At 68.0% G+C, this 56,631-nt stretch carries 52 protein-coding genes, 4 tRNA genes and 1 pseudogene (1 of these 57 only partly in view); 29 read left to right on the forward strand and 28 right to left on the reverse strand.

Annotation, left to right across the window (positions count from 1 at the left end; genetic code table 11):
• Together B2869_RS16245 and dxs are read left to right on the forward strand one after the other, a co-directional pair.
• Positions 1-1,114 (forward strand): annotated as a pseudogene (locus tag B2869_RS16245) (aconitase family protein); the annotation flags it as partial.
• 169 nt (positions 1,115-1,283) lie between these two features.
• Positions 1,284-3,224 carry a 1-deoxy-D-xylulose-5-phosphate synthase gene (gene dxs / locus B2869_RS16250; protein ID WP_292768835.1) on the forward strand — a complete coding sequence of 647 codons (1,941 nt, stop codon included), beginning with the start codon at positions 1,284-1,286 and terminating at the stop codon, positions 3,222-3,224.
• Between the two features lie 39 nt (positions 3,225-3,263).
• On the opposite strand, the gene B2869_RS16255 is transcribed toward dxs, so the two are convergent.
• The 3 genes from B2869_RS16255 to B2869_RS16265 all read right to left on the reverse strand — a co-directional run bounded on the left by B2869_RS16255 (position 3,264) and on the right by B2869_RS16265 (position 6,123).
• Positions 3,264-4,025 carry an SPFH domain-containing protein gene (locus B2869_RS16255; RefSeq protein WP_292768838.1) on the reverse strand — a complete coding sequence of 254 codons (762 nt, stop codon included), beginning with the start codon at positions 4,023-4,025 and terminating at the stop codon, positions 3,264-3,266.
• Positions 4,026-4,096: 71 nt separating this feature from the next.
• Positions 4,097-5,548 carry a glycerol-3-phosphate dehydrogenase/oxidase gene (locus B2869_RS16260; protein ID WP_292768841.1) on the reverse strand — a complete coding sequence of 484 codons (1,452 nt, stop codon included), beginning with the start codon at positions 5,546-5,548 and terminating at the stop codon, positions 4,097-4,099.
• Complete coding sequence (locus tag B2869_RS16265) at positions 5,545-6,123, reverse strand: TetR/AcrR family transcriptional regulator (protein ID WP_292768844.1); 579 nt, start codon at positions 6,121-6,123, stop codon at positions 5,545-5,547. Before B2869_RS16265 ends, B2869_RS16260 begins: the two co-directional genes overlap by 4 nt.
• 20 nt (positions 6,124-6,143) lie before the next feature.
• Here B2869_RS16265 and B2869_RS16270 point away from each other — a divergent pair, with 20 nt between their 5' ends.
• From B2869_RS16270 to B2869_RS16280, 3 genes are read left to right on the forward strand one after another with little or no spacing between them, the layout of a single operon-like run.
• On the forward strand, positions 6,144-7,766 hold the full coding sequence (locus tag B2869_RS16270; RefSeq protein WP_292768847.1) for an FAD-binding oxidoreductase: 1,623 nt from the start codon (positions 6,144-6,146) through the stop codon (positions 7,764-7,766).
• A gap of 1 nt (position 7,767) precedes the next feature.
• Positions 7,768-8,673, forward strand: a complete 906-nt coding sequence (locus tag B2869_RS16275) for a YegS/Rv2252/BmrU family lipid kinase (RefSeq protein WP_292768850.1) — start codon at positions 7,768-7,770, stop codon at positions 8,671-8,673.
• Positions 8,666-10,297, forward strand: a complete 1,632-nt coding sequence (locus B2869_RS16280) for a GMC family oxidoreductase (protein ID WP_292768853.1) — start codon at positions 8,666-8,668, stop codon at positions 10,295-10,297. Before B2869_RS16275 ends, B2869_RS16280 begins: the two co-directional genes overlap by 8 nt.
• Here B2869_RS16280 and B2869_RS16285 read toward each other — a convergent pair.
• The 5 genes from B2869_RS16285 to B2869_RS16305 all read right to left on the reverse strand — a co-directional run bounded on the left by B2869_RS16285 (position 10,282) and on the right by B2869_RS16305 (position 16,130).
• Entirely contained in the window at positions 10,282-10,833 is a 552-nt protein-coding gene (locus tag B2869_RS16285) for a hypothetical protein (protein ID WP_292768856.1), read from the reverse strand. The two genes, B2869_RS16280 and B2869_RS16285, sit on opposite strands and share 16 nt — an antisense overlap.
• A 98-nt stretch (positions 10,834-10,931) precedes the next feature.
• Positions 10,932-13,076, reverse strand: a complete 2,145-nt coding sequence (locus B2869_RS16290; protein ID WP_292768959.1) for a 3-hydroxyacyl-CoA dehydrogenase NAD-binding domain-containing protein — start codon at positions 13,074-13,076, stop codon at positions 10,932-10,934.
• 8 nt (positions 13,077-13,084) lie between these two features.
• On the reverse strand, positions 13,085-14,290 hold the full coding sequence (locus B2869_RS16295) for a thiolase family protein (protein WP_021200670.1): 1,206 nt from the start codon (positions 14,288-14,290) through the stop codon (positions 13,085-13,087).
• A gap of 72 nt (positions 14,291-14,362) precedes the next feature.
• Positions 14,363-15,556: a ribonuclease D gene (locus B2869_RS16300; RefSeq protein ID WP_292768861.1), complete on the reverse strand. Its 1,194-nt coding sequence runs from the start codon at positions 15,554-15,556 to the stop codon at positions 14,363-14,365.
• On the reverse strand, positions 15,549-16,130 hold the full coding sequence (locus B2869_RS16305; protein WP_292768864.1) for a DUF3000 domain-containing protein: 582 nt from the start codon (positions 16,128-16,130) through the stop codon (positions 15,549-15,551). The genes B2869_RS16300 and B2869_RS16305 overlap by 8 nt, the downstream gene beginning before the upstream one ends.
• Positions 16,131-16,155: 25 nt before the next feature.
• On the opposite strand from B2869_RS16305, the gene B2869_RS16310 reads away from it, so the two are divergent.
• Positions 16,156-17,310: an alpha/beta hydrolase family protein gene (locus B2869_RS16310; protein ID WP_029265323.1), complete on the forward strand. Its 1,155-nt coding sequence runs from the start codon at positions 16,156-16,158 to the stop codon at positions 17,308-17,310.
• Here B2869_RS16310 and B2869_RS16315 read toward each other — a convergent pair.
• Together B2869_RS16315 and B2869_RS16320 are read right to left on the reverse strand one after the other, a co-directional pair.
• A complete protein-coding gene (locus B2869_RS16315; RefSeq protein ID WP_021200666.1) occupies positions 17,294-17,725 on the reverse strand; it encodes a SufE family protein in 432 nt (143 codons plus the stop codon). The two genes, B2869_RS16310 and B2869_RS16315, sit on opposite strands and share 17 nt — an antisense overlap.
• A gap of 19 nt (positions 17,726-17,744) precedes the next feature.
• Entirely contained in the window at positions 17,745-18,638 is an 894-nt protein-coding gene (locus B2869_RS16320) for a sulfurtransferase (RefSeq protein WP_021200665.1), read from the reverse strand.
• 146 nt (positions 18,639-18,784) lie between these two features.
• On the opposite strand from B2869_RS16320, the gene zapE reads away from it, so the two are divergent.
• The 3 genes from zapE (at position 18,785) to B2869_RS16335 (ending at position 21,800) form a co-directional block, all read left to right on the forward strand.
• On the forward strand, positions 18,785-19,822 hold the full coding sequence (zapE, locus tag B2869_RS16325; RefSeq protein WP_021200664.1) for a cell division protein ZapE: 1,038 nt from the start codon (positions 18,785-18,787) through the stop codon (positions 19,820-19,822).
• 134 nt (positions 19,823-19,956) lie between these two features.
• Entirely contained in the window at positions 19,957-21,195 is a 1,239-nt protein-coding gene (locus tag B2869_RS16330; RefSeq protein WP_021200663.1) for an ammonium transporter, read from the forward strand.
• Between the two features lie 20 nt (positions 21,196-21,215).
• Positions 21,216-21,800 (forward strand): type II toxin-antitoxin system PemK/MazF family toxin, encoded by a 585-nt coding sequence (locus B2869_RS16335; protein WP_292768872.1) that lies wholly within the window; start codon positions 21,216-21,218, stop codon positions 21,798-21,800.
• Here the strand turns inward: B2869_RS16335 and B2869_RS16340 are convergent.
• Positions 21,766-22,923, reverse strand: coding sequence for a DUF1611 domain-containing protein (locus tag B2869_RS16340; protein WP_292768874.1), 1,158 nt, complete (start codon positions 22,921-22,923; stop codon positions 21,766-21,768). The genes B2869_RS16335 and B2869_RS16340 overlap by 35 nt on opposite strands.
• Before the next feature lie 277 nt (positions 22,924-23,200).
• Between B2869_RS16340 and B2869_RS16345 the strand changes: the two genes are divergently transcribed.
• Positions 23,201-23,587, forward strand: a complete 387-nt coding sequence (locus B2869_RS16345) for an SPW repeat domain-containing protein (RefSeq protein ID WP_021200660.1) — start codon at positions 23,201-23,203, stop codon at positions 23,585-23,587.
• Positions 23,588-23,662: 75 nt separating this feature from the next.
• Here the strand turns inward: B2869_RS16345 and B2869_RS16350 are convergent, their stop codons facing one another.
• Entirely contained in the window at positions 23,663-24,100 is a 438-nt protein-coding gene (locus B2869_RS16350; RefSeq protein WP_292768878.1) for a GIY-YIG nuclease family protein, read from the reverse strand.
• Between the two features lie 90 nt (positions 24,101-24,190).
• Between B2869_RS16350 and B2869_RS16355 the strand changes: the two genes are divergently transcribed.
• The gene (locus B2869_RS16355) at positions 24,191-25,348 is read left to right on the forward strand and encodes a PQQ-dependent sugar dehydrogenase (protein ID WP_292768881.1); all 1,158 of its coding nucleotides are present in this window, start codon (positions 24,191-24,193) and stop codon (positions 25,346-25,348) included.
• Positions 25,349-25,490: 142 nt separating this feature from the next.
• Here the strand turns inward: B2869_RS16355 and B2869_RS16360 are convergent, their stop codons facing one another.
• The 3 genes from B2869_RS16360 to B2869_RS16370 form a co-directional block, all read right to left on the reverse strand.
• Positions 25,491-25,622, reverse strand: a complete 132-nt coding sequence (locus B2869_RS16360; protein ID WP_021200657.1) for a putative transporter small subunit — start codon at positions 25,620-25,622, stop codon at positions 25,491-25,493.
• A complete protein-coding gene (locus B2869_RS16365; RefSeq protein WP_046398999.1) occupies positions 25,622-27,268 on the reverse strand; it encodes a sodium:solute symporter family protein in 1,647 nt (548 codons plus the stop codon). The genes B2869_RS16360 and B2869_RS16365 overlap by 1 nt, the downstream gene beginning before the upstream one ends.
• A gap of 463 nt (positions 27,269-27,731) precedes the next feature.
• Positions 27,732-27,807, reverse strand: a tRNA-Val gene (locus B2869_RS16370).
• A 151-nt stretch (positions 27,808-27,958) separates the two neighbouring features.
• Here B2869_RS16370 and B2869_RS16375 point away from each other — a divergent pair.
• The 3 genes from B2869_RS16375 to B2869_RS16385 all read left to right on the forward strand — a co-directional run bounded on the left by B2869_RS16375 (position 27,959) and on the right by B2869_RS16385 (position 28,254).
• Positions 27,959-28,031: transfer RNA gene (locus B2869_RS16375), tRNA-Gly, on the forward strand.
• A 54-nt stretch (positions 28,032-28,085) separates the two neighbouring features.
• Positions 28,086-28,156: transfer RNA gene (locus B2869_RS16380), tRNA-Cys, on the forward strand.
• A gap of 26 nt (positions 28,157-28,182) precedes the next feature.
• Positions 28,183-28,254 (forward strand) — tRNA-Val (locus B2869_RS16385).
• 164 nt (positions 28,255-28,418) lie between these two features.
• On the opposite strand, the gene B2869_RS16390 is transcribed toward B2869_RS16385, so the two are convergent.
• The 6 genes from B2869_RS16390 to B2869_RS16415 all read right to left on the reverse strand — a co-directional run bounded on the left by B2869_RS16390 (position 28,419) and on the right by B2869_RS16415 (position 33,399).
• Positions 28,419-29,645, reverse strand: a complete 1,227-nt coding sequence (locus B2869_RS16390; RefSeq protein WP_292768885.1) for a Dyp-type peroxidase — start codon at positions 29,643-29,645, stop codon at positions 28,419-28,421.
• Positions 29,645-30,178: a copper chaperone PCu(A)C gene (locus B2869_RS16395; protein ID WP_029265333.1), complete on the reverse strand. Its 534-nt coding sequence runs from the start codon at positions 30,176-30,178 to the stop codon at positions 29,645-29,647. The genes B2869_RS16390 and B2869_RS16395 overlap by 1 nt, the downstream gene beginning before the upstream one ends.
• A gap of 11 nt (positions 30,179-30,189) precedes the next feature.
• On the reverse strand, positions 30,190-30,807 hold the full coding sequence (locus B2869_RS16400) for a copper resistance CopC family protein (protein ID WP_292768889.1): 618 nt from the start codon (positions 30,805-30,807) through the stop codon (positions 30,190-30,192).
• Between the two features lie 121 nt (positions 30,808-30,928).
• Complete coding sequence (locus tag B2869_RS16405; protein ID WP_292768891.1) at positions 30,929-31,534, reverse strand: hypothetical protein; 606 nt, start codon at positions 31,532-31,534, stop codon at positions 30,929-30,931.
• A 64-nt stretch (positions 31,535-31,598) separates the two neighbouring features.
• Positions 31,599-32,951: a cryptochrome/photolyase family protein gene (locus tag B2869_RS16410; RefSeq protein ID WP_292768893.1), complete on the reverse strand. Its 1,353-nt coding sequence runs from the start codon at positions 32,949-32,951 to the stop codon at positions 31,599-31,601.
• A gap of 34 nt (positions 32,952-32,985) precedes the next feature.
• On the reverse strand, positions 32,986-33,399 hold the full coding sequence (locus B2869_RS16415; RefSeq protein WP_292768896.1) for a DoxX family protein: 414 nt from the start codon (positions 33,397-33,399) through the stop codon (positions 32,986-32,988).
• Between the two features lie 181 nt (positions 33,400-33,580).
• On the opposite strand from B2869_RS16415, the gene thrS reads away from it, so the two are divergent.
• Both thrS and B2869_RS16425 read left to right on the forward strand, forming a co-directional pair.
• Positions 33,581-35,506, forward strand: a complete 1,926-nt coding sequence (gene thrS / locus B2869_RS16420) for a threonine--tRNA ligase (RefSeq protein WP_231494447.1) — start codon at positions 33,581-33,583, stop codon at positions 35,504-35,506.
• A complete protein-coding gene (locus B2869_RS16425) occupies positions 35,503-36,057 on the forward strand; it encodes an HIT family protein (RefSeq protein ID WP_292768899.1) in 555 nt (184 codons plus the stop codon). Before thrS ends, B2869_RS16425 begins: the two co-directional genes overlap by 4 nt.
• Before the next feature lie 81 nt (positions 36,058-36,138).
• On the opposite strand, the gene pdxY is transcribed toward B2869_RS16425, so the two are convergent.
• Complete coding sequence (pdxY, locus tag B2869_RS16430; protein WP_029259275.1) at positions 36,139-36,990, reverse strand: pyridoxal kinase PdxY; 852 nt, start codon at positions 36,988-36,990, stop codon at positions 36,139-36,141.
• A 46-nt stretch (positions 36,991-37,036) separates the two neighbouring features.
• The gene (locus B2869_RS16435; protein WP_292768903.1) at positions 37,037-38,344 is read right to left on the reverse strand and encodes an aminotransferase class I/II-fold pyridoxal phosphate-dependent enzyme; all 1,308 of its coding nucleotides are present in this window, start codon (positions 38,342-38,344) and stop codon (positions 37,037-37,039) included.
• 90 nt (positions 38,345-38,434) lie between these two features.
• On the opposite strand from B2869_RS16435, the gene pdxS reads away from it, so the two are divergent.
• Together pdxS and pdxT are read left to right on the forward strand one after the other, a co-directional pair.
• Positions 38,435-39,328, forward strand: coding sequence for a pyridoxal 5'-phosphate synthase lyase subunit PdxS (pdxS, locus tag B2869_RS16440; RefSeq protein ID WP_021200645.1), 894 nt, complete (start codon positions 38,435-38,437; stop codon positions 39,326-39,328).
• Positions 39,318-39,938 carry a pyridoxal 5'-phosphate synthase glutaminase subunit PdxT gene (pdxT, locus tag B2869_RS16445; RefSeq protein WP_292768906.1) on the forward strand — a complete coding sequence of 207 codons (621 nt, stop codon included), beginning with the start codon at positions 39,318-39,320 and terminating at the stop codon, positions 39,936-39,938. Before pdxS ends, pdxT begins: the two co-directional genes overlap by 11 nt.
• Here the strand turns inward: pdxT and B2869_RS16450 are convergent, their stop codons facing one another.
• On the reverse strand, positions 39,939-40,862 hold the full coding sequence (locus B2869_RS16450) for an aminoglycoside phosphotransferase family protein (RefSeq protein WP_292768909.1): 924 nt from the start codon (positions 40,860-40,862) through the stop codon (positions 39,939-39,941).
• Complete coding sequence (locus B2869_RS16455; RefSeq protein ID WP_292768912.1) at positions 40,859-41,569, reverse strand: alpha/beta hydrolase-fold protein; 711 nt, start codon at positions 41,567-41,569, stop codon at positions 40,859-40,861. Before B2869_RS16455 ends, B2869_RS16450 begins: the two co-directional genes overlap by 4 nt.
• Before the next feature lie 86 nt (positions 41,570-41,655).
• On the opposite strand from B2869_RS16455, the gene B2869_RS16460 reads away from it, so the two are divergent.
• The 8 genes from B2869_RS16460 to B2869_RS16495 all read left to right on the forward strand — a co-directional run bounded on the left by B2869_RS16460 (position 41,656) and on the right by B2869_RS16495 (position 50,284).
• On the forward strand, positions 41,656-42,417 hold the full coding sequence (locus B2869_RS16460) for a YebC/PmpR family DNA-binding transcriptional regulator (protein WP_021200641.1): 762 nt from the start codon (positions 41,656-41,658) through the stop codon (positions 42,415-42,417).
• Positions 42,418-42,462: 45 nt separating this feature from the next.
• On the forward strand, positions 42,463-43,047 hold the full coding sequence (gene ruvC, locus B2869_RS16465) for a crossover junction endodeoxyribonuclease RuvC (RefSeq protein ID WP_292768916.1): 585 nt from the start codon (positions 42,463-42,465) through the stop codon (positions 43,045-43,047).
• Between the two features lie 9 nt (positions 43,048-43,056).
• Positions 43,057-43,677 carry a Holliday junction branch migration protein RuvA gene (gene ruvA / locus B2869_RS16470; protein WP_029259270.1) on the forward strand — a complete coding sequence of 207 codons (621 nt, stop codon included), beginning with the start codon at positions 43,057-43,059 and terminating at the stop codon, positions 43,675-43,677.
• On the forward strand, positions 43,670-44,695 hold the full coding sequence (ruvB, locus tag B2869_RS16475; RefSeq protein ID WP_021200638.1) for a Holliday junction branch migration DNA helicase RuvB: 1,026 nt from the start codon (positions 43,670-43,672) through the stop codon (positions 44,693-44,695). The genes ruvA and ruvB overlap by 8 nt, the downstream gene beginning before the upstream one ends.
• A 78-nt stretch (positions 44,696-44,773) precedes the next feature.
• On the forward strand, positions 44,774-45,172 hold the full coding sequence (locus B2869_RS16480) for a preprotein translocase subunit YajC (RefSeq protein ID WP_021200637.1): 399 nt from the start codon (positions 44,774-44,776) through the stop codon (positions 45,170-45,172).
• 55 nt (positions 45,173-45,227) lie between these two features.
• On the forward strand, positions 45,228-46,976 hold the full coding sequence (secD, locus tag B2869_RS16485) for a protein translocase subunit SecD (RefSeq protein ID WP_292768922.1): 1,749 nt from the start codon (positions 45,228-45,230) through the stop codon (positions 46,974-46,976).
• Positions 46,976-47,965: a protein translocase subunit SecF gene (secF, locus tag B2869_RS16490; protein ID WP_021200635.1), complete on the forward strand. Its 990-nt coding sequence runs from the start codon at positions 46,976-46,978 to the stop codon at positions 47,963-47,965. Before secD ends, secF begins: the two co-directional genes overlap by 1 nt.
• Positions 47,966-48,031: 66 nt before the next feature.
• Positions 48,032-50,284, forward strand: a complete 2,253-nt coding sequence (locus tag B2869_RS16495) for a RelA/SpoT family protein (protein WP_029259269.1) — start codon at positions 48,032-48,034, stop codon at positions 50,282-50,284.
• Here B2869_RS16495 and B2869_RS16500 read toward each other — a convergent pair.
• Positions 50,271-50,822, reverse strand: coding sequence for a type IV toxin-antitoxin system AbiEi family antitoxin (locus B2869_RS16500; RefSeq protein WP_167254070.1), 552 nt, complete (start codon positions 50,820-50,822; stop codon positions 50,271-50,273). The genes B2869_RS16495 and B2869_RS16500 overlap by 14 nt on opposite strands.
• A gap of 64 nt (positions 50,823-50,886) precedes the next feature.
• Positions 50,887-52,239, reverse strand: coding sequence for a DUF349 domain-containing protein (locus tag B2869_RS16505; protein WP_292768927.1), 1,353 nt, complete (start codon positions 52,237-52,239; stop codon positions 50,887-50,889).
• Positions 52,240-52,452: 213 nt separating this feature from the next.
• On the opposite strand from B2869_RS16505, the gene B2869_RS16510 reads away from it, so the two are divergent.
• Positions 52,453-54,345, forward strand: a complete 1,893-nt coding sequence (locus tag B2869_RS16510; protein WP_292768930.1) for an NAD(P)/FAD-dependent oxidoreductase — start codon at positions 52,453-52,455, stop codon at positions 54,343-54,345.
• Positions 54,345-55,103, forward strand: coding sequence for a winged helix-turn-helix domain-containing protein (locus tag B2869_RS16515; RefSeq protein WP_292768933.1), 759 nt, complete (start codon positions 54,345-54,347; stop codon positions 55,101-55,103). The genes B2869_RS16510 and B2869_RS16515 overlap by 1 nt, the downstream gene beginning before the upstream one ends.
• Positions 55,104-55,145: 42 nt before the next feature.
• Here the strand turns inward: B2869_RS16515 and B2869_RS16520 are convergent, their stop codons facing one another.
• Positions 55,146-55,448, reverse strand: a complete 303-nt coding sequence (locus B2869_RS16520; RefSeq protein WP_292768936.1) for a hypothetical protein — start codon at positions 55,446-55,448, stop codon at positions 55,146-55,148.
• A 102-nt stretch (positions 55,449-55,550) separates the two neighbouring features.
• Here B2869_RS16520 and B2869_RS16525 point away from each other — a divergent pair, with 102 nt between their 5' ends.
• Positions 55,551-56,631, forward strand: partial view of a replication-associated recombination protein A gene (locus B2869_RS16525; protein WP_292768939.1) — the 5' portion only. 323 nt of this gene lie beyond the right edge of the window; only the first 1,081 of its 1,404 coding nucleotides appear in the window; it begins with the start codon at positions 55,551-55,553; its stop codon lies off the right edge, out of view.

Consider the following 56,631-nt stretch of genomic DNA (forward strand, 5'->3'; position numbering starts at 1 on the left):
AACCGCAACTTCGAGGGTCGCATCAGCCCCGACGTGAAGATGAACTACCTCGCCAGCCCGCCGCTGGTCATCGCGTACGCGCTGGCCGGGTCGATGCACTTCGACTTCGAGAACGACGCGCTCGGCAAGGGCACCGACGGCGAAGACGTCTTCCTGAAGGACATCTGGCCGACCCCGGCTGAGGTGCAGGAACTCGTCGACTCCTCGATCTCGCGCGAGCAGTTCATCAAGCAGTACGCGACGGTCTTCGACGGTGACGAGCGCTGGCGCAGCCTGCCCACTCCGGACGACGCGATCTTCCAGTGGGACGAGAACTCCACGTACGTGCGCAAGGCGCCGTACTTCGAGGGCATGACGATGGAGCTCACCCCGGTGAAGGACATCGAGGGTGCGCGCGTGATGGCGACGCTCGGCGACTCGGTCACCACCGACCACATCTCGCCCGCCGGGAACATCAAGGCCGGAACGCCCGCGGCGCAGTACCTCACGGAGCACGGCGTGGACCGCAAGGACTTCAACTCCTTCGGCTCGCGTCGCGGCAACCACGAGGTCATGATCCGCGGAACCTTCGCGAACATCCGTCTGAAGAACGCGATGGTCGCTGCCGTGAACGACGGGCAGGTCGTCGAGGGTGGCTTCACCCGCGACTTCACGCAGCCCGGTGGCCCGCAGTCGTACATCTACGACGCGAGCATGAACTACCAGGAGCAGGGCACGCCCCTCGTCATCTTCGGGGGCAAGGAATACGGCTCGGGTTCGTCGCGTGACTGGGCGGCCAAGGGCACGAGCCTGCTGGGCGTCAAGGCGGTCATCACCGAGAGCTTCGAGCGCATCCACCGNNATGGGCGTCGTCCCGCTGCAGTTCCCCGCCGGCGAGAGCTGGGAGTCGCTGGGCCTCGACGGAACCGAGATCGTCTCGATCTCGGGTCTGGAAGAGCTCAACAACGGTGTCACGCCCAAGACGGTCAAGGTCACGGCCACCCCGAGCGAGAACTCGCCCGAGGGCAAGCAGCCGGTGGAGTTCGATGCGGTCGTCCGCATCGACACCCCCGGCGAAGCCGACTACTACCGCAACGGCGGCATCCTGCAGTACGTGCTGCGTTCACTGGTCTGATCGCATGAAGTGAAGGGGCTCGGGTCTGCGGACCCGGGCCCCTTCATCGTGCCGGCCCTTCCTGTCAAGGGGCTCCGATTCACCGTGCTCTCCGAGTCCGGCGGGGTAGGATCGAGGGGCGCTCGCACCGTCGTCGGGCGCTTCTGACGGAGCCTGTGAGGAGGTGCAGATGCCCATTCTTCCGAGCATCTCTGGACCCCGTGATCTCGATGCACTCTCGACCGACCTGTTGACCGAACTCGCTGCGGAGATCCGCACGTTCCTGGTCGAGAACGTGTCCAGAACGGGCGGCCACCTCGGCCCCAACCTCGGCGTCGTCGAACTCACGATCGCTCTCCATCGAGTTTTCTCCTCCCCGGACGACCCCTTCATCTTCGACACCGGACACCAGTCCTACGTGCACAAGCTCCTCACCGGGCGCCAGGACTTCTCGGCGCTGCGCGTGCGCGGTGGACTCGCCGGGTACCCGCAGCGGGGCGAGAGCGCCCATGATGTGGTGGAGTCGTCGCACGCCTCCAGTTCGCTCAGCTGGGCGGACGGCATCTCCCGGGCCTTGACGGCCACCGGTCGCGCGGATCGGCACGTGGTCGCGGTCGTCGGCGACGGCGCGCTGACCGGCGGCATGACCTGGGAGGCGTTGAACAACATCTCCGACGACAACGATCGCAACCTGGTCATCGTCGTCAACGACAACGGACGGTCCTATGCGCCGACGATCGGCGGCATGTCGCGGTACCTCAACCGCGTGCGCACGGCAGCGGCCTACAAGGACCTCCACCAGCGGTCCGATCGCCTGTTCCGCGCTTTCGGTCCCGTGGGACGTGCGGTGTTCCGCGGCGTCCGCGGAGGCACGCACGGCTTCCTGTCGCGGTTCACCAACAACGAGGCGCTGTACTCCAACCTCGACATCAAGTACCTCGGTCCGGTCGACGGCCACGATCTTCCTGCGCTCCTCGAGACTCTGGAGTTGGCGAAGTCCTACGGTGCGCCCGTCATCGTCCACACCATCACAGAGAAGGGCCGTGGCTACCAGCCGGCCCGCGACGACGAAGCCGATCAGTTCCACGCCGTCGGCAAGATCGACCCCACGACCGGGGAGACCCTGTCGTCCGGTGGGCGTGGGTGGACCGATGTGTTCTCCGACGCGTTGGTGGCCGTCGGCGAGCAGCGCGACGACGTGATCGCGATGACGGCTGCGATGCTGCGCCCCACCGGCCTCGCGCCGTTCGCCGAACGCTTCCCCGATCGCGTCTATGACGTGGGCATCGCAGAACAGCACGCGGTGGCGTCAGCGGCTGGTCTGGCCTACGGGGGCTTGCACCCCGTCGTCGCCCTGTACGCCACGTTCATGGGACGCGCCTTCGACCAAGTGCTGATGGACGTGGCTCTGCACCGTGCCGGAGTCACCTTCGTCCTCGATCGAGCGGGCGTCACCGGTCCCGATGGTCCCAGCCACCACGGCATGTGGGATCTCGCGATGCTGCAGATCGTCCCGCACATCCGCATCGCCGCGCCGCGTGATGGGGCGCGGCTGACGGAGGCCCTCGGCGAGGCCGTCGACGTCGAAGACGCTCCGACGGTCATCCGCTTCCCGAAGGGCGAGGTCGCCGTCGATCTTCCCGCGATCGAACGCCTGAGCGACGGCGTCGACGTGCTCGCCCGCGGCGAATCCGAAGACGTCCTGATCGTCGCCATCGGACCATTCGCCGAACTCGCCCTCGATGTCGCGGACCGCCTCCGAGCGCAGGGGATCGGCGCGACGGTCATCGACCCGCGCTGGGCTATTCCGGTGCAGCCGTCGATCGTGGAACTCGCCGCCCATCACCGCCTCGTGATCACCCTCGAAGACGGCATCCGGGTCGGAGGCATCGGCACCCGGGTACGTCAGGTCCTTCGCGAGGCGGGCATCGACACCGCGGTGGACGAGCTGGGTCTTCCCGACGAGTTCATCGACCACGCATCGCGTGATCAGATCCTCGTCGACGCCGGCCTCACGGCGCCGAAGATCGCACAGGACATCGTGTCGCAGGTGCTCGGGACGCGAATCCCGAAGGCGCGTCACGCGGGAGAGACAGGAACCATCGATCTTCCGCTGCACGAACGGCACTGACGCTCGCTCCGACCCTTCGGAACGCCCTGCGCGCAGGCGTCAGTTCAGAGCGTGCAACGCGGCGACGGCCTGTGCTCCGCGATCGACGTCTCGGAGTGCGGTCGACAGCAGGTAACCGTCGGTGAGTGCGTCGCCGGTGACCATGACCCGCACCAGCTCGACGCCGCAGGCGCGACGCACTTCCGCGGCGCTGGCCGCGATCACTCGGGTGTTGATCTCGTCGTTGTGCGGCAGCTCGGCTCCCTCGAGACCACGGATCACGTCCCTCAGCGCGGCGCCGACGATGTTCGAGGCTCGCTCCTTGACGTTCACGACGTCGAGCTCGAACACGCGAAGGTCGCTTCCCGTCGGTATCGGGCGCCACTCGAACGAGGCGTGCACGCGGTGCTGGTGTCCGCTCGCGCCGCTCATCTCTCGCGCGGGCAGATCGGTCGCGCGGCAACGGACGTCGATGAGCTTGTACCAGTAGAACAGCGGGAATGCTCCGTGCGAGCCCGGGTCAAGAACGACGACCTCTCCGACGGCCCCGCCGCGGTTCCGCGGACGACGCTGCGGGCGGTTGCGGATGATCGGCTTGCCGTTGCGCGTCCGGATCGCCGCCCACCCCTCGTCGACGGTGACGATGAAGAGCTTGAGGAGGGCGGGGAGGACCAGAAGGGTGGTGAGGATCGCCGTTCCGGTCTTCAGCAGACCCGACATCCCCTTGCTGCCCAGCATCGTGAAGAGCATGTCCATGTCACCACTGTGCAGGGTCGCCGGGTGCTGTGTCGCCTTCGAGACGGGTCGGGCGGGGGAGTTCATGCGCTGTTCCGCGCACGTTACCTGCGACGCTGTGCGCTGGATACGCACCGCTCAGGATTCGCCGCAGCGGGTCAGGCGAGGTCGGCGAGAGTGCGGGCGACGACGTCCTCGACGGCCGCGTGGCAGCGTGCGCGATCGGCATCCACGAGTCCGACACGGGTGCGCCTGTCGAGGACGTCATCGACGGTCATCGCGCCCTCCGTGCGAACGGCGAACTCGACCTCCGCGGCGGTCAAGCCCGTGGCGTCGTCGAGCACGTCATCCGAGGCGGGCACCGACCGATCGACGAGGCGCAGCGACGCCGTGCGGCTCGGCCTCGACTGCAGTCCGCGGGTGCGTCCCGCGAGGTCCACGGCATCCTCGGCCATCCGGCGGTAGGTGGTCAGCTTTCCTCCGAGCACCGTGACGAATCCGGCGGTGGATACCGTCACCAGATGCCGGCGAGAGACATCGGCGGTGGAGACCGTCCCGCTGTCGACCAGCGGACGCAGGCCGGCGAACGCACCCCGCACCCGATCGCGGCCGAGGGGAGCAGCGATCACGCGATTGAGGTTCTGCAGCAGGAAATCGATCTCCGGCTCCGTCGGCCGGGCGACACGCGGCACGATACCGGGGGAGTCTTCGTCGGTGAGGCCGACGATCACGCGGCCGAAGCCCTGCGGCAGCGCGAAGACGTAGCGACTGATCGATCCCTCGTGCGGGATGGTGAGCGCGGTCGATGGCGAACCCAGGTCGGCGGCGGCGAGGACGATGTGCGTCCCTCGGCTCGGGCGCACGTGGATCGTCTGATCGAGCGCACCCGCCCAGACGCCGGTCGCGTTGATGACGGCGCGGGCTCTGATGTCGAACCGCTCGCCCGTGGTCGTCTCCTCGACCGATGCGCCGTCTTCCCGCAACACGACCGCGCGGACGCGGGTGAGGATGCGAGCGCCAAGAGATGCCGCCGTGCGGGCGACGGTCGCCACGAGCCGCGCGTCGTCGACCAGCTGGCCGTCGAAGGACAGTATTCCGCCGCGGAGGCCGTGAGGGTCGAGCGCAGGCACCAGGCGGGTGGCGGAGCGCGCGGACACGAGAGCGGGGGCAGGCAGCGTCGTGCGGGTGGTGTGCGCGCGCATGCGGAGCAGATCTCCCAGCCCCATCCCGACGGCGCCCGCAGTGCGCTGGCGGAGCGTGACTCCGCGGGAGAAGGGCAGGAGCTGTCCGAGCGGGCGGATCAGATGCGGGGCGATCGTGGTCATCAGGAGATGTCGCTCGTGTGCGCTCTCTCGCGCGGTCGCGATGTCACCGGTCGCGAGGTAGCGCAGGCCGCCGTGCACGAGCTTCGAGCTGAAGCGGCTGGTCCCGAAGGCGAGATCCTCGGCTTCGATCAGCGTCACACGGAGCCCGCGCGAGACGGCGTCCAGAGCGACACCCACGCCCGTGATACCGCCCCCGACGACGAGGACGTCGACCGTCTCGTCGGCTGCGCGCGCGAGTTCGATCCTCCGTCGCGCGACGTTGAGCGCCGATGACTCCGGGGTCATGGGCGGAGCAGCCCGTCGAGTGCGGCCCGCAGTTCGCGCTCCCACGCGTTCTCCGAGATGAGGTCTGCCACGGTGCCGTGGGAGAGGACCGCGGACTGCGCGATGAGCAGCAGCATGACCGCGATCTCCTGCGGCGGTCCTGATCTGACCGAGCCGTCGGCCTGTGCGGTGCCGATCGCCGTGGCGAGCCACTCGAGGATCAAGCGCTGGCTCGATCCCACGCGCTGCAGCGTGTAGCGGGTGAAGGCTTCGGGTTCATCGGCGAGCAGACGCCCGTAGAGGGTGTCATTGCGGAAGAGCGTCGTGAAATGGAGGACGTCGTCGACGAGGACCGTCCGGGTGCGCGCTTCCGCGGGGAAGGTGCCCAGGATGCCGTCGACGCGCCGCAGCAGCGCGGCGCGGACGACATCATCGGCATCGCTCCAGTTGCGGTAGATCGTGGGGCGACTGAGATCGGCGCGACGGGCGAGCTCGGCGATGGTGACGCCGTGCACGCCGCGACGCTCGATCAGCGCGTCGGCGGCGTCGAGGATCCGCGTCTGTGTCGCATCCCATTGTGGTTGACGTTCTTCCATGATGTGTCACACTGTAACGCATGGGCCAAGACAGTGGCAGGGTCGATGCGGACCCGTCGATGAGATGGAACGGCTGGGGTGATCCGGCCAAGGCGAAGGACCTGCCCTTGGCGGTGCGCGCGCTGCTGCCGATGCTGCTGGGGCGAGTGCGCAAGCCCGGACCGGCGATCGAGCTCGCGCACGTGCAGCTCGATCCTCCGCGGCTGACCGCTGAGGATCATGCGGCGTTCAGCGCCGCGCTCGGCCCGACGAACATCGATGATGCAGCCGAGGCGCGCATCCGCCACGCAGGTGGGCGTTCGACACCCGACCTCCTCCGTCGTCGCGAGGTGCGTCAGGAGGCGCCGGATGCCGTCCTCCGTCCTGCCGATCACGAAGAGGTGCGCGCGTGCCTCGACATCGCGGTCGCGCGAGGGATCGCGGTGATCCCCTTCGGGGGCGGCACGAGCGTCGTAGGAGCGCTGGAGCCCGAGCGGGGCACGCATCATGCGGTCGTGAGCCTCGACCTGCGACGTCTCGGCGGTCTGATCCGGCTGGATGAGTTCAGCGGCGAAGCCCTGTTCGCGGCGGGGACGACGGGGCCGGAGGCGGAAGCATCGCTGTCCGCGCACGGCTTCGAACTCGGCCACTTCCCTCAGAGCTTCCGCTACGCCACGATCGGCGGATTCGCGGCGGCCCGGTCTTCGGGACAGAACTCGGCGGGCAACGGGCGCTTCGACACGATGGTGACCGGGATCAGAGTGGCGACGCCGACCGGCGACATCGAGCTCGGGCGCTCGCCCGGTTCCGCCGCAGGGCCAGACCTGATCAGGGTGTTCCTCGGCTCCGAGGGCATCTTCGGCGTGATCACCGAGGTACGGGTGCGGGTGCATCGGATCCCGCGCGACCGCGTGTTCGAATCCTGGTCCTTCCCCGACTTCACCAGCGGCGCCGAGGGGCTGCGGCGGGTCGCGCAGCAGGGCGATGGCCCCACCGTCATCCGGCTCTCCGACGAAGCGGAGACGGCGGTGAGTCTCGCGCAGGTCGGCAAGATCGGCAGGGCTCTCGCGAAGGGCGCCAGCGTGGTGACCGTGTACGAAGGTGACGGTATCGCCGAGCGGCGTGCCCGCGCCAGTATCCAGCTCGCTGCGGCCGGCGGAGTCTCGGCAGGTGAAGGGGCAGCGGAGGACTGGCTGAAAGGTCGGTTCGACGGCCCCTACCTGCGGGATTCGCTGCTCGACGCCGGTGTCTTCTGCGAGACGCTCGAGACCGCGACCATATGGTCGAACCTGCAGACACTGCGTTCGGCGGTCGACTCTGCACTCAAAGACGGCTTCGCCGACGCCGGGGCGAAGTCGTACATCATGTGCCACGTCTCCCACATCTACCCGACCGGGGCTTCCCTGTACTTCACCGTGCTCGCCGGCATCCGTTCGGACCCGCTCGGTGTGTGGAATGTCGTGAAGGCGCGTGTCAACGATGCGATCGTCGCGTCGGGTGGGACCATCAGCCATCACCACGCGGTCGGCAGGGATCATGCGCCCTGGCTCCGTGCGGAGATCGGCGAGACGGGCGTCCGTATCCTCCGTGCGATCAAGCGCGAACTCGATCCGTCGGGCATCCTCAACCCGGGTGCCGTGATCCCGATCGAGCGGACGCTCTGACATGGCCGAGCACATCGCCGTGCTCGCGAATCCGTTCTCCGGCAAAGGGCGGGGCGGGCGAGCAGCGGAGACTGCTGTTCTGTATCTTCGCGATCGTGGAGTCGAGGTGCGGGCCTATGCGGGAGGATCCGCAGAGGACACCGCACGGCTCGCGGTCGCGGCCGTGGCAGACGATCCGCGAGCACTGGTCGTCGTCGGTGGTGATGGCACACTGTCCGGTGTGCTCGACACGGTATGTGCGGCATCGGTCCCCGTGGTCCTGGTCGCGGCCGGGACCGGGAACGACCTCGCCCGCGCTCTCGGACTCCCACGCAGCGACGCACGGGCTGCCGCCGAACTCGCTCTCACGGGCGTGCCCCGGTCGATCGACGTCGGCGTGGTCCGCACCGCGAAGGGCAGCAGGAAATTCCTGACCATCGCGGCGCTGGGTTTCGACGCGAAGGTCAGCGATCGCACCAACCGGCTCCGCTGGCCGCACGGTGCGCCTCGCTATTACCTCGCCCTGCTGATCGAACTCGTGCGGCTGCGTCCCATGGAGTTCACCCTCGCCATCGATGGCGAGCCGCCGAGAAGTGAGCCGGGTACGCTGATCGCGGCCGGCAGCACCTCCAGCTACGGCGGCGGGATGCCGATCTGCGCCGGGGCCCTCCCCGACGACGGGCTCCTCGACATCGTCCGTGTCGCCCCGTTGGGCCGACTGCGCCTGCTGCGTCTCTTCCCCCTGCTGCTCCGCGGGACGCATCTCGCGCGCGACGAGGTGGTGCATCGTCGTGGACGCTCCGTCACGGTGTCGGCTCCCGGCCTGGTGGTCTATGCCGACGGCGAGCGGATCGGCGAGGATGAGTGCACCATCGCGGTGCTGCCGGGTGCGCTCACGATGATGGTGCCGAAGGAGAGCGATGACTGAGTTCGACGAGGATGTCGTGGTCGTGGGTTCCGGATTCGGAGGTTCCGTGGCCGCTCTGCGACTTGCGGAGAAGGGCTACCGCGTCCGCGTCTACGAGGCGGGTCGCCGCTTCGAGGACGATGACTTCGCGAAGACCAACTGGAACGTCCGCCGGTACCTGTGGGCACCAGCGCTCGGCTGTTACGGTGTGCAGCGCATCCACCGACTGCCGCACGTGATGATTCTGGCGGGCGCCGGGGTGGGTGGCGGATCACTCAACTACGCGAACACGCTGTACCAGCCGGGGGCGGCCTTCTTCGCGGACCCCCAGTGGCAGGGCATCGCGGACTGGGAGTCCGAGCTGGCGCCCCACTATGCCACGGCGAAGCGGATGCTCGGCGTCGTGGAGCGCTACCCGCACACGGGTCCGGTGGAGCGGATCATGGCCGGCGCCGCGGACGACCTCGGCGTCGGTGCGACGTTCCGCCACGCGCCCGTCGGGGTCTGGTTCGGGAAGCCGGGGGAGCGCACGCCGGATCCGTTCTTCGGTGGTGAGGGCCCTGATCGCACCGGTTGCACCCTCTGTGGCAACTGCATGGTGGGATGCCGCGTCGGCGCGAAGAACACGCTCATGAAGAACTACCTGCCTCTCGCGGAGCGCCGAGGGGTCGCGATCGAGGCGCTGCGCACGGTCAGCGAGGTGCGAGAGCTCCCCGGAGGCGGGTTCGCGGTGACGACGCAGCGCAGCGGCGCCTGGTTCCGGCGGGCGCGGAGGACCGTGACCGCCCGGCAGGTCGTGCTGGCTGCCGGCGCCTGGGGCACGCAGCAGCTGCTGCATCGGATGAAGGAGTCCGGAGCCCTGCCGTATGTCTCGACGTCGATCGGCCGTCTCACGCGCACGAACTCCGAGGCGCTGGACGGAGCGGTTGCCACGAGTGTCCCGGAATCGCTTCAGCTCGCCCGCGGCGTCGCCATCACGACCTCGTTCCACATCGACGATCGCACGCATGTCGAGAACGTCCGCTACGGTCCGGGATCGAACCTGATGGGTGCGCTGGCGACCGTCATCGTCCCCGGCGGACAGCCGCTGGGCGTGCGCCTGCGCCGTCTGGTCGCGCAGGTGCTCCGCTCACCGGTGAGACAGTGGCGGCTCGGGAGCCTCCGCCGATGGAGCGAGCGCGGCATCATCGCGCTGGTGATGCAGACCGCCGACAACTCGCTCACCCTCTCGCTGCGCCGCCGCTTCGGCCGCCTCGTGATGACGAGCGCGCAGGGGCACGGGCAGCCGAACCCGAGCCACCTGCCCCAGGCCCACACCGCGGCGGCGGCGATCGCCGCGCGGGTCGAGGCGGACGGCGGAGTGCCTGCGGCTGCGCGCGGATCGTGGCCGGAGGTGTTCGGCATTCCGCTCACGGCGCACTTCCTCGGAGGCGCGGTGATCTCGGCGTCGCCGGCGGAAGGGGTCGTCGACGCATATCACCGGGTCTGGGGGCATCCCGACCTGCACGTCGTCGACGGGGCGGCCGTTCCCGCGAATCCCGGCGTGAACCCCTCGCTCACGATCACCGCGCTGGCCGAACGGGCGTTGTCGTACTGGCCTCGTCGCGGTGACGAAGACCCCCGACCGGCTCAGCCCGCGAGCTGAGTCTCGGCGATCGGGGCCTGCGGCGCAGGGTCTTCGCACAGTGCCCGTGACGCGGTCCAGTGCCAGCCGTACGCGACACTGAGGGCGCTCACACCCAGGAGCGGCAGCGCGATGTACGGCTCGGTCATGTCCGTCAGCAGGAACCCGAACTCGCCGGTGTCGCTCGACGACCAGGTGCCGACGACCGCGATGACCACGGCTCCGATGATGAGACCGAGCCCCGCGAAGGCGACCAGGTGTCGGCGCATGCCCGCCGTGGTTCGCAGGAGTCGGCCCAGCCCGAAGGCAGCCGCGCCGCCGATGACGGTCGCCAGAGCGGAGACGGCCACGACGAAGAGCAGCTGGAACCACGCCACCATGATCAGGATCGAGAAGACACCCTGCAGCGAGCGCGACATGATGGTGAGGACGAGGGTCGTCACCAGGAGGAACAGCACGTTGAAGGTGATCCAGGTGGCGACGGCACCGCGCCAGAACTCGCGCCAGCTGAAAGCCATCGGCTGTTCGGCGGTGCGCGGAGACGGACGAGAACTCATCGATCCAGGCTAGGGCCTCCCGGCTCGGCGGACGACGAAGCGCTCCACCGGATTCGCCAGGAATCCTGTGGAGCGCTTCGCGGGATGGCGTCCGACGATCAGCGGCTCTCGACGCCGCGGATCTGCGGGGTGTGGAACGAGCCGCCGAAGGCCCGCTCCGAGGCTCCCTCACGGTCGAGGTACGGTGAAGCACCACCGTCGATGAACGGCCAGCCGGCGCCGAGGATCAGGCACAGGTCGATGTCCTCGACCTCGGGCACGACGCCCTCGTCGAGCATCAGCTTGATCTCCTGCGCCAGACCGTCCTGCACACGCTGGAGGATGGTCGCCGCCGTTGCGGGATTCTTGCCGACGGCGGGCTTCAGAACCTTCTCCGCCTGCTTGCTCCAGCCGACGACGCGCCCGCCCTTGTCCTTCTCCACGACGGTGTCGAGCTCCGCGAGCGCATGGAAATTCTCGTTGGCGTAGAAGCGGTCGGGGAAGGCCTTCACCATCGTGTCCTGGACGTGGGCGGCGACCTTCCAGCCGACGAGGTCGATCAACTGGAACGGGCCCATCGGCAGGCCGAGCGGGCCGAAGGCCTTCTCGACATCGGCGATGGGGGTGCCCTCGTAGACGGCGCGAGCCGCCTCGCCCATGACCTTGGCGAGCAGTCGGTTCACGACGAAGCCGGGAGCGTCGGCGGTGAGGACCGCGTTCTTTCCGAGGTTCTTCGCGACCACGAACGCCGTCGACAGAGCGGCATCGTCCGTCGCCGGTGTCTTCACGATCTCGATCAGCGGCATCACCGCGACAGGGTTGAAGAAGTGGAAGCCGACCAGGCGTTCGGGGTGAGCGAGCTTCGATCCGATCTCCTCGACGGAGAGTGACGACGTGTTGGTCGCGAGGATCGCGTCCTCGGCGATGATCTTCTCGATCTCGCCGAACACCTGCTGCTTGACCCCGACCTCTTCGAACACGGCCTCGATCACGAAGTCGCAGTCCGCGTACAGGCTCTTGTCGGTGGTGCCGGTGACGAGCGCGCGCAGCTTGTTCGCCGAATCGGAGTCCAGGCGTCCCTTCGCTTCGAGCTTGCCGATCTCCTCGTGGATGTAGGCGACGCCCTTGTCGACGCGTGCCTGATCCAGGTCGGTGATGAGCACGGGCACCTGGAGCTTGCGCACGAAGAGCAGTGCGAACTGGCTCGCCATGAGACCGGCGCCGATGATGCCGACCTTGGTGACCTTCTTCGCCAGCGCCTTGTCGGGAGCTCCGACAGGTCGCTTCGCGCGCTTCTGCACGAGGTCGAAGGCGTACATGGATGCAGCGAACTGGTCGCCCGTGACGAGTTCGGCGAGTGCCTCGTCCTCGCGGGCGAAGCCTTCGGCCTTGGTGCCGCCCTTGGCCTTGTCGAGCAGGTCGAGGGCCGCATACGGCGACTTCGGCATGGTGCCGATCTTCGACTCCAGCATCCCGCGCGCCATCTTGATGGCGATCGGCCACTTGGTGAGACGCTCGATCTTGCCGGGCTCGTTCTTGCGCTCGACCTTCTTGCCACCCAGGACGGCATCCGCCCAGGCCAGCGAGTTCTCGAGGTAGTTCGCCGCAGGGAAGATCGCGTCGAAGATGCCCAGGTCGAACGCCTGCTGCGGCTTCAGCATCCGGTTCTGCTTGAGCGGGTTGGAGATGACGACCTCGAGGGCATTCTCGATGCCGATCAGGTTCGGCAGCAGGTAGGCGCCGCCCCAACCGGGGATGATGCCGAGGAAGACCTCGGGCAGAGCCACCGCCGCAGCAGAGGAATCGACGGTGCGGTAGCTGGAGTTCAGGGCGATCTCCAGGCCGCCACCCAGGGCGAGGCCGTTCACGAAGGCGAAGGACGGCACACCGAGGTCGCTGAGCGTGCCGAGGACCTTGTGGCCGAGCTGCGCGATCAGGCGGGCGTTGTCGCGCGATCCGACCTTGCTGATGTCGGACAGGTCGGCGCCGGCCGCGAGGATGTACTGCTTGCCGGTGATGCCGACGGCCTGGATCTCGCCGGCCGCGGCTCGCGCCCTGAGGCCGTCGAGCGTCTCGCCCAGCTGCGTCAGCGTCGCGGGACCCAGCGTGTTCGGACGGGTGTGGTCACGGCCGTTGTCGAGCGTGATCAGCGCGAGCACCTTGCCGGACGCGAGACGGATGTCGCGCACCGGCGACTGCGTGATGACCTCGCCCTCGGTGAGTGCCTGGATGGGGGAGAAGTCGATCTCGTCGTAGTTGGTCACGTTCGCGCTCACTTCTTCTTCTTGCCGTCGTAGTGCGGGTTCTCCCAGATGACCGAACCGCCTTGGCCGAGACCGACGCACATGGCGGTCAGACCGTAGCGGACGTCGGGACGCTCGGCGAACTGCGCGGCGAGCTGGATCATCAGACGCACACCGGATGCCGCGAGCGGATGGCCCAGCGCGATCGCACCGCCCCACTGGTTGACGCGGGGGTCGTCATCGGCGATCCCGAAGTGGTCGAGCAGGGAGATCACCTGGATGGCGAATGCCTCGTTCAGTTCGAACAGCCCGATGTCGGCGATCGTCAGTCCGGCCTTCTTGAGCGCCTTCTCGGTCGACGGAATCGGTCCGATGCCCATGATCTCCGGCTGCACGCCGGCGAACGCGAACGAGACCATCCGCATCTTCGGCGCGAGTCCGAACTCCTTCACCGCGCCACCTCCGGCGAGCAGCGACATCGTGGCGCCGTCGGTGAGGGGGGAGGAGGTGCCGGCCGTGACACGCCCGTGCGGACGGAAGGGAGTCTTGAGGGCCGCGAGGTCTTCCATCGTCGTCTGCGGGCGACGGCCCTCGTCTTCGGTCGCGAGACCCCAGGCGCCGTCGGCACCCTTGGTGGCGACCGACACGAGGTCGGGCTGGATCTTGCCGGCGTCGTACGCCGCCTGCACCTTGTGCTGGCTCAGCATGCCGAACCGGTCGGAGCGTTCCTTGGTCAGGTGCGGGAACCGGTCGAAGATGCGCTCGGCGGTGACACCCATGTTGAGTGCACCGGGGTCGACCATCTTCTCGGCGACGAAGCGCGGGTTCGGATCCGCGTTGCCACCGATCGGGTGATGACCCATGTGCTCGACACCGCCGGCGAGGGCGAAGTCGTACATGCCGACGCCGATCGAGGCTCCCATGGTCGTGACGCTCGTCATGGCGCCGGCGCACATGCGCTCGACCGCGAGGCCGGGCACGGTCTGCGGAAGCCCGGCGAGGATCGCCACCGAGCGTCCGAGCGTCAGCCCCTGGTCGCCGGTCTGGCTCGTCGCGGCGATCGCGACGTCATCGATGCGGTCTGCCGGGACGGCGGCGTTGCGCTCCATCAGGCCGATGGTCGCCTTCACGGCGAGGTCATCTGCGCGGGTGTTCCAGTACATGCCTTTTTCGCCGGCGCGCCCGAAGGGGGTGCGTACTCCATCGACGAAGAAGACGTCCGAGATCTCGGCCACTCTGCCTCCAAGTTAGTGCGTGGCCTCAGTCTATGAAGCCCGCGAAACGGGGAGGAATCGGTTGGGTCGAACCTACGAAGCCGGTGCGGGCGTCGTGTCGGGCGTTTGCGCCGCCTCTACAAAGGCGGCAGCGATCTTCTGTGCGGTCTGTGCAATCTGCCAGGGCCGGGCACCCAGCGCTGCCAACGCATCCGCGATCGCCTCGGGGGTTTCACCGGGCAGGTCCCAGGCCACGCGGCGCAGGTACTCCGGAGTGAGGAGGTTCTCGGTGGGCATACCCAGCTCCTCGGCGACGGCCTCCACGACCGGACGGGCGGCCTTGAGTCGTGCATCCGCTTCGGGATTCCGATCAGCCCACGCGCGAGGGGGAGGAAGAGTGTCGCTCGGAACGCGTTCGCGGGGAAGCTCTTCCGATGCCCTGCCTTCGACGATCGCCTGCCACCAGCGGTCGAGCTGCGTGCGGCTCGCGCGGCCCTGGAACTCCTTGAGGCCGGCCAGCGCCTGTTTCGACTGCGGGTTCGCCAGCACCGCCGCCACCAGGGAGCGGTCGGGCACGAGTCGTCCGGGGGAGACGTCCTGCTCCTGCGCGTACGCTTCGCGTGCCTGCCAGAGGGAACGGGCGACGGCGAGGTTCCGGGCTCCACGCACCTGGTGCAGGCCGCTGAGGCGGCGCCAGGGATCTTCGCGCGGCGGTTTGGGAGCGCGGGCGAGGGTGGCGGCGAACTCTTCGGCGGCGAACTCGGTCTTGCCCTGCTCTTCGAGCTCGAGAACGAGGACGTCGCGGACGTCGATCAGGTGCAGCACGTCGAGGGCGGCGTACTCGAGCCAGGAATCGGGGAGCGGACGAGTCGACCAATCGGCGGCGGAGTGCTCCTTCTTGAGCATGATGCCCAGCGTGTCCTCGACGACGGCACCGAGGCCGACACGCTCGTGGCCGAGCAGGCGCGAGGCGAGCTCGGTGTCGAAGATCACCGGCGGTTCGAGGTGCAGTTCGCGAAGAGACGGCAGGTCCTGGCTCGCCGCGTGGAGCACCCACTCCACGTCACCGATCGCCTCCTGGAGAGGTGCGAAATCGCCGATCGCCGGCGGGTCGAAGAGGAAGACGCCGGCCTCGCGACGGAACACCTGCACCAGATAGGCGCGCTGCGAATAGCGGAAGCCGGACGCCCGCTCGACATCCACGGCGACGGGTCCGGTACCGGCGGCGAGCACGGCGCAGGCTGCGCGGAACTCCTCGGCATCCGAGATCACGGAGTATTCAGTCACGTACAGCCTTTCGCGCGCCGATCACGGCGATGCCCTCGGAGCCGGGCGGAAGCCCCGCCAGCATTCCGACCAGCTCGGCCCATGCTTCGACGTGCGGTCGGAACGGGCCCTCCGGAGTCCAGGACGCCCGCAATTCTATCTGGGCGCCGTCTCCTTCGACGGCGAGCCCGCCGAATCCCTTCGACAGCGTCTTCGTCGACGTGCCCGATTCCGAGTGATAGACCGCTTGGCGCGAGTCGAGAGCATCGAGCAGCCATGACCACGTCACGTCGGCGAGAAGCGGATCGGTGCCGATCTCGGTCTCGAGCGGCGCCTGCGCGAAGATGACGATGCGCCACGAGCCTCCCCAGGCTCCCGGCTCGTCCGGATCGTGCAGCAGGACGAACCGGCCGGTGCCGTACACGGACTCGCCGTCACCCTCCGGGCGCACGTCGGCGGCGAGGGCGATGGCGAAAGGCGCGAGGCCCTGTGGCGTGGCGATCTCGCGCACCGTGATGTCATCGCGGAACTCGGTCTCGCGCAGTTCGGCCACGGCGCTCTCGAAAGGCGTCCCGGCCTCGGGGTGTGCGGTCACGGCAACAGGCTAGAGTCAGGAAGCGATGAAGAGTCTCAGGCACGCCGTTACGCTCCTTGTCCCTGCCTTGTTCGCGTTCGGAGCAGCGCTCGCTCTCGTCGTGTTCGCCGTGGCCCGTCGGGTCGTCACGCCCATGCGCCGCGCGACCGACACGGAGATCCTCTCGGTCGACACGGGCGCCCAGACCATCGAGCTGAAGCGCACACCCGACACCGAGCTTCCCGGTCGCTACGGCCTGTTCACGACGGGCACCTACGGCTACGTCAAACTCGGGGCGGTGCTCAGCGCCGATGGTTCGGCCGTGCGGCGCAAGCTCCTCACCCAGATCGAACCCGGCGCACGTGTCGATCGTGCCGCGGCCTTCAGCGGCTATTACTACTCGTCCCCGAGCGAGCTCCATCTGCGCTGGGAGAACCTGCTGATCGGCTCTCCCGCGGGGCCATGTCCTGCCTGGTACTTCCCGGCGTCGTCATCGACCTGGGTGATCCAGGTTCACGGACGCGGAGCGACCCGCGCCGAGTGCCTGCGGGCGGTGCCGGTGCTGCACGCCGCGGGGTTGCCGAACCTGGTCGTGTCGTACCGCAACGACGGCGAGGCCCCGCGCACGAGGGCGGGTGCCTACGCCCTCGGAGCCGCGGAGTGGCGTGACGTCGACGCCGCCATCGCCTATGCGCTCCGACACGGCGCCGAGCGGGTGATCCTGATGGGCTGGTCCATGGGGGGTGCCGTATCGCTGCAGGCCGCCGTGACGTCCGGCCACCGGGAGCGCATCGCCGGGATCATCCTCGAGTCTCCCGTGGTCGACTGGCGCACGGTGCTGCGGTTCCAGGCGAAGCTGGCCGGCGTGCGTGCGCCGCTGCCGGAACTCGCGATGGGGGCACTCCAGATGCCTCTGACCGCGCGCCTGAGCGGAGCGGACGAACCGATCCACTTCGATCGTCTGGACATGGTCGCTCGTGCCGACGAACTGACCGCGCCGGTGCTGATCCTGCACAGCGACGACGACGGCTTCGTGCCGGCGGATTCATCGCACGCGCTGCAGGAGGCACGTCCGGATCTCGTGACGATGCCGAAGTTCACGGTGGCACGCCACACGAAGCTGTGGAACTACGACCAGACCGGCTGGACGACCGCGATCACGGACTGGCTGGAATCACAGGCTCTCAGCGCTTCTGGCTGACCTGGTTCTTCGCCCGCATCAGCATCCCGGTCATGCCCCCGATGCGCAGAGGGGAAACGGCCTTCGTGAGACCGATCGACTGCGGGTAGTCATTGGGAATCGCGAGCACCTCGTCTGCGGTGAGGCCGGTGAGACCCTGCACCAGGATGCTTGCGAACCCGCGGGTCGTCGGAGCTTCGGGCGGGGCAGTCGCGTGCATCGTGACGATGTCATCGTTCACCTCGACATGGATGTACACCGGCGACTGGCACTCCGCGACGCGCTCGTACATCTCCGGGTGGGCCGCGACCTCGTCCGAGACGTCGGGAAGCTCGTCCGAGAACTCGAGCAGCAGCAGGAGGCGATCGGGCTCCGGGGTCTCCAGGAAGCCGTCGCGGATCTCGGCGAGAGTGTCAGGAACGTCGCTTGTGCTCATCCCTGTCATTGTCACATGTTCAGAGTGTGCCGGGCTCGGAACCGGTGACGATGGGCACGCGTACCGCGCTGCCCCACTCTGTCCAGGATCCGTCGTAGTTGCGCACGTTCTCGAAGCCGAGGAGGTGCTTGAGCACGAACCAGGTGTGGCTCGACCGCTCGCCGATCCGGCAGTAGGCGACGACATCATCCCCGTCGCGGAGCCCTGCGCCGTCGCGGTAGATCGCGTCGAGCTCCGCACGGCTGCGGAAGCCGCCGTCCTCGGCCACCGCCTTCGCCCACGGCACGCTCTGCGCGGTCGGGATGTGACCGGCGCGGAGGGTTCCCTCCTCGGGATACGCGGGCGCCGTCGTGCGCTCTCCGCTGTACTCCTCTGGGGAGCGCACATCGATCAGCGGGCTGCCGATGTGGGCCAGGACGTCTTCCTTGTATGCACGGATGATCGAGTCGTCGCGCTCGACGACGGGGTACTCCGTGGGCGGCCGGTTCGTTGCCTCACGCGTGAGCTCGCGCCCCTCGGCGATCCACCGATCGCGTCCGCCGTCGAGCAGACGCACGTCTTCGTGGCCGAACAGCGAGAACACCCAGAGGGCGTAGGCGGCCCACCAGTTGTTCTTGTCGCCGTAGATGACGACCGTGTCGTCGCGTGCTATGCCCTTGCGGCTGAGCAGCTCGGCGAAGCCCTCGCCGTCGACGTAGTCGCGCACGACCGGGTCGTTGAGTTCGGTGTGCCAGTCGACCTTCACCGCGCCCGGGATGTGGCCGGTTTCGTAGAGGAGCACGTCTTCGTCGGACTCGACGACCACGAGTCCAGGAGTCCCCAGCCGTTCCGCGAGCCACTCGGTGGTGACGAGCCGGCCGGGTTCGGCGTACTCGGCGAACTTGGGGGAGGAGGAATCGAACTCGATGGCCATGGGATCTCCGAAGCGTTTGAGCGGACGAGGGTGCGGCTGCAGACGGCGTAGTGTTGATCCGTCCCTTCGACGATAGATCCCCGCCGAGCACCCTGCGCCCGATTCGTAAGACTTCGACACAGGTGAGCACCTGATTCAGGACCGTGATGACCGACCCGACCAGCCGCACGGGAATCGTGCACCTCACCGAGCGCCAGCCGACCGTCAGCGGACCCGAGATGCTGGCGAGCCTGGTGCCGCCGCCGCAGTTCGACACCGCGACGTTCGACAGCTATCGCGCCGATCCCGCATATCCCTCGCAGGAGGAGGCGAAGGAGACGCTGATGCGCTTCGCCGGGCGCGGCACCCCCGCGAAGCGCGGAGGGCTGTTCAGCCGGGCGAAGAAGGAGCCCGAGCTGAAGCCCGGCGTCTACCTCGACGGTGGTTTCGGCGTCGGGAAGACGCACCTGCTCGCCTCGATCTATCACGCGATGCCCGCCCGCCGGAAATACTTCGGCTCGTTCATCGAGTACACCGCCCTGGTCGGCGCACTCGGCTACAAGAACACCGTCGATCTGCTCAAAGGTGCCGACCTGCTGTGCATCGACGAGTTCGAGCTCGACGACCCGGGCGACACGATGGTGATGACCCGCCTTCTGGGGGAGCTCGTGCCGACGGGCACCCGGCTCGCCGCGACCTCGAACACCCCGCCGAACGCGCTCGGCGAGGGGCGATTCGCCGCACAGGACTTCCTGCGCGAGATCCATGCGATGTCCGACAGCTTCCAGACGCTGCGCATCGACGGCGTCGACTTCCGCCAGCGCGCCCTCGACGGACACGCGGTGGTGCTCGACGACGACGCGTACGAGACGGCGATCGAAAAGGCCGGCGCCGCGGGCGCAGCGTCCGACGACCGGTTCGACGACCTGATCCGTCATCTCGCGCAGGTGCACCCCTCGCGCTACATCAGGCTGATCGACGGACTGGGAAGCGTGGGCCTGCGCGGCGTGCGCCAGCTCACCGATCAGTCGGAGGCGCTGCGCTTCGTCGCGTTCGTCGATCGTGTGTACGACGCGCAGATCCCGATCGTGGCCACCGGGCTCGGCCTCGACGCGGTCTTCTCCGACGAGATGCTCGCCGGCGGGTACCGCAAGAAGTACCTCCGCGCCATCTCCCGACTCAATGCCCTGACACATTCTGCGTAAGCCTGCAGGCGCGCGTAACGCGATGTTCACGGGCGGAGCCGCGCTGTAACAGCGGGGAAACAAACCTCACGCATTGACGAAACCGCAGGTCGTCACACTGAAGCTCTCAATTACTTCGGATGTGAGGTTTTCCTATGGATGCTCCCGGCAACATCTCGTGGGCGATCACCGCGACAGCGCTGGTGCTGCTCATGACGCCCGGCGTCGCCTTCTTCTATGGCGGTCTCGTCAAGGCGAAGAGCGTCGTCAGCATGATGATGATGAGCTTCGGCTCCATCGGACTCGTCGCCGTGCTCTGGATTCTCTTCGGTTTCTCGATGAGCGCGGTCGACAGCCCGACCGCGTTCGCTGGCAACCCCTTCGCGGACTTCGGGCTGTCGAGCCTGGCGGCCGGTGAGGGCTCGAACGTCGCGCTCCTGGGGGTGGCCTACGGTGCCACATTCGCGATCATCACGGTCGCGCTGATCTCCGGAGCGATCGCGGATCGTGCGAAGTTCGGCAGCTGGCTCATCTTCGCCGGCATCTTCGCGACCGTCGGCTACTTCCCGGTCGCCGCATGGGTCTGGGGCGGTGGCTGGATCATGAACCTCGGCACCACGCTCTTCGGCGAGGACAGCGGCATCGGCGTGATCGACTACGCCGGCGGTACCGCCGTGCACATCAACGCGGGCGCCGCGGCTCTGGCACTCGCCCTGGTCCTCGGCAAGCGCATCGGGTTCCAGAAGGGCATCCTGAAGCCGCACAACGTGCCGCTCACGCTCCTCGGGGCCGCCCTGCTGTGGTTCGGCTGGTTCGGTTTCAACGCGGGAGCGGAATGGCTGGCCGAGGACATGGGCGGCGTCGGACTCATCGGTCTGAACACCCTGGGCGCCACAGCCGCCGCCATCCTCGGCTGGATCCTCGTCGAGAAGATCAAGGACGGCAAGCCCACCTCGGTCGGTGCAGCGTCCGGTGCCGTCGCCGGTCTGGTCGCGATCACACCGGCCTGCGCCAACCTGACGCCGGGTTGGGCTCTGCTTCTCGGCGCACTCGCCGGTGTCGTGTGCGCCCTCGCGATCGAGTTGAAGTTCCGCCTCGGATTCGACGACTCGCTCGACGTGGTCGGCATCCACCTCGTCGGCGGTCTCATCGGAACGCTGTACCTCGGCTTCTTCGCCACCGAGACGGGACTGTTCGTCGGCGGCGACGCCCGCCAGCTCGCCGTACAGCTGATCGCGGCGCTCGGAGTGCTGATCTACTCCTTCATCGTCGCGTTCATCATCGGCTTCGCGATCGAGAAGACCATCGGCTTCCGCGTCACGAACGAAGACGAGATCGCCGGTGTCGACCAGGTCGTGCACGGCGAGGAGGGCTACGCACTCGCAGACGCGTGATCAGCGGTTAGGGTGACCGTGTGAGCAAGACCAACGGCATCCTGGCAACACTCGCGGAGATCCTGCTCAAGGCAGTGGGCTCCGGCCGGGCGTCTCGGACATCAGATCCGAGACGCCCGGACGCGCGTCTACGGACCCCGCAGGAGCGCCCGACGCCCGCGGGTGGCGGTACCGACCCGGGACGGGCGCGCGGCACCGACACCGTCCGCATCGATCCGGATCGGATCACGCGCCTGCAGGTCGGCTACGCACCGCAGCGGGACGGCGCACCGGATGCGGGAGAGATCGTCTGGACCTGGGTTCCCTACGAGGAGAACGACGGTCGCGGGAAGGATCGTCCCGTGCTCGTCATCGGGCGGGAGTCCGGAGAGCGCGTGTACGCGGTGCGGATGACGAGCAAGCCCCATGACGGTGACCGCGACTATCTGTCGATCGGTACGGGCGACTGGGACTCTCAGGGTCGAGAGTCCTGGGTGGATGTCGAACAGCTGTACAGCGTGCACGAGCGCGGGCTGCGGCGAGAGGCCGCCGTTCTCGATCGGGGGCGCTATGACCGGGTCGGCGCAGCTCTCACGCGGCGCTACGGGTGGTCCGTCGCGGGCTGAGCGTCGGGAATGCCTGCAGCACCATCTCCACGAGCTCCGCCAGCGGTCGGGTCAGGGGGTCGGTGGCGGGGAGTCCGGTGTCGAGCTCGATCTCGTCGATGGCGGCGGCGAGCTGCTCCGCCGTGAGGTTCTCATGGTTCACCGTGACGCCGATGACCTTCGTGTCGGCGAAAGCCTCGATCAGGGCGATCTCACTCGTGACCGTCGGCATCGCGACCATCGGGAAGTCGCCCAGGACCGTCCGGCCCGGGGCGTGCTGCACGATGACCCCCGCAGGGTGACTGCCGCGGAGGATGTGCGCCGAGGTGATGTATGCGGGGTGGCTGAGCGCGCCCTGTCCCTCCACGATGATGACGTCCGGGTCTTCGCCTTCGAACGCCGCGACCACCTGGTTCTCGACCTCACCCGAGCAGAACTGGGGCACGAGGGCGTCGAGCGCGACGCCGTAGCGGCCGCCCTGGATGATCGTGGTCTGTCCGGTGCCGACCATCACGGCGTGGACGCCACGATCGTTGAGGGCCTTCACGAGGATCGTCGCGGTGGTGCGCTTGCCGATCGCGCCGTCGGTCCCGAGGATGGTGATGCGCGGACAGGTCACGTCGAAGATGCGGCCGGAGAACAGATGGAGATCCTTCTTGTCCCGGGGGCGACGGATATCGGTGATCGTGACCTGGGCGAGAAGGGCAGCCGCGACGAACTCGGCATCGTCGGTGAGGAACTCGTGCAGGCCGTTGATGATGTGCATCCCGCGGGCGATGCCGTCGAGCAGCACGGTGCGCTGTTCGGCGGAGAGCAGCCCATCAGCCGGTGCGACACCGCAGATCAGGTAGTCCGGCACGTGACCCGCATGAGCGATCGCCGTCGGGAGTCCGTCGAGGATCGGGATGTCGTTCGCGAGACCGTCCAGGAGCACGCCGGCGTCCGCACCCGCGTGGGTGCTGTCGATGACGCTGAGGATCTCGTACCTCTCCGAGTGTCGGACCAGACCGTTCGCGGTCTTGCCGTCCTGCTCGCCGAACTGGCCCTCGCAATACACGATGGCCGTCGTGCCGACGGGGAGGGCGATGGGCGCCGCCCAGGCGTGCGCAGGGTCGAGAAAAGAGGGGACTGACGGGGTGGGCATGATGCTCCTCGGGCTCACACAGAGGAGGCGACGGAGAACGAAATGACCCAGGAGGCCCGTTGGTCGACGAGAAGTCTTCCCTGATGCCGGCGAGATACCGGCATGCTCAACGTAGCAGGGCTGCCTGGGACCGGGCCGCGAGTGTGCCGTCGAGAGACTCGAATCGAGCTCTCCGGCCCGCAGGTCGATCGTTCTCCGAGGCGGGGAGGCAATCCGATCCGGGGCGGGCTTCGAACCAGTGGTGAGTCGCGGAAGCGGCGCCACACAAGGAGGAATCATGCGTTTCATCCCCACCAAGGTCCATGGAATTCTCGACTACATCGTCGGCGTCGCGTTGATCGCCGCTCCCTGGCTGTTCGGCTTCGCGAACGTGGGCGGAGCGGCGGTCATCATCCCGATCGTCCTCGGTGTCGGGCTGATCGTGTACAGCCTCTTCACGAAGTACGAATGGGGCCCCTTCGGTTTCATCCCGATGCCCGTCCACCTGGTGTTCGACATCGTCGCCAGCCTCTTCCTCGCCCTCTCGCCGTGGATCTTCGGGTTCGCGGGCGAGGCGCTGAACGTCTGGCTCCCGCACGTCGTCGTCGGCGTCGCCGTGATCGTCGTGGTGCTGTTCTCGCAGCCGCAGCCGGCGACCACCAGGGGGCATGCGGCCACGGCCTGATCCCCGCAGAGACGCGGTGCCGGGCGACTGGACTTCCCGAAGCAGTCGCCCGGCACCGTCACGTCCTGGCGCAGGTCACGAGGCATCGAGACCGCGGAGCGCGTTGCTCAGCCATCGCCCGTAGAGCAGCCACGGCTCACCCTCGCGGCGGAGGGCGTCGACGTGCGTCCGCAGATCGTCCGTCAACGTGAACCACTCTCCGCCTTCGCGGTCCGAGGCGAACTCGCGGTGTCGCTGCTGCTCGACCGGGCGTCCGCCCCGCTCGAAGGCGAGAAGCTCGTCGTGTCGGATGCTCGCCAGCCGTTGTCGCGGTCGTCGGCTCGTGCCGATCTTCACCCGACGGTCGAAACGGATGTAGTAGACGACGTCGATGCGGGGGAGCGGGAGATCGGCGTCGGGGACGTCCCCGTAGCGCCATCCGCAGGAGGCGCAGCGCCAGGAGTCGTCACCGCGGGCACCGCGCGTTCCTCCGCAGAGGGTGCACGGGCCCGGGAGAGCTTGTTCCTTCGACACCGTGGCAGGCTACGCGCCCCCTCGGACACCTGCCTCTTCTGCGGTGCGCGCCGCTCGCCTACTCTCGAACGGAGGATGAAGGGATCGGCGATGACGACGACGCGGAGGGCGCAGAGGACGCCGGCCGATCCGCGTGTCGCCGCGGTCGCTCGAGGGGCGGGCGCTCTCGTCTCGACTGCTCTCGTCTCGACTGCTCTCATCGCGATCGCTCTCGCCGCGTGCGCTCCTACGTCCCCCGCCTCGTCCTCTCCCGCGCCGCTCGCACCCTCGCCGTCCGCCGGATCGGGAAGCATCGTTCCGGGGCGCGCGTCCACGGTCGCGGCTGGACTGGAGGCCCCATGGTCCATCGCCTTCTTCGGGAGCACGGCGCTGATCAGCGAACGGGACACCGCCCGCATCGTCGAGGTTTCCGGCGACGGGAGGCTTCGCGAGCTCGGGATGATCGACGGCGTCGCGCCTCGAGGAGAGGGGGGACTGCTCGGTATCGCGCTGCGGGACGATTGGCTGTACGCGTACTCGACGGCTGTCGGCGAGAACAGGGTGCAGCGCTTCGCGTTGTCGGGGGCGCCGGGTTCGTTCGAGCTCGGCGAATCCGAGACGATCCTCTCCGGGATCCCCGCCGCCGGGAATCACAACGGCGGACGCATCGCGTTCGGCCCCGACGACATGCTCTACGTGACGGTCGGCGACGCGGGCGACCGTGAGGGCGCTCAGGATCGGGACTCGCTGGCCGGGAAGATCCTCCGCATCACACCGGACGGGGACGTGCCGGAGGACAACCCCTTCCCGGGATCACCCGTCTACAGCCTGGGGCACCGCAATCCTCAGGGCCTGGCGTGGGACGACGAAGGCACGCTCTACGCGAGCGAGTTCGGCCAGGACACCTGGGACGAACTGAACGTGATCGAGGCCGGTGGGAACTACGGGTGGCCGACGGTCGAGGGCATCGCGGATCGTGACGAGTTCGTCGATCCGGTCCAGCAGTGGTCGCCGGACACCGCCAGTCCGAGCGGCATCACGATCGCGTCGGGATCGATCTTCATCGCGAATCTCCGTGGAGAGCGGCTCAGGGAGGTGCCGCTCTCCGACGTGCGCACCGCCGGAGAATACTTCGTCGAATCGCTCGGGAGGCTTCGCGACGTCGTGGTCGCGCCAGACGGGGCACTCTGGGTTCTCACGAACAACACGGACGGGCGGGGCGATCCCCGCGAGGGCGACGACCGAGTCCTGCGTATTCCGATCGAGTAGCGCTACGGAGGGCGGCGACGCGCGACGACGGGCGGCATCGAGACAATCCTCTTCGTCCGAGCGCGAGAGGTACAGGCGCGGGGCAGTGCGCCGATGGCTCCGCACACACGCCTTGTCGACATCTGTGCGGAGCCATCGATGATCAGATGATGTCGCGCCCTTCGCGTCTCGCCTCCTTGGCGTCCTTCACGAAAGCCCGAATCACGACGGTGAGCACTCCGACGACGATGATCGGCCACACCAGCACGTACGCGGTCAACAGAATGGTCTCCATCAGGCGTCCTTCCCGGCGAGCGTGGCGTCGCCCTTCACATCGGCGCTTCGTGTGATATCCCCGGTGTCGAAGCTGCCGGTGCGCTCCTTGATCAGGTCGAAGTCGAATCTCCGCGTCCTGTTCATCATCGTGAGGGCGACGCAGACCAACGTGCTCACCGCGTATGCGACCAGTGACCCCGACAACACCGGGTACTGGTGCAGGAAGCCGATCGCGAACGGCGCCGACACCAGCGTGGCCAGCGTCCCGACCACAAGCGCCACCCGCAGACCGAAGAAGCCGAACGACATCAGGGCCAGGACCACCCCGATCCCGACGACGGAGAGGACGTCACTCGCGAGACCCCAGCCCCCCGACAGGGAGATCCACTCGAAACGCACGGGCAGGAACGCGGCGAGCGCGGCGATCACGGCGATGCTGAACGCGGAGTTCGTCACGCGGTCCCAGTAGAAGCTCGCGATGACGGGGAACACGAGCGCTCCCCACAGTGCACCGACGAACACCAGCAGGTCGAGGATGTTGAACTGCATCGATGCGAAGCCGAGTGCCGCGGCGGTTGCGCCGATCATGGTGAGTCTGCCGATGAGCAGCATCGTCTTCGGGTTGGCGTTCTTCTTGCCCGCGATGTTCTGCCCGTAGATGTCAGCCATCATGATCGACGAGAGAGCCGTCATGTCGGCATCCGCGGTGGACGACAACGAGCCGATGATCATGACGAAGAACACGCAGATCAGCAGCGGGGGCAGGTATGTCGAGGCCATCTGCGGGATCAGATTGTTGACGTCGCCGTCCATCGGCTGGATCCCTGCGTACAGGGCGAGCACTCCCAGCATGCCGATCCCGATGATAGACGCGCCGTACCCGAATGTCGCGGTGACGAATGTCTTCTTGATCAGGTCCTCTCGCACGGCGAACAGTCGCTGCGCGATGGTCTGGTTGCCGATCGCGTAGGCGAGCACCGCGGCGATGTAGGGAGCGCCCTGGTTGAAGAACGCGTCGGAAGAGAAGAAGTCGCCCTGCTGCGGGGTGAGATTCGCTGCGCCGGTGACGAACAGCTCGGGGCCACCCGCGGCGAAGAAGATCACCGGAACGATGATCGCGACGGCCCCCAGCATGGCGATGACCTGCGCAAAGTCGGTGAGCACCGACGCCCTGAAGCCCGACCACAGCGTGTAGGCGAGCACGCCGATCGCGATGGCGACGATGCCCTGTGTGAAGGTGAACGGCGACAGCATCGAGACGAGCGCGCCTCCGGCGATCAGATTCGACGTGAGGCTGATCAGGCTGCCGAGCACATTGGAGCCGGCGAGCATGAGCTGACTCGAACGTCCGTGGCGGGCGAACATGACCTCGGCGATGGTGTGCGCGTGAGGTGCGACCGTGCGGATGCGGCGCCCGAAGGGATAGATGAGGAGGATCATCAGTGCACCCCAGAGGCCGTAGTGAATGGGGCCGGAGATGCCGTAGGTGTATCCGGATGTCGCGGAGGCGTACATCGAGGATGCCCAGATCCAGGTAGCGGTCATCGAGGCCGCGGAGATGCCGAACCCGATCTTGCCGCCACCGGTCATGTATCCGTCGGCGTTCTCCTTTCTGCGGGAGATGCGGATGGACATGTAGAGGCTGCCGCCGAAGAACAGCAGCATGAGCAGGATCACGACCGGTCCTGACAGTGTGTGGAAGTCTTCCACCGGGTACTCGCTTTCTCGTCTTGGTGCGGCGATGCCGCCTGTCGATGGAGAAGGAGTCCCGCTAAGTGGGGGAGTAGTGCGTCGTCTGGTGTTGAGGGTTCTGCGGGGAGTGGAGAAGGGTCGGCATGGCGAGAACGAACCTGGACCACTGAGGCGCATCACAGCACACAGACGAGTAGCCCGGGGTGCGGCTCCTTTCGAGGACGCCCGTTTCCGGGCGCACCGAACAGCGGTGCATCCTCGAACGGGATTCGGTGATCGCGTGGTCGCCGGTCGGCGTCTGACGCGTGAGATCGCGGCGGAGCCACGACCATCGCTCAGGGGGTGAGAGCGTCTCTCGACCATAGCAAGTTCCCAGGAACGCCGCCGGGGGAGCGGGCAGGGGACGAAAAAGCCCCCGGGAGAACCGGGGGCGATGTGGTGGGCGATACCGGACTCGAACCGATGACCTCTTCCGTGTGAAGGAAGCGCGCTACCAACTGCGCCAATCGCCCATACCCGTGGGGTACGTCAACCGATACTACCGGACGCTCGGAGGCCTCGCGGACCACTCGGCGAGACACGCGCGAGATTCGCTGCCGGTTTGGCGGAGTGCGGATCTTCGGCTAATGTTTCATGAGTGCCCGGGACAACCGGGAACGAAATGCGGATGTAGCGCAGTTGGTAGCGCACAACCTTGCCAAGGTTGGGGTCGCGAGTTCGAGTCTCGTCATCCGCTCGAGTGCAGTAGGGCTTCTTCGGAAGGTCTGCCGCACGTGGGGTCAATCCACACGGTGGCGTGGCCGAGCGGCTAGGCACCGGCCTGCAAAGCCGTTTACACGGGTTCGAATCCCGTCGCCACCTCACGGAAAACTGAAAAGCCCCAACGGGCGCGATTGGCGCAGCGGTAGCGCGCTTCCCTGACACGGAAGAGGTCACTGGTTCGATCCCAGTATCGCGCACACTGAAACCCCCGGATTTCCGGGGGTTTTTTCGTGTCTCGAAAGTCTCTCGTACTCCGAGGATGTCGCGCCCATCGGTTTCCGAAGCAGGCCGTTCCTCGTCGGGGGAGTGCCGCCCGCCGCTGCGGGCGTGCCCGGATGGGCCCGGGCACGCCCGCAGCCGATCACGCCAGAAGCGTGTCGCCGATGAATCCGTCTTCCGCGCATCCGGGCGGGATCGCGAACACGGCTGAGCCGATCGGGACCGTCCACTCGTTGAGCAGGTCGAGCTCGTCGAGTCTGCGCTGCATCGGGATGAACTGCCGCGCGATGTCGGCCTGGAAGGAGACGAAGATCAGCCCCGACTCGGAGACCTCGGCGCCGATCGGACGCTCGTCGTAGTTGTACGCGCGCCGGAAGATGCGCTCCTCCCCGTCGCCGCGCGCCCGCCGGATATGTGCGAACTGCGGGATCACGGGGAACCCTATCGACGTCGTCGCCTCGAAATCGGGTTCGTCGAACTCGTCCGTCCCCGTCAACGGTGCCCCGTTGGCGAGTGTTCGCCCCACAGAGGCATCGCGGCCGCCGCGGTCCAGGCGGTCCCACTTGTCGAGGTCCATGCGGATGCGGCGGATCACCATGCCGGTGCCGCCTGCCAGCCAGCCGTCCGCACTCCACACGACCTCGTCGAAGTCCGGTGTGCCCGGTTCGGGGTTGGTCGTGCCGTCCACCTGTCCGAAGAGGTTGCGCATCGTCGTCCCGGGGCGCTCCGTGCCGTAGGCGCGGCGGAACCCCTGCTGCGTCCATCGGATGCTCGCGAAGCCGCGGGCGTCCTTCAGGAGCATCCGTGTCGCGTGGGCAACCGTCAACGGATCGTCCCCGGCGAGCTGCAACAGCAGGTCTCCATCCGAGAATTCCGGCCGCAGCTGATCCACCCCGAAAGCCGGGAGCGGTGCGAGCCACGCAGGGCCGGAGCCCGCGGCGCGGGAGACGAGACCGGGTCCGAAGCCGAAGGTGATCGTGAGCCGCGCCGGCGAGAGCGCGAGCTCCGGCTCGGAATCGGCGAGGGCGGGGAGCCCCTGCGTCAGACGAGCCGCGTCGTCCGTCAGGATCCGCATCAGGCGAGTGAGCCCGTCGCGGTCCACATCCTCGCGGAGATCGAGCCCGAGGAAGACACCGTGGGCTTGCGCCGCGGTGTCGACACCGGCTTGGTGGGTGCCGAAGAACGGAACGGTCTGCTCGCCGTTCATCGGCGTGGAGACCGGCTTCGCACCGTTCTCCTGACTGTTCAGGGCGATATCCACTCCGACGGCCGCGACCGCGCCGACGCCGGCGACGGCTCCCCCGAGGAGGAACTGTCGCCGGGTCGACCCGGCGCGGCGGGAGCGGGCGCCCTCGGCGGGCGCCGACATCACTGCCCCGAGCCGTCTTGCTCTTCGCCGCCCTCGTAGTTCTCGTTCGCGCCGGAGTAGTCCTTGACGGGAGCGGTGAACTCATACGTGGAGTCGTCGGAGAACGTGAGGGTGAAGGTCACGTCGCTGCCTGCCGTGAGAGGACCGGTCAGGTCCATCATCATGATGTGGTTGCCTCCCGGCTCCAGGGCGAGCTTCCCGCCGGCGGGAATGACGAACCCGCCGTCCTTCTCGCGCATCACCATCTCACCGGCCTCGTTCTCGACCGTCTCGTGCAGCTCGAGCATGTTCGACGCCTCGGACGTGACGGAGACGACGGTCACGTCGTCGTCACCGCTGTTGACGAGGGTGCCGAAACCGGCGGACATGCCCTCTTCCGCCGACTTCACCCACGCATCCTCGATCGTGACGGCGTCACCGGCGGGGCGGGATGCGGATTCGGTCGGGGAGCTCTCCGGGGTGCACCCGGTGAGCGCGAGGAGGGAGACCGCGATAACGGCCGCGAGGCGGGGAAGGTTCTTGCTGGTGTTCACAATGGTGCCTTTCACAGGTCATCTGCCGCGGAACCGCCGTCTTCCGGCGGAGCGGCTGCCGTCCGAGGACGGCGGAGGAATCGGATGAGGACGAGGACGAGGACGGCCACTGCCGCCCCGCCTGCGCCGATGAGCAGCACCCTGACGGTGCCGCCGGAATCTGCTGCGTTCTGATCCGGCTGTTCTGCGGATGCCGACGGGGTCTCCGCCGCGCCGCCGGGCGCGGGGGCCGCCATCGGCTCGGCATCGCCCACGGTGAACGGGACGACGCCGGCGATCGGATGGCCGTCTTCCGATACGACCTGCCACCGCACCTGGTAGCCGGCGGTCGGCATGCCCGGCTCGAGGGGGGCGGTCACCGTACGGCCCGCGACCGTGACGTCACCGGAGACCCAGTCCTTCCCCGAGGCGTCGACGACCAGGACGACAGCCCCGGTCAGTGACTCGTCGAGCACCAGGAGTTCACCGGAGAAGGTCATCGTGATGCTCTCCGGCGCGGCCGCCAACTGCTCGTCGGCGGCCGGGGAGCTGGAGATCAATTGATCGTGGGCGGACGCGGGCGTGGCGATCGCGAGGGTCGCGACCGTCGCCAACGCCAGCCCGGCCGCAATCCTGCGGACAGGGGACATGGGAATGGCCTCTCATCAGACGTCGCGTGAGCGACGTGCATGCATGCGTTCAGAACCCGTGCGCGACGAAAGGCGCACGGAGGTGACGCACCACAGGACCGGTGAAAGCCCAGGGCGCGGATCAGATCGCTGCGGAAAGGGGAGGAGCGCGGCCTCTGAGGGTCGCGAGGAGAACGAGGCCACCGGTACGCGTGAGCTCGAACACGCCGCGGAGGCCTCGGGGGAGGCGGAGCGCGGGGAGCACGAGCACGTGATCGACGCGACGACGCAACCAGCGACCCAGCTGGGCGGCGAGATCGCGCGCCGCCAGGATCAGACGCTCGCCTCGGTACAACGCCGCGATCGTCAGGAGCGCCGCGAGAGCGTGGCCGAGCCACATCGATGCGTCGGCGGTGACAGCCTCAGGGAGGCCAGGCGTCGCGGGGATCACGAGAGGCGCACCGTGCACGTGCGGGACGGAGACACCGGAGGGGGTGACGGTTCCGAGCACGAAGAGGGTGTGGAACAGGAACTGGCTCACCGCGACCGAGAGCGTCAGGCGGATGAGCGACAGTGAGCGGCCGGCGAGCAGCACGCAGATCATGAACGAGAACACCCACGGCACGACGATGCCGAGCGCACCGGGCATCTGCCCGCCACCCGACACGTGCCCCGCGAGTGCGACGAAGATCGCCAGCGACGAGGCAGCGAAGCCGCGGATGACGGCTGGCTTCCTGGACTCGGTCACGGCTCCAGTCTGGCATGGACGGCGCGCGCGTCCTTCTCCGACCATCAGGTGACAGGCCCTCCGGTCACTCGCGGCGAGTGCGTGGGGTGCGCTTGACGACGTCGTACGCGGCGAGTGCCGCCTTGCGTGTGTCACCCAGGTCGACGATCGGCTCGGCGGGGGCGTCTGCGGCCCAGCGCGAGATGTAGAGGTTCTGGGGGTCGAACTTCTTCGCCTGGAGTTCGGGGTTGAACACACGGAAGTACGGAGCGGCGTCGGCGCCGGATCCGGCGACCCACTGCCAATTGAAGGGATTGCTGGCTTCATCGGCGTCGACGAGCGTGTCCCAGAACCACTCTTCACCCCGGCGCCAGTCGATGAGCAGGTTCTTCACGAGGAAGGAAGCCACGACCATCCGCACCCGGTTGTGCATGTAGCCGGTGTGCCAGAGCTCTCGCATGCCGGCGTCGACCAGAGGCACGCCGGTCTCACCGTGCTGCCAGGCATCGAGGTGGGTGGGGTCCAGCGGCGGCCAGGGGAAGGCGTCGAACTCCGGTCGCAGGTTCTCCGAGGCGAGATCGGGGGAGTGGTACAACGTGTGCCAGGCGAACTCGCGCCAGCCCAGTTCGGAGAGGAAACCTCCCGCACCGTCGACACCCACCGCCTCGTGCCAGACCGTGAACGGGCTGATCTCACCCCAGCGGAGGTGCGGTGACAACCGCGACGTGGCACCGGAAGCGGGTTCATCGCGTGCGCGGTCGTAGTGCCCCAGGTCTTCGTCGAGAAAATGGCGTAGACGCCGTCGCGCGGCGGGTTCACCGGGCTCCCAGGTCTCGCGCAGGCCGTCGGCCCAGTCGGGGGCGGTGGGCAGCAGGCTCCAGTCCTCGAGGGCCTCGGTTGCCGGAGTGCGTTGCGGGCCCTCGACCGTTCGCGGCTCCGGGAGCGGAGCGCGGGGCGCGGGGAGCGCGAGGCACGCCCGCCAGAAGGGAGTGAAGACGGAGTAGTGCGTGCCGCTGCCCGTCGTGACCGTCCACGGCTCGTGCAGCAGAGAGCCGGCGAAGGAGGCGACCTCGAGTCCCTCGGCCCGGAGGGACGCCTTCAGCGCGGAGTCGATCGCGCGCTCGGCACCTCCGTAACGGCGATTCCAGTAGACGGCACCCGCTCCGACTTCCGTCACCATCTCACGCACGATGCGCTCGGCCGGGCCGCGACGGAGCACGAGTGCGCCACCGCGCTCGCGGAGCCGCTCGTCCAGCGACGCCAGAGAGTGGTGCAGCCACCAGCGCGCAGCGCCACCGAGCGCACGGATGCCCGGTGACTCCTCGTCGAGCACATACAGCGCGATGACCGCTTCGCCTCGTTCGATCGCGGCCCGCAGCGCAGGGTTGTCGGCGAGTCGGAGATCATCGCGGAACCACACGATGGAGGGGGACGTCATGGGGACCATTCTCCTGGAGGTCGGGCTCGGTCGTTCAACGACGACGGCGGTCGCGGCGGCGCGGGTTCTCGTCTCCGGTCGCCCACAGCGCCCACAGAACGAGAAGCGGCTGCAGGAAGAGCCTGCCGAATCGGCGAGCATCCGTGTCGAGTCCCGGGGTCGAGCGCTTCGTGCGCCACTGGTGGATGTTCCCGGGCAGCACGGCGACGAAGAACGCGGCGGTCGCCCAGCCGATGCGGCGCCGCTCCCTCGGCAAGACGAGCAGGCCGGTGGCGAGAGCGACCTCCGCGGCACCGGAGGCGATCACGATCGTGTCCTTGTCCAGCTTGGTCAGGCGGGTCGCCCAGTCCGGCACCACCACCCGGAATCCGCGGGTGCTGAGGAAGTGGCCGACCCCGATCGCGCCGAGCGCGATCGCCAGGATCCATCGTGCGACTGCTCTGTCCATCCGTTCACGTTACGTGATGCGCGCGAGGGGGCGTGCACGTCCTGCGGCGCGGACGAGGACGGTCAGGAGGACCGGGTCATGCGAGTAACCTGGGTATCGACCCAGATGGAGAGTTTCTGTGCCTGAAAACGCCCGGCCGAATGACGGCTTCGCCCTGTTCACTGACCGAAACGTCGTCGCGATGCGCGTCAACGGCGACCTCAAGGATCTCGCCACGACCGTGACCGACACCGATGTGGTCGAAGCGGTCACGATCGACAGTGCGGACGGGCTGAACATCCTCCGTCACTCGGCAGCCCATGTGCTGGCGCAGGCGGTGCAGCGCATCAACCCGCAGGCGAACCTGGGCATCGGCCCGCCCGTCACCGACGGCTTCTACTACGACTTCGGCGTCGAGACCCCGTTCACACCTGAGGACATCAAGGCGATCTCCAAGGAGATGCAGCGCATCGTCCGCGAGGGCCAGCGATTCGTCCGCCGTGTCGTGACCGACGACGAGGCCAGGGCCGAGCTCGCGGACGAGCCGTTCAAGCTCGAGCTCATCGGCCTCAAGGGCGGGAAGGAAGCCGCAGAGGGCGCCTCCGTCGAGGTGGGCGAAGGCGAGCTGACGATCTACGACAACACCACCCGTGATGGCGAGGTCGTCTGGAAGGACCTCTGCCGCGGCCCGCACCTGCCCAACACGCGCATGATCGGCAACGGCTGGGACCTGACGCGCATCGCCGCCGCGTATTGGCGCGGCAGCGAGAAGAACCCGCAGCTGCAGCGCATCTACGGCACGGCATGGCCGACCAAGGACGAGCTACGTGCCTATCAGGAGCGCATCGCCGAGGCGGAGCGCCGCGACCACCGCAAGCTCGGTGCGGAGATGGACCTGTTCTCCTTCCCCGACGAGATCGGCTCGGGACTCGCGGTGTTCCATCCCAAGGGCGGCATCATCCGCTACGAGATCGAGGAGAACCTGCGCAAGCACCTGCTGCGCAACGGGTACGACCTCGTGAACAGCCCGCACATCACGAAGAAGGACCTCTTCATGACGTCGGGTCACCTGCAGACCTATGCCGACGGCATGTTCCCGCCTATGCACCTCGACGAGATCGTCGACGAGGAGGGGAACATCACCCGCCAGGGTCAGGACTACTACCTGAAGCCGATGAACTGCCCGTTCCACAACCTCGTCTTCCGCTCGCGCGGGCGCTCCTATCGTGAGCTGCCGCTGCGCCTGGCCGAGTTCGGGACGGTCTACCGCTACGAGAAGAGCGGCACGCTGTCGGGACTGACCCGAGTGCGCGGTCTGACGCAGGACGACGCCCACATCTACGTCGCGCAGGACCAGGTCAAGGAAGAACTCACCACCAACCTGAACCTCGTCCTCGACCTGCTCCGCGACTACGGCCTCAACGACTTCTACCTCGAGCTGTCGACGAACGAGGAGGGGAACCCGAAGTTCCTCGGCGAGCCGGAGCAGTGGTCGACGGCGATCGACACGCTGCGTGAGGTCGCGATCGAGTCCGGCCTCGAATTGGTCGCCGACCCCGGCGGCGCGGCCTTCTACGGACCGAAGATCTCCGTACAGGCACGTGACGCGATCGGGCGCACCTGGCAGATGTCGACCATCCAGCTCGACTTCAACCAGCCGGAGCGCTTCGAGCTGGAGTACACCGGACCCGACGGGCAGAAGCACCGGCCGGTGATGATCCACCGCGCGCTCCTCGGCTCCGTCGAGCGCTTCTTCGCGATCCTCCTCGAGCACTACGCCGGCGACTTCCCGCTCTGGCTCGCACCCAGCCAGGTGGTCGGCGTCCCGGTCGCCGAGCAGTACGGCGACTACCTGGACGACGTCATCGGGCAGTTGCGCGCTGCGGGCGTCCGGGCCGACGTCGACCACTCGGATGACCGCATGCAGAAGAAGATCCGCACCCACACGACGGCGAAGGTGCCCGTCATCCTCATCGTCGGTGAGCAGGATCGTGCCGCGGGTACGGTGTCGTTCCGTTTCCGCGACGGCACGCAGGAGAACGGCGTCCCGGTCGCGGACGCCGTGCGCCGGATCAACGCCGCCATCGCTTCGCACGCGCTCGTGCTGAAGGCAGGGGACCTGGCGTGACCGAAGGGGAGCAGCCGCTGGAGGACGCCGGTCGCCTCGCCGGCGTACCGGACGAGTTCCAGCGGCTGTGGACCCCGCACCGGATGGCGTACATCCAGGCGGGGCCGGAGCCGCTGCGCGAGGAGTGCCCGTTCTGCGAGGCCCCGAAGTTCCCGGATACCGAGCGGTTGGTCGTCGCCCGGGGCGAGACGGCCTACGTGCTGCTGAACCTCTTCCCCTACAACTCGGGACATCTCCTGGTCTGCCCGTACCGCCACATCGGCACCTACGACCAGGCGACGCCGGAAGAGGTCGCCGAGATCGGAGCGCTGACGCAGACGGCCATGCGGGTTCTCCGTGAGGTGTCCCGATGCGACGGCTTCAACCTGGGCATGAACCAGGGCGCGGTCGCCGGCGCCGGCGTCGACGCCCACCTGCACCAGCATGTGGTGCCGCGTTGGACGTCGGACGCGAACTTCTTCCCGATCATCGCGAAGACCAAGGCGCTTCCCCAGCTCCTCGGAGAGGTGCGCGAGGCCGTGGCAGCGGCCTGGCCGGAATCCGACCACTGAGGCCGACGGCTTCGTCCCTCACCGCCCACCCGTCCGGCGGGCATCCGTCGAGCGGGGGAGCGGCGAGAGCGAGTACGGGCCTCAGCGCACCTGGCGGGCGGTGAACTGCATCTGCGGGTTCGCGTAGAACTCCTGCGCCTCGACGAGCTGCAGCTCGCGCTCACCGGATTCGAGCGTGGCCTTGAGCAGGTCGTACACGCTCGATGCCGTGCGCTCGAGCGCGATCCTCGCGCTGCCCGTCTCGACGTAGTGGGCGGTGAACAGTGCCGCGGTCACATCTCCTGAGCCGTTCGCCTTCATCGGCAGGTGCGGGGTCTGCACGAGCCAGGCGCCCTCCCCGTCGGCGGCGAGCATCTCGATCGTGCCCTCTTCGCGGTCGGGGCGCTCGACACTCGTCACGAGCACGGTGCGCGGACCCATCGCGTGCGCGAGATCGACCGAGGCGAGCGTGGACTCGAGCGTGTCGGGCTCGGTGTCGGTGAGGAAGCCGAGCTCGAACTGGTTCGGCGTGATGATGTCGGCGACCGGAACGACGCGCTCGCGCAGCAGCACCGGGATGGCCGGCGCCACGAAGCAACCCGACTTCGCGTTGCCCATGACCGGGTCGCAGGCGTACACGGCGTTCGGGTTCGCGGACTTGACGCGCGCGACGGCGTCGATGATCACGTCGCCGATGCCCTCTCCGCCCTGGTAGCCGCTGAGGACGGCGTCGATCTGGCCGAAGACGCCGCGTTCCTCGATGCCCGTGATGACCTCGCGCACATCGTCGGGAGCGATCATCGGTCCGCGCCAGGCGCCGTAGCCGGTGTGATTCGAGAAGTTCACGGTGTAGACCGGGAGAACTTCGACGCCGATGCGCTGCAGAGGGAACACGGCGGCGGAGTTTCCCACGTGTCCGAAGGCCACGGCTGACTGGATGGAGAGGATCTTCATTCTCCGACTCTTTCGTTCAGGGCGGGCCGGTGCCCGCGACGGATGGTCATCGCCCGGCGGCGACGAGGTCTGCGACCAGTGATTCGGCCTCGTCGTCCGAGAGGTCGTGCACCGTCAGGCGCAGGTGATGCGACGGCCCGGCCTTCTCATCGAGCGCGAAGTCGTCTCCGGTGCGGGCGAGCCAACCGCGGCGCATGAGCCGGTCGGCGACGGTCCGCGCGGGCCGGGGGAATTCGATCCACAGGCTCATGCCGTCGGACACCGTCGCATCGACGCCGCTCTCACGCAGTCGCGCGGCGAACGCCGCGTTGCGCTGCGCGTAGTGCGCGGCGGCGGCGGCGACCTCGGCCATCACCGCATCGTCGGTCAACTGCGTGAGGGCGAGTCGCTGAAGGAGATGGCTCACCCAGGTGGTGCCGGGGCTCAGCCGCATCGCGAGGCGTTCCGCGGTCTCCGGATCGGTGGCGGCGATGGCCAGGCACATGTCCGGTCCCAGGAACTTCGACACCGAGCGCACGAGGGCGAAACGGCGGTGGTCGGGGCCGATGAGGGACTCGTAGGGGCGCTGCGACAGCATCGAGAAATGGTCGTCCTCGATGATCAGCACGTACGGGTGGTCGGCGAGCACGGCACGAAGGTCGGCGGCACGCGATGCGGTGAGGCTCGCGCCGGTCGGATTCTGAGCGCGCGGGGTGCAGATGATGGCGCGGACACCGGCCTCCAGCGCGGAACGCAGGCCGTCGACCGTCATCCCCTCGGCATCGACAGGCACGGGGACGGCCCGGTATCCGCCCAGGCGCACGGTGTGGATGCTCGCCAGGAAGCACGGGTCTTCCAGAGCCACCGCGTCGTCACGCATGAGCGCCTGGGCGAGCAGCCTCTCGACGGCGTCGACGGCGCCGCTGGTCACGGTGATGCGGAAGTCGACGTCGTCGAGGTCGGTCGAGATCCAGTCCCGGGACCACTCTTCGAGACCGCGGTCGATCACGGGCTCGCCGTAGAGGACGGGACGGGACGCGATGGTCATGAGCGCCGGCGCCGGGTCGGGGATGAGGCGCGGATCGGGGTTCCCCGTGCCGATGTCGCGGAGCACGGTATCGGGGGCATAGCCCTCCTGGGCCACGGCCTCGATCCCGGCGACGACGGTTCCGGCGCGCCCACGGGAGATCACGAGGCCCGCCTGCGCGAGCTGTCGATAGGCGGCGACGGCAGTATTCCGATTGACGCCCAGGGTGGCAGCCAGCTCCCGCACCGGGGGGAGCACCGCACCGGCCTGGAGGATTCCGCGGTCGCGCAGGGAACGCACGCTGTCGGCGATGTCCGATGCGGTGCTGCCTGTGATCTGGTCGCTCATGGTCCTCCTCAGCGATTCTAGGTCGAATCGGACAGTGCTATGTTTGATCTAGATCAAAACCGACTTCGGTGCATCCGACAGGAGTTCCCCATGGCAGAGCAGACAACCACCGGATCCGCGCGCGTCAAGCGCGGCCTCGCCGAGATGCTCAAGGGCGGCGTCATCATGGACGTCGTCACGGCAGAGCAGGCGAAGATCGCCGAAGACGCCGGCGCGGTCGCCGTGATGGCGCTCGAGCGCGTCCCGGCCGACATCCGCGCGCAGGGTGGGGTCTCCCGCATGAGCGACCCCGACATGATCGACAGCATCATCGATGCCGTCTCCATCCCCGTGATGGCGAAGGCGCGCATCGGTCACTTCGTCGAGGCGCAGGTGCTGCAGGAGCTCGGTGTCGACTACATCGACGAGTCCGAGGTGCTCTCGCCGGCCGACTACGTGAACCACATCGACAAGTACGGCTTCACGGTTCCGTTCGTGTGCGGAGCGACCAACCTCGGCGAGGCATTGCGTCGCATCAATGAGGGGGCGGCGATGATCCGCTCCAAGGGCGAGGCCGGCACCGGCGACGTCTCCGAGGCGATGAAGCACATCCGCAAGATCCGCGGCGAGATCGCCGCGCTCACGGCGCTGCCCAAGGACGAGCTCTTCGTTGCCGCGAAGGAGCTGCAGGCGCCGTACGAGCTCGTGGCGGAGATCGCCGAGACGGGCAAGCTCCCCGTCGTGCTGTTCGTCGCCGGCGGGGTCGCGACCCCGGCGGATGCCGCGATGATGATGCAGCTCGGTGCCGACGGCGTGTTCGTCGGATCGGGCATCTTCAAGTCGGGCAACCCGGCTGAGCGCGCGAAGGCGATCGTCAAGGCGACGACCTTCTTCGACGACGCCAAGGTCATCGCCGAGGTCTCGCGCGGACTGGGCGAGGCCATGGTCGGCATCAACGTCAGCGATCTCCCGGCCCCGCACCGCCTCGCCGAGCGTGGCTGGTAAGACCCGCGTCGGCGTCCTCGCGCTGCAGGGCGACGTGCGAGAGCACGCCGCCCTGCTCGCGCAGTTGGGTGCCGATGCGGTCCTGGTCCGTCGACCCGACGAGCTCTCCTCCGTCGATGGACTCGTGATCCCGGGCGGCGAGTCGAGCGTGATCGACAAGCTCTCCCGCATCTTCGGCATGCAGCAGCCGATCCGTGACGCGATCGCGGCGGGGATGCCGGTGTTGGGAACATGCGCGGGACTGATCATGCTCGCCGATGACATCGTCGACGCGATCGACGGCCAGGAATCATTCGGCGGACTCGACGTCGTCGTGCGCCGGAACGCCTTCGGCCGTCAGGTCGAGTCGTTCGAGGCTGTGCTCGATGTTCCCGCCTTCGAGGGCGAACCCGTTTCCGCGGCATTCATCCGCGGTCCCGTGGTCGAATCGGTCGGCCCGGGTGCAGAGGTGCTGGCTGAGCTGGACGACGGCCGCGTGGTCGCGGTGGAGCAGGGAAATCTGCTCGGGCTGAGCTTCCACCCCGAGATCACGGGGGAGAGGCGCTTTCACCAGCGCTTCCTCGCACGGGTGGAAGCACGTCGACGAGTGACGGCACCGCCGCAGGTGTGATCAGATCAGTGTGGCGAGCCAGCGCAGAGCCGGGTCCGCCTGTGCACGCTGAAACTCGCGGAGGCCCGGAAGCTGAGGGATCTCGGGCTGCGCCTGTTGATACCAGAGGAACGACGCGAACGCCGAGATGACGGGGAGCAGTGCAGCCTGAGGCGGCGCGCCGTGCTCTTCGAAGATGGCCCAGGCATCTTCGCAGGACGGCCCCCCGGACGCCTCGACGCTCGGCAGCAGACAGGGGAGATCGATCCACGCGGCACCTCGTCGCGCGTGTGGCCAGTCCAGGAGATGGGCGCGCCCGTCGCTGATCAGGATGTTGTCGGATCGCACGTCGTCGTGCACGATGACGTCGCCGTGCAGCGCGTCCTGGAAGCAGTCCTCCATCGAGAGGAGCGCGCGCACGCGGCTGGACAGGCCGTGGGGGAGCGCCTCCAGGAGCGGTGGATCCGCTGCGATCTCGCGCCATCGTGTGAAACCCGGGATCATGCCGTCCTCCGCGCGGGGCATCGCCGATGGCGCGGGGGTGGTCGACAGGGTGCGAAGGGATCGTGCCACGGAATGCAGGTCCTCGGTCGTCCAGGGTCGGCCGGGATGGCGTCCGTCGATGGCCTCGATCACGAGCGCGGTACCGACGGCGTCGTCGATGGCGCCACGGAGACGCGGGGCGACAGACGGCGGCAGATGTGCGAGCGTGCGCAACTCCTCGCGAAGGAAGTGCAGAGAGTCCGCGTGCCAGTCTGCGCCGCAGGCCTTGACGAAAGCGTGACCGGCGGTGGTCGTCACGACGCCCGCATAGGACGCGCTGAAGCCGCCATGAGCGGGTTCGTCCCCCACGAAGTCGCCACCGATCACTCCGACGATCTGCGTGCGCAGCGAAGCGGGGAGGGCACTCCAGGCGGGTCGGAGGCGGTCCGCTCCCGGTTTCATGGTGCCGCTCGCTCCGTGTCGTGATCGTTCTGCCGGTGGGAGAGCAGCCAGCTGTAGAGCTCGGGGTTCGCGTACGTCTCGGTCCAGGAATCGTGACCGACGCCCGCGTAGCGCGTGAACCGCACGTCGGCGTCGAGCGATCTGAGCTCCGCCACGATCTGCTCCGTCGCGGAGATCGGCACGACGTCGTCGGCGTCGCCGTGGAACGCCCACGTGGGCAGGGCGCGGATAGGGGCAGCGCTCTGCATCCACAGTCCTCCGCAGATCGGGGCGATCGCCGCGAACCGATCGGGGTAGCGCACGGCGAGGCTCCAGGTCCCGAACCCGCCCATGCTGAGTCCGGTCACGGCTACGCGGGCGGGATCGATGCGGTGCGCCGCGGCGACCTCGTCGAGCAGCACGGACAACGTCGTGAGTTCGGCGACCCACTGACTCGATTCGGGGCACTGCGGTGTGACCAGGATGAAGGGGAACTCGTGGCCGGCATCTGCCAGCCTCGGCGGCCCGTGCACCGCGGCGAGATCGACGTCGGATCCTCGTTCGCCCGCACCGTGCAGGAACAGCACGAGGGGCCAGAGCCTGTCCGGATCCGTTTCGTAGTCGTTCGGCAGATGCACCAAATACCGCAAGGAGTCGGCCGGTGACGGCTCGCCGTCATGCACGTCCGACGAATGGGATGCAGGGGTGACGTGTCGCGATCGGCGCATGCATCCATCCTGCTCCACTTGCGCGGTTCGTTAGACTGGACGACGCGCTGAGTGCGAGCTCACGCGGATACGACGAGCGGAGACTTATGTCCGGGCATTCCAAGTGGGCGACCACGAAGCACAAGAAGGCCATCATCGACTCCAGGCGCGCGAAGTCCTGGGCCAAGCTCATCAAGAACATCGAGGTCGCCGCGAAGCTCGGCGGGCCCGACCTTGCGGGCAACCCGACGCTTTTCGACGCGGTGCAGAAGGCCAAGAAGACCTCCGTCCCCAAGGACAACATCGACCGCGCGGTGAAGCGCGGTGCGGGCATCGGCGGCGAGGCCGTCGAGTACCTCTCGATCATGTATGAAGGCTACGGACCCAACGGTGTCGCTCTCATGATCGAGTGTCTGACCGACAACAAGAACCGCGCGGCCGCAGAAGTGCGCACGGCTCTCAGCCGCAACGGCGGCACGCTGGCGGACCCGGGCAGCGTCGCCTACAACTTCAGCCGCAAGGGCGTCATCGTCGTCGGCTCCGAGGGCACCACCGAGGATGACGTCATGATGGCGGCACTCGAGGCCGGCGCCGAGGAGATCGAGCCACATGCCGAGGGTTTCGAGGTCATCACCGAAGCCACCGACCTGGTGGCCGTGCGCACCGCGCTCCAGGAGGCGGGTATCGACTACGAATCCGCCGACGTCGAGTTCGTTCCGAACCTCAAGGTCGAGATCGACGCCGACACCGCTCGCAAGATCTTCCGTCTGATCGACGCTCTGGAAGACAGCGAAGACGTGCAGAACGTGTTCACGAACTTCGACCTCACCCCCGAGGTGCAGGCCGAGCTGGAGAACGACGAGGCGTAGGCGCGCCGGACGGTCCATGTCGGTGCCGCGGCCTAGCCTGGGGAAGTGACCTCCTCTCTGCGCGTGCTCGGCATCGACCCCGGGCTCACCCGGTGCGGTGTCGGCGTCGTCGACGTCGACGGCTCGCGTCGAGGAACGCTGGTGCACGTGGGGGTGATCCGCTCGTCCCCGGATGCCGAGCCCGGCGATCGCCTCGCGATCGTCGCCGCCGGGATCCGTGCGGTGATCGCCGAGCATCGCCCGGATGCGGTGGCCGTCGAGCGTGTGTTCGCTCAGCAGAACACGCACTCGGTGATGGGCACGGCGCAGGCCAGCGGCGTCGCGCTGCTGATCGCCTCCGAGTCCGGGCTCCCCGCGGCGACGCACACCCCCAGCGAGGTGAAGGCGGCCGTCACCGGATACGGCGCGGCGGACAAGCGGCAGGTGCAGACGATGATCGCCCGCATCCTGCGGCTGGACGCGCTCCCGCAGCCGGCCGACGCGGCCGACGCCCTGGCGATCGCCCTGTGCCACGCCTGGCGACGCGGAGGCGCTGCACCCCCCGGCCAGGGAGCGCTGACTCCGGCGCAACAGGCCTGGGCCGATGCCGAGAAGCGTGTCGGTCGAACATACCTACGAGCGACGCCGTAGGCTGAGGGGATGATCTCCTCTCTGCACGGTGTCGTCCTGCACGCGACATCCGATCAGGTCGTCATCGACGTGGGCGGAGTCGGATTCGCCGTCGCCGTCCCCACTGATGTGGCGCACACGGCCGTGGTGGGGGAGAAGCTCCTGCTGCACACCAGTCTCATCGTCCGCGAGGACTCGCTGTCGCTGTTCGGCTTCGCCGACCGGGGTGAGCTGGAGATCTTCGGTCTGCTGATCGGTGTGACCGGCGTCGGTCCGAAGTCGGCGCTCGGTGTGCTCTCGCACCTCACGGGCGATCAGATCGCCGAAGCCGTCACGGCCGAAGACGACGCCCCGTTCCGGCGGGTGTCCGGGATCGGTCCCAAGACCGCCAAGCTCATCGTGCTGCAGCTCGCCGGCAAGGTGCAGGCCTTCGCCGCGCCGTCGAGGCCGGCCGCCACGGGAGGCACGGACGTCGTGACGCAGGTGGCCGCAGCGCTCGTCGGCCTCGGCTGGTCGGAGAAGGTGGCCGCGGAAGCCGCAGCCCAGACCGCGGCAGAGGCTACCGAGGCGGAGAGCGCGTCGGTCGCCGCGCTGCTCCGACGCACTCTCGCCCTTCTCGGGCCGGCTCAGGGAGGCCAGGCGCGTGTCTGATCCGTTCGACGCCAGTGAGCCGTCCGACGAGACCGAACTCGCGATCGAGGGCGCCCTGCGCCCGACGAGCCTGGGGGAGTTCGTCGGACAGCAGAAGGTCCGCGGTCAGCTGCAGCTGCTCCTGGAAGCGGCCCGCATCCAGAGCCGTCCCGCTGATCACATCCTCCTGGCGGGCCCCCCGGGACTCGGCAAGACGACGCTCGCGATGATCGTGGCGCACGAGAGCGAGCGTCCGCTGCGTCTCTCGAGCGGCCCGGCGATCCAGCATGCCGGTGACCTCGCCGCCCTGCTGTCGAGCCTGGTCCCCGGCGAGGTCCTCTTCATCGATGAGATCCACCGCATGGCGCGCTCCGCAGAAGAGATGCTCTACCTCGCGATGGAGGATTACCGCATCGACATCATGGTGGGAAAGGGCGCGGGGGCCACGAGTATCCCGCTCGAGCTCTCGCCGTTCACCCTGGTCGGCGCGACGACGCGCTCCGGGCTGCTGCCCAACCCGCTCCGCGACCGCTTCGGATTCACCGGGCACCTCGAGTTCTACGAGGAGTCGGAGCTGGAGCAGGTGATCGCCCGGTCGGCTGCGGTCCTCGGTGTGGATCTGCCGACCGACTCGCTCTCCGAGATCGCCCGGCGTTCGCGGGGCACACCACGCATCGCGAACCGCCTGCTCCGCCGCGTGCGCGACTACGCCCTGGTGCACACGGGGGGAGTGGCCACGATCCGCGAGGTGCGCGCGGCTCTGGAGCTGTACGACGTCGACCCGATCGGTCTGGACCGCCTGGACCGCGCGGTCCTGGAAGCGCTCGTCCGGCGGTTCCGTGGTGGCCCGGTCGGGCTCAGCACGCTCGCGGTGGCCGTTGGCGAGGAGGCGGAGACCGTGGAGAGCGTGGTGGAGCCGTATCTCGTGCGGATCGGCTTCCTCGGGCGCACTCCTCGGGGCCGCGTGGCTATGCCCGAGGCGTACTCGCATCTGGGCGTCCCGCATCCGGACGGGATGCTTAAGTTGGATGACCTATAATCACTGAAGACTTCCCGGTTACCTTCGCGCGCCCAAAGGCTGGAGCGTGCACCTGAGAAAGGCGCTTCCCCCATGCCCATGGAATTCCTGCTCTTCGGCCTTCTCGCCGTCCTCCTCGTCTTCATGATCTTCAACACGCGCAAGCGCACGAAGCAGATGAAGGCCGAGCAGGAGGAGAAGGCCACCAAGACCGTTCCGGGCGCCAAGGTGCTCCTTCAGGGAGGCATCTACGGGACGATCGTCTCCTACGACCCCGAGGACCTCGACACGCCGGCACTCGTCGAGATCGCTCCCGGCACCATCATCGACGTCCACAGCCAGGCCATCCTGCGCGTCGTCGAGCCCAAGGACGCCATCGTCGACGCTCCGGCCGATGAGGTCGTCGACCCGTCGGTCGCCGACGAGTCGATCGCTCCGGCCGTCGAGACCCCCGAGGAGACCCGCGCCCGCCTCGAGCGCGACGCCGACGACAAGTAAGCCCGAGGCCGACACGGCCGCTCGGATCTCCGTCCTTCCAGAAAGCTGAACACACGTGGCTTCATCCTCTCCCGTCCGTCACGCCTGGCGGGTCCTTCTCGGCCTGCTCCTCGTGACGGGCGTGCTCTTCGGCATCAATGCGCTGGGCGTCTACGTCTTCAAGGACAGCAACGGGGAGGCTGCGAGCTCGTGGTCGCCTGAGCTCGCCCTCGACCTGCAGGGCGGCACGCAGATCGTTCTGAGCGCGGAGACCGAGGACGGCGCGGCGCCGTCCTCCGAGCAGCTCGACCAGGCGGCGGCGATCATCCGTCAGCGCGTCGACGCTTCCGGTGTCGCCGAGGCGGACATCACCACCGAGGGCGGCCAGAACATCGTCGTCCAGATCCCTGGTGAGGCGGACGCGCAGACCCGGGAGCGGATCCAGTCCAGTGCGCAGCTCGAGTTCCGGCCCGTGCTGTACACGACGGCGGCGACCAACGAGTTCGTCGGCGAGGACGGGAACTCCACGCCGTACCCCAGCCCGGACCCGGGACTCAACTCGACGCCGACGGCTGAGCCGACCGACGCGAGCGACCTCTCCTGGGTGACGGACAAGCTGGCAGCGGAGTTCCAGGCATACGACTGCGCGAACCCCGACAACGACGCCGCGAAGGCGCCGAAGGACGAGCCGCTCATCGCGTGCTCGGCCGACGGGTCAGCGAAGTACATCCTCGGACCGGCCGAACTCGACGGCACCGCGATCACCGATGCCGCAGCCGGCCGCGACCCGAAGTCGGGTGCATGGCTCGTGCAGCTCACGATGAACGCCGATGGTGCCGACGCGTTCGGCAAGGTGAGCACGCGGCTGAACCAGAACCGCATCGACGGTCTCACCCCGCGTGACCAGTTCGCGTTCGTGCTCGACGGCAACGTGATCAGCGCCCCGCGCATGAACGGGCAGATCCTCGACGGGCGCCCCAGCATCTCGGGCAGCTTCACGCAAGAGTCGGCGACCACCCTGGCCGACCAGCTCAAGTTCGGTGCCCTTCCGCTCAGCTTCACGGTCCAGAGCTCGGACACGATCTCGGCGACGCTGGGTACCCAGCAGCTGCAGATCGGTCTGATCGCCGGGCTCATCGGTCTCGCGCTGGTGGCGATCTACTCCCTGATCGTCTATCGAGCGCTCGGGTCGGTGATCATCGCGTCGATCGCGGTGATGGCGATCCTGACCTACATCATCATCTGCATCCTGGCGTGGCGCATCGGCTTCCGGCTCTCGCTCGCGGGAGTCGCCGGTCTGATCGTCTCCATCGGCTTCACGGCGGACTCGTTCATCGTGTACTTCGAGCGAATACGAGACGAGCTCCGTGACGGCAAGTCCATCACCGCCGCGGTGGAGGACGGCTGGGGCCGCGCGAAGCGGACGATCTACATCTCCAAGTCGATCAACATCCTGGCCGCGCTCGTGCTCTACATCCTTGCCGACGCCACGGTGAAGGGATTCGCGTTCACGCTCGGACTCACGACGCTCATCGACGTGTTCATCTTCGTGATCTTCACGCACCCGGTGATGCAGCTGCTCGCTCGCACGCGTTTCTTCGGCGGCGGACACAAGCTCTCCGGTCTCGACCCCGAAGCGCTCGGTGCCGTGTACCGCAGCCGGTCGCAGTACCGCGAGGTCACCACTGCATCCGCAGGTCGGGGTGCGAAGAACGCACGCTCGCGCGGTGAGGCGGATCGTCGACAGACCATCGCCGAACGTAAACGTGCCGAGGCCCTCGCGGGCGACAAACCCACCAACGCCGGAAGTGAGGGAGACGCCTGATGCCTTCCATGAATGAGTTCGGCAACAACCTCTATTCGGGCAAGACGTCTTTCCCGTTCGTCGGCAAGCGCCGGCTGTGGTTCATCATCGCGATCGCCCTCGTCGTCGGTTCGGCACTCGTACCGCTCATCCGTCCGATCCAGTTCTCGATCGAGTTCACCGGCGGATCGCAGTTCACGGTGCAGGCACCGGACAGCCTCGACCAGGAGACCGCCACCACCGCCGTGCAGTCGGTCGTACCGGGGGCCGCCACCAAGGTCGTCGTCGTCAGCGGCAAGGATGTGCGCGTCCAGACCGACCAGATGAGTGCGGCCGAGACCCAGCAGGTCGGCGAAGCTCTGGCAGAGGCCTATGGTGTGGATCCGTCCGACGTCACGTCGTCCTTCATCGGACCCGCGTGGGGTGAGAACGTCACGAAGCAGTCCCTGTGGGGCCTCGCGATCTTCCTGGCCCTCACGTTCCTGATCCTCGCGATCTACTTCCGCACGTGGAAGATGTCGGCCGCGGCCATCATCGGTCTGCTTGACGTGCTGGTGATCACGGTAGGCGTGTATGCGCTGGCCGGCTTCGAGATCTCGCCCGCCGCGGTGATCGGCTTCCTGACGATCCTGGCGTATTCGCTGTACGACACCACGGTCGTGTTCGACAAGATCCGGGAGAACACCACGGAAGACGGGGAGAAGTCCGCCCGGCTGTTCGGGGAGTCGGTGAACCTCGCGGTGAACCAGACGCTCGTGCGTTCTATCAATACCTCTGTGGTCGCGGCGCTGCCGGTCGGCGCTGTGCTCTTCATCGGCGCCTTCTGGCTCGGTGCGGAGTCGCTCACCGACATCTCGCTGTCGATCTTCGTCGGCATCCTGGTGGCGACCTACTCGACGCTCTTCGTGGCTGCTCCGCTCTACTCGTTGTTCCGCGAGAACGAGCCGCAGCTGAAAGCCCGCGACGCCCGCATCCGCGAGGCTCGCAGCAGGGCGGCCGTCGAGGTCTGATCGGGTTCCTCAGCGGGCCCGGTCCCGCACAGCACGCGTAGGATTGATCGATCAGGAGGTGAGTAGATGGCGGAACCGCAGACGTCATCGCAGGGCTCGAGTCTGCGACGGCTGGTTCCCCGCATCTTCTCCCGCGCGTCGAGGATCAACGATCTCGACAACCTGATCCGCACGGTCCGCGCGAATCACCCGAAGGGTGATTTCTCTGTCATCGAACGGGCCTACGCCGTCGCGAAAGAGAAGCACGAGGGGCAGAAGCGGCAGAGCGGCGAGCCGTACATCACGCATCCGCTCGCCGTCGCGCAGATCCTCGCGGAGCTCGGACTCGGCCCACGGGCGATCGCGGCCGCACTGCTGCACGACACCGTCGAGGACACAGGCTATGCCCTGACGGACCTCACCGCCGAGTTCGGCGACGAGGTTGCGATGCTCGTCGACGGCGTCACCAAGCTCGACAAGGTCAAGTACGGCGAGAGCGCCCAAGCCGAGACCGTGCGCAAGATGATCGTGGCGATGTCGAAAGACATCCGGGTGCTGCTGATCAAGCTCGCCGACCGCCTCCACAACGCGCGGACCTGGGGCTTCGTCCCGCCCGAGAAAGCGGCGAAGAAGGCCAAGGAGACCCTGGAGATCTATGCTCCGCTGGCGAATCGTCTCGGTATCCAGGCGATCAAGTCGGAGCTCGAGGATCTCTCCTTCGCGGTGCTGCATCCCAAGATCTACAACGAGATCCACAGTCTCATCGCGCAGCGCACTCCGCAGCGCGAGAAGTACCTGAACCAGGTCGTCGAGGAGATCGACGAGGATCTGCGCGACCTCCGCATCCGCGGCAAGGTCGTCGGGCGTCCGAAGCAGCTGTACTCGGTGTACCAGAAGATGGTTATCCGCGGGCGCGAGTTCGACGACATCTACGACCTGATCGGCATCCGCGTCCTGGTCGCCTCCGTGCGCGACTGCTACGCGGTGCTGGGCGCCATCCACGCGCGCTGGACCCCGTTGCCCGGCCGCTTCAAGGACTACATCGCGACGCCGAAGTTCAACCTCTACCAGTCGCTGCACACCACCGTCATCGGCCCCGCCGGCCGCACCGTCGAGATCCAGATCCGCACCCACGAGATGCACCAGCAGGCCGAGTACGGTGTGGCGGCGCATTGGATGTACAAGGAGCGGATGAACGGCGGTGGCAAGACCGAGGTGCGTGCCTCCGACACCGACATGGCGTGGCTCGCGCACATCTCCGACTGGCAGGCGGAGACCGCCGATCCGGGCGAGTTCCTCGAATCGCTCCGGTTCGAGATCGGCGCGAAGGAGGTCTACGTCTTCACGCCGAAGGGGCGGGTGATCGGACTCCCCGCCGGCGCCACTCCCGTGGACTTCGCGTATGCCGTGCACACCGAGATCGGGCACCGCACGATGGGCGCGAAGGTCAACGGACGCCTGGTGCCGTTGGAGTCCGAGCTCAAGAGCGGTGACGTCGTCGAGGTCTTCACCTCGAAGAACCCCGATGCCGGTCCCAGCCAGGACTGGCTCGGCTTCGTCGCGAGCACCCGCGCCCGCAACAAGATCCGCGGGTGGTTCACGAAGGAGCGCCGCGAAGAGGCGATCGAGCAGGGCAAGGAGGCCATCGCTCGCGCGATGCGCCGACAGAACCTGCCGTTGCAGCGCCTGATGAGCCATGACTCGTTCACCGAGGTGGCGCGGGGCATGCACTACGAAGACGTCTCGGCGCTCTACGCCGCTGTCGGTGAAGGCCACGTGTCCACGCAGTCGGTGCTGGAGAAGGTCACCGCTCTCGTCGCGGCGAACGATCCGACCACCGGTGCCATCGACCTTCCCGGTAGCGTCCAGACCCGGGAGCCGCGATCCGGTGACTCGGGCGTGCTCGTGCGCGGAGCCAACGACATCCTCGTGAAGCTCGCCAAGTGCTGTACCCCGGTCCCCGGGGACCAGATCGTCGGATTCGTGACCCGCGGCAGTGGTGTCTCCGTGCACAGAGCGGACTGCGTGAACGTGAAGGCCCTCGGTGCGGAGCAGGACCGCTTCGTCGAGGTGTCGTGGGCGCCCACCACCAAGAGCGTGTTCCGGGTGCAGATCCAGGTCGAGGCGCTCGACCGCTCCGGGCTGCTCTCCGACGTCACCCGCGTGCTGAGCGAGCACCACGTCAACATCCTGTCGGCGACGGTCACGACGACCGACGAGCGTCTGGCACTGAGTCGGTTCGTGTTCGAGATGGGCGATGCCGTGCACCTCGACCGTGTGCTCAACGCCGTACGCAGGATCGACGCCGTGTACGACGTCTACCGCGTCACCTCCTCCTGAGGGCGAGTCTCTCGAGCACCGCCGATCCCGCTCTGCTTCCCGGAACGCGGCTCATGCCGCGCAGTACGTCGGCTGCGGCCGCCGGGGCATCGGGGAACACCAGCGCGAGTCGTTCCATCCAGGTCAGCATCCGGGGGTCGCGATGGAGAGCCGTCGCGAGATCGAGCATCGTCCGTTCCGGCCGCGCCACCCGGACTCCGCCGAGCACCTGCACGTCGGACGCCGGGAGCACGGTGTCGTGGAACACGAGACGTGCGCTGGTGGTCGCACGGATCCGTCTCTCGACGCAGCGTCGCACATGGTGCACGACGGGCGGGGTGTCACCGGCGCCGTGGATCCAGGCAGCAGTAGGACCCGCGGCTGCGGTTCCCGGCTGCACGAGGGACCCGACTGCACCTGCCCTGACATCCGGTCCTTCGATGAGGTCAGCCGGGACGTAGACCTCGCCGACCTCGACCACATGGCCGTCGATCCGCGCGGCGCTGAGCTCGGACAGGCTCAACCGATCGCCGGGGACATAAAGGAAGACGGGGTGCATCACGTCAGTCTGACGTAGTGCACCCCGTCTCTTCAGCGGTGCTGAGCGACCTGTGGAGAACGGGTCAGCTCCCGAGGGCGCTGAGCCACGCGCGGCGTGCCTCGAGGGCATCCGTTGCCGCCTTGGCCGCCTTCTTGTCGCCCGACTTCTCTGCCGCGGCGACTTCGGCCTCGAGCTTCTCGATGGCCTCGAGCAGCTGCGAGCTCATGTCGTTCGCGCGAGCCTTGGTCTCGGGGTTGTTCTTCTTCCAGTCCACGTCTTCGCGGCCCTTGAGCCCCTGCTCGATGGCGCGGAGCTTGTCGTCGAGTGCACGTTCCTTCTCCCGAGGGAAGATGCGACCGATCTCGTCCCACTGCCGCTGGATGCGGGTGAGGAGAGCGCGGGCACGCTTGATGTTCGGCTCGTCGGCCACGGCCTTCGCCTCTTCGAGGAGCGCCTCGCGGGCTTCGATCTTCGGGGCGGAATCCGCTTCCTCTGCGGCGGCCTGCTCGGCGCGGGCGGCGTAGAGCGCGTCACCGGCAGCCTTGAAGCGCGCCCACAGAGCGTCGTCTGCCTTGCGGCCGGCGCGGCCCGATGCCTTCCACTCGTCGAGCAGGTTCCGGTACGCGGGAATGCCGTCCGTGCCACGCGGGGCCAGTGCCTCGGCACGCTCGACCAGACGGGTCTTCGCGTCGCGGGCGACCTTGTGCGCGTCGTCGAGCTCGGAGTAGAACGCGCGGCGCTGCTTGTCGACGACGGCGCGAGCGTCGCGGAATCGCTTCCAGAGCTGCTGGGAGATGCCCTTCGACAGGCGCGGCCCGTTCTGCTGCTGCGCCTGCCAGGCATCGAACAGTTCGCCGAGCTCGGCCGTGACCTGCTTCCACTGCACCTTGCTGAGGTCGCGGGCGGCGATGGCCTCGGCACGCTCGACGAGGACCGTGCGCTCGGCGATCGCCTTGTCGACGAGCTCCTTGGCGTGCTGTGCCTCCTGCTCGGTCGCCTCCGAGAGGGACGAGGTCAAGGCATTGAGCCGATCGCGCAGGCCTGCGAGGTCGCCGACGGCAGCGGCATCGGTCGCTTCGTCGATCAGGTGCGAGGCCTGCTTGGCGAGATCGCTCGCCGACGCTCCGCCGGCCTGATGACGCTGTTCGAGAGCGTGCACCTTGAAGGCGATGTCATCGAACTTGCGGACGAAGTAGGCGAGGGCCTCGTCGGGAGTCCCATCGGGGTACTGGCCGACGACGCGCCAGGCCTCGCCTTCCTTGACCTCGACGGTCCCGTCTTCGGATACGCGACCCCATTCCGCTGATGTCGAGGATGCCGCAGGCACCGGGGCGACGGGCGCGACGGCGGCCGGCGTCGGCGCCTTGCGCGGCATCGGTACGGCAGGGGGGCCGGGGACGGGGGGAGTCGGCTTCGTGGGCTCGTTGGCAGACACGTGATTCTCCTTGCGCGGTCGGGCCGCGGGAGGCGGAAAGGACGAGGCTCAGCCTAGTACGCCGGAGCGTCGCGGGTGAGGTCCCAGGACTTCGATGATCGTTACCGTTCTGTGAGGAGAACTTTCGACGCAGGACACATTCTCCGTCATCTCCGGGAAACACGATGCTCCTATCGTCGCGAGCACGACAGTCTTCCGGTCGACAGGAGCAGTATGAAGGACACGACTTCCGCGCCGCACGAGATCCTGGTCGTCGGCGCGGGGATGGCGGCGCACCGTTTCGTGGAGCGCCTGCTCCGCGACCCGGGTGCGGCGGTGCGAGTCACGGTCATCGGCGATGAGGGGCATGGCCCGTACGACCGATCCGCTCTCGCGGGTGTCCTCACCGGCCTGGAGGTCGAGGATCTCCAGCTCGACCGAACGGTGTTCCGCGACGACCGTGTGCGGTTGATCCGTGACGACCGCGTGCTCCGTATCGACCGGTCGGCGCGGGTGGTGCGCACACGATCCCGACGCTCCTATTCCTACGACGTGCTCGTGCTGGCCACCGGGTCGTTCGCGGGGCGGGTGGCGGTGTCAGGGGCTCGCCTCCCCGGCTGCTTCGTCCTGCGCACCATCGAGGACGCGGAGTCGGTGCGGGATTTCGTCGATTCGCGATCGCGTGCTCTCGGCCGCCCGCTGCGAGGCGTCGTCATCGGTGGCGGCCAGCACGGAATCGAGACCGCTGCAGCGCTCGACGACGCCGGAATCGGCGCGACGATCGTGCAGTACGCGGATCGTCTCCTGCCCTCGCTGCTGGATGAAGCTGCAGCAGACGTCCTGCGCGGCGCCCTCGAAGAACGGGGTATCGCTGTCCGCACCCGAACCAGGACGACGCGGCTCGATCCGGACGACTCGGGAGCCGTCACGGCGCTCGAGTTCCAGGACGGTACCTTCCAACGCGCCGACCTCGTCGTCTTCACCGTCGGCGTGCGACCCCGGGACGAACTCGCGCGCAATGCCGGACTCGACGTGCACCCGCAGGGAGGAGTGATCGTCGACGATCGCTGCACGACATCGGATCCGCGCATCGTCGCGATCGGTGAGGCGGCCTGCGTCGACGGACGCTGCGTCGACGCCGCGGCTTCCGCATATGCCATGGCGGAGGTGGCGGCCGCGCGTCTGCTCGGGGGAGGGGAGCGCTTCGGCGGGCACCGACGAGACGTGCACCGCACCATCGCGGGCGTCGATCTCGCGTGCTTCGGCGAGCCGGCGCCGCGCGACGCCGATCCCGACGCCGTCGAGGTCGTCACGCATCGCTCGCGAGGCACCGGTGTCTACCGAAAGCTCGTGCTCACCGACGATGCGCGGACGCTCCTCGGCGGAATTCTCATGGGCGATACGAGCGGTCTTGGCGTTCTTCGTCGGCTCGTCGGCGGACCGGCGCGTGGAGAGCTGGCTGCCGAACTGCGCCGGGCGGCGTATCCCGACGACTCTCGTGCGGTCTGCGTGCACATCGGCATGTCGCCGCAGGAGCTCCTGGCAGTGCTCCGCGCGGACGAGGCGTTCACGTTCAGCGCGGTCGGAGCTCGCTTCGGGCGGGACCCGGAGTGCGAGCGCTGCACCCTGGCTGTGGCACGCGCGCTCGTGGAACTGGCGACGGAGCGTTCTCCTCTCCGCACGCGCGGCGGGCAGGAGGGGATCGATTCTCACACGGGCCCGGTCCGATCGGAGGGGAGCCGAGTGCGGGTGTCGACGGTGACGGGGGCGGAGCTCACACCGGGGCATCTCGTCGACATCGGGCGTCTTGCCCAGGACCTGGGCCTGACGTTGCGGATCGTCCACTCCCGGATCGAACTGCAGGGCGTCTCCCACGACCAGCAGGCGCGGTTGCGGCATGGCCTCACCGCCGTGGGCCTCGCGCCCGCACCCCCTCTGCCGGACGGAGCCGACCCGGACTCCGGGGCACCGACGCGGCCCGCACGCGGTGGGGTATCGGCGGACCCGAGTTCATCCGAGTCCCCGCATCGCGGTGACGGCACGACGGTCGCGATCGGCTGGAGGGATCGGGATCGAAGCGCCGATCCGCGGCGGGGCGTCTCCCTTCGCGCCGAGAATCCCGCGTGATGACCGGGCGTTCGGGGGCACGCCCGGTGCTCGCAGGATGCAGGATCATCATCTCCGCCCAGCCGCGGGCGGCAGGAGCATCTGCGGCCGGGAATCGTTCCGCCCGAGCGGATGAACTCGACCGCGCACTCGGCGCAGAGGGCGCGGACGTGATGCGCGTCGTGACATCCCGTCCGGTGACCACCACGACGGGCGTGCTGCACCGTGCGGTGCATCGCGCGGGGTCCGGGGGCGCCGACGCCGTGCTCTTCACGGCGTCGTCCGCGTCATGGATCGACGCGGCGACGAGGAGCGGCGCGCTCGAAGCGCATCGTCGTCGTGCCGAAGCGGGCCGGTTGCTCCTGGTCTCGGATGACGAGCGCGAGGCTCGCCGCCTTCAGGACGCCGGCCTGATCGCACGATACGTCGAACGGGAGAGACCGACGGGTCTTGTCGGATGCGTCGTCGCACACTACGGAAGCGGTGCAGGATCGGTGCGCACCGATGCCGGAAGCCTCGAGGTGCGCAGTGGGGGCGTCGTGCTGGACGGGCGCTTCCTTCCGCTGTCCCGTGGCGCAGCGGGCCTGATCGAGGCCCTGTTCCTGGCCCGCGGACGCGTGCTCTCGCGAAGGGAGCTCGGTCGTGAGCTACCCGGCGGCGAGCGCAGCGGACGGGCGGTGGAGGTGGCCGTCGCCCGGTTGCGGGAGTCGTTGGGTGGCGTCGACCTGGTCCAGACCGTCGTCAAGCGGGGCTATCGCCTCGCCGTATCGGAGCCGTGAGCCGAGGGCATCGGTGGTCGGGGCGATCAACCGCGTCGGCGGTCACTCCGCCGGTGCGTCCGAGGGGACGGGGGCCGGCGTCTCCGCGGGTGTCTCGGTCGGAGCGGTGGTCGGCTCGACGGAGGGAGTGGGGGTGGGCTCCGGTTCGGGCGCGGTGACCTGGGCGTGCACGACCTGGCTGCCGATCGCTGCGACGACGATGAGGCTGCCGACGACGGCGGCGATCGTGTTGTCACGGACACGGCGGCGGATCTGCCCTTCGTGCCACTGGGTGCGTGCGGTGTGCAGTCGTGCGCGCTCCGCCGATGTGCGCGCCTGTGCGCTCTTGGAACCGCGTGCGGCCATGCCCTGCTCTCCCATCCGGACGCCGCTCCACGACGTCGCCTGAGAGCCTACCCGGATGCGGAGGTTCACCGAAGTGTCGGGGGCCGCCGTTAGCCTGGAGGGATGACGTCCCCTGCTGCGCTGCTCTCCGGGCAGACGCCCCTCGCCGTGCGCATGCGTCCGGTGTCCCTCGCGGAGGTCGCGGGCCAGCGTCATCTGCTGCGTGCGGGATCACCGATCGTCGCACTCGCCGACCCCGAAGCGACAGCCCCCGGGGCCGTGTCGATCATCCTGTGGGGACCGCCGGGAACCGGGAAGACGACTCTCGCTCAGGCCATCGCACGATCGTCCGGTCGACGATTCGTCGAACTCTCCGCCATCACGGCGGGGGTGAAAGACGTGCGCGAAGTCATGCAGGAAGCCGTCACACAGCGCGATCTCTACGGGCAGACGACCATCCTCTTCCTCGACGAGATCCACCGCTTCACCAAGGCGCAGCAGGATGCCCTTCTCCCCGGAGTCGAGAACGGCTGGGTGATCCTGATCGCCGCGACGACAGAGAACCCGTCGTTCTCCGTCATCTCACCGCTGCTCTCGCGTTCGCTGCTGTTGACGCTGCAGCCGCTCACCGACGACGACATCGGCCTCCTCGTCGATCGTGCGGTCACCGACCCCCGCGGTCTGAACGCATCCGTCGCTCTGAGCGAGGAAGCGAGGTCGGCTCTGGTGCGGCTGGCCTCGGGTGACGCACGGCGTGCCCTGACCGGGCTGGAGGCCGGCGCCGCAGTCGCCCTGTCCCACGCGACGGCAGCGGACGCGGACGACGAGGGGAACGTTCCGTCGGTGCCCGATGCGTCGATGCCCGATGCGTCGGTGCCCGATGCGTCGGTGCCCGAGGTCTCGGCCGACGACATCTCCCAGGCCGTCGACAAAGCCCTGCTGCGTTACGACCGGCAAGGCGACGAGCACTACGACGTCATCAGTGCCTTCATCAAGTCGATCAGAGGATCCGACCCCGATGCCGCGTTGCACTACCTCGCCCGCATGATCGAGGCAGGGGAGGACCCGCGCTTCATCGCCCGGCGCCTCGTGATCTCAGCATCGGAAGACGTCGGTCTCGCCGACCCGCAGGCCCTGGCCATCGCCGTGGCGGCCGCAGATGCCGTGGCGTTCATCGGCATGCCGGAAGGTCGCATCCCCCTCG

It is taken from the genome of Microbacterium sp. UBA3486 (genome assembly GCF_002377845.1).
Classification (GTDB): Bacteria; Actinomycetota; Actinomycetes; order Actinomycetales; family Microbacteriaceae; genus Microbacterium; species Microbacterium maritypicum_A.

Coding starts and splice junctions, on each gene's coding strand:
- B2869_RS16265 (WP_292768844.1), bottom strand. CDS start 6,123: ATGGAAGAACGTCAACCACAATGGGATGCGACACAGACGCGGATCCTC.
- B2869_RS16270 (WP_292768847.1), top strand. CDS start 6,144: ATGGGCCAAGACAGTGGCAGGGTCGATGCGGACCCGTCGATGAGATGG.
- B2869_RS16390 (WP_292768885.1), bottom strand. CDS start 29,645: ATGTCGGCGCCCGCCGAGGGCGCCCGCTCCCGCCGCGCCGGGTCGACC.
- B2869_RS16355 (WP_292768881.1), top strand. CDS start 24,191: ATGACGACGACGCGGAGGGCGCAGAGGACGCCGGCCGATCCGCGTGTC.
- B2869_RS16415 (WP_292768896.1), bottom strand. CDS start 33,399: ATGGACAGAGCAGTCGCACGATGGATCCTGGCGATCGCGCTCGGCGCG.
- B2869_RS16480 (WP_021200637.1), top strand. CDS start 44,774: ATGGAATTCCTGCTCTTCGGCCTTCTCGCCGTCCTCCTCGTCTTCATG.
- B2869_RS16315 (WP_021200666.1), bottom strand. CDS start 17,725: ATGAGCACAAGCGACGTTCCTGACACTCTCGCCGAGATCCGCGACGGC.
- pdxS (WP_021200645.1), top strand. CDS start 38,435: ATGGCAGAGCAGACAACCACCGGATCCGCGCGCGTCAAGCGCGGCCTC.
- secF (WP_021200635.1), top strand. CDS start 46,976: ATGCCTTCCATGAATGAGTTCGGCAACAACCTCTATTCGGGCAAGACG.
- B2869_RS16455 (WP_292768912.1), bottom strand. CDS start 41,569: ATGCGCCGATCGCGACACGTCACCCCTGCATCCCATTCGTCGGACGTG.
- B2869_RS16510 (WP_292768930.1), top strand. CDS start 52,453: ATGAAGGACACGACTTCCGCGCCGCACGAGATCCTGGTCGTCGGCGCG.
- B2869_RS16340 (WP_292768874.1), bottom strand. CDS start 22,923: ATGCCCACCCCGTCAGTCCCCTCTTTTCTCGACCCTGCGCACGCCTGG.
- B2869_RS16310 (WP_029265323.1), top strand. CDS start 16,156: ATGAAGAGTCTCAGGCACGCCGTTACGCTCCTTGTCCCTGCCTTGTTC.
- B2869_RS16330 (WP_021200663.1), top strand. CDS start 19,957: ATGGATGCTCCCGGCAACATCTCGTGGGCGATCACCGCGACAGCGCTG.
- B2869_RS16280 (WP_292768853.1), top strand. CDS start 8,666: ATGACTGAGTTCGACGAGGATGTCGTGGTCGTGGGTTCCGGATTCGGA.
- pdxY (WP_029259275.1), bottom strand. CDS start 36,990: ATGAAGATCCTCTCCATCCAGTCAGCCGTGGCCTTCGGACACGTGGGA.
- B2869_RS16255 (WP_292768838.1), bottom strand. CDS start 4,025: ATGAACTCCCCCGCCCGACCCGTCTCGAAGGCGACACAGCACCCGGCG.
- B2869_RS16495 (WP_029259269.1), top strand. CDS start 48,032: ATGGCGGAACCGCAGACGTCATCGCAGGGCTCGAGTCTGCGACGGCTG.
- dxs (WP_292768835.1), top strand. CDS start 1,284: ATGCCCATTCTTCCGAGCATCTCTGGACCCCGTGATCTCGATGCACTC.
- B2869_RS16410 (WP_292768893.1), bottom strand. CDS start 32,951: ATGACGTCCCCCTCCATCGTGTGGTTCCGCGATGATCTCCGACTCGCC.
- B2869_RS16360 (WP_021200657.1), bottom strand. CDS start 25,622: ATGGAGACCATTCTGTTGACCGCGTACGTGCTGGTGTGGCCGATCATC.
- B2869_RS16515 (WP_292768933.1), top strand. CDS start 54,345: ATGACCGGGCGTTCGGGGGCACGCCCGGTGCTCGCAGGATGCAGGATC.
- B2869_RS16320 (WP_021200665.1), bottom strand. CDS start 18,638: ATGGCCATCGAGTTCGATTCCTCCTCCCCCAAGTTCGCCGAGTACGCC.
- B2869_RS16450 (WP_292768909.1), bottom strand. CDS start 40,862: ATGAAACCGGGAGCGGACCGCCTCCGACCCGCCTGGAGTGCCCTCCCC.
- B2869_RS16400 (WP_292768889.1), bottom strand. CDS start 30,807: ATGTCCCCTGTCCGCAGGATTGCGGCCGGGCTGGCGTTGGCGACGGTC.
- B2869_RS16345 (WP_021200660.1), top strand. CDS start 23,201: ATGCGTTTCATCCCCACCAAGGTCCATGGAATTCTCGACTACATCGTC.
- thrS (WP_231494447.1), top strand. CDS start 33,581: ATGCGCGTCAACGGCGACCTCAAGGATCTCGCCACGACCGTGACCGAC.
- B2869_RS16500 (WP_167254070.1), bottom strand. CDS start 50,822: ATGCACCCCGTCTTCCTTTATGTCCCCGGCGATCGGTTGAGCCTGTCC.
- B2869_RS16520 (WP_292768936.1), bottom strand. CDS start 55,448: ATGGCCGCACGCGGTTCCAAGAGCGCACAGGCGCGCACATCGGCGGAG.
- B2869_RS16365 (WP_046398999.1), bottom strand. CDS start 27,268: ATGCTGCTGTTCTTCGGCGGCAGCCTCTACATGTCCATCCGCATCTCC.
- B2869_RS16435 (WP_292768903.1), bottom strand. CDS start 38,344: ATGAGCGACCAGATCACAGGCAGCACCGCATCGGACATCGCCGACAGC.
- ruvA (WP_029259270.1), top strand. CDS start 43,057: ATGATCTCCTCTCTGCACGGTGTCGTCCTGCACGCGACATCCGATCAG.
- B2869_RS16260 (WP_292768841.1), bottom strand. CDS start 5,548: ATGACCCCGGAGTCATCGGCGCTCAACGTCGCGCGACGGAGGATCGAA.
- B2869_RS16275 (WP_292768850.1), top strand. CDS start 7,768: ATGGCCGAGCACATCGCCGTGCTCGCGAATCCGTTCTCCGGCAAAGGG.
- B2869_RS16460 (WP_021200641.1), top strand. CDS start 41,656: ATGTCCGGGCATTCCAAGTGGGCGACCACGAAGCACAAGAAGGCCATC.
- B2869_RS16285 (WP_292768856.1), bottom strand. CDS start 10,833: ATGAGTTCTCGTCCGTCTCCGCGCACCGCCGAACAGCCGATGGCTTTC.
- zapE (WP_021200664.1), top strand. CDS start 18,785: ATGACCGACCCGACCAGCCGCACGGGAATCGTGCACCTCACCGAGCGC.